Below are 42,477 nucleotides of genomic sequence, written 5' to 3'. Positions count from 1 at the left end.
CCCCGTCGTTATTGGCTTCTTCGCGATTGATCATGAATTAAACCGGACACTACTGCTGTTGCTTACATTCTGATTGTGCAATCCGTGCGTTTCCGAAGCCGGGCTCTGTGGAGTTCGAATGGAGAGACGAATGAACAACCCTGCATTTTCCACCAACCGCGCCTGCGGCTTTGAAGCGGCAGCTGTGTGGTCAATGGAGCGGCATTCCGAGGGCGCATTGTTCAATCGTCAGGGCGCTCATGCGCTTGTCAACTATTCTGTTTCACCTATTCTGATATTCCAAAGCCTCATGTATAAATCGCGGAACAGATGAGATTGCAGTCCCGTCTGTTCTCTTCCTCTCCCCCTGCCGTTGCAGGGGGAGAGGATCCCTCCCGCAAACACAGGGCATGACGGTTTATGCCGTTCGCGGCAGGAATGGATTCACCTGTCCATCCCCGGCACGGGCGCGTGTCACTTGCCTCCACAAAGTCAGGAAACTGTCAGGAAGCATTCGGTAGCTTCCGCACACTGTCATATCGAATGATGCCAAGTATAATTGCCAGCTTCGCAGATGGAATGATGTGATCAGTCACACCATGAACAAGACGCGAAGACAGCCAGGAGGTCTGCTGATGGAATTCGACAAGGCACTGATTTTGAACTCTGATTTCTTCTCCCCGGTCATCGATCCGCGCCCGTCGCCGATCATTGCGATAACCAAAGGAGTGCCCGCCCCGCGCGGCCGTCGTGCCAAATACCCCTTCCCTGCCATGGAGATCGGTGATTCGTTCTTCGCTCCGGGAAGCTCGGTGATCGGGATCCACGGCTGTGCCCGTCGCCACCGCCCCATGCGCTTTACCTGTCGCTCTATTGTGGAGGATGGTGTGGCCGGCATCCGGGTTTGGCGAATCTCGTAGTCGATCCTCACCGCTGGACATCGGGCGCGCGCCACCTATAGTCCGCCCGATGCAGCACCCTTCCCCACGCGATGTCGTCAACCGTCAGCTCGTTGTCTACAACGCGCATGATATCGACGGTTACTGTGCACTCTTCGCCGATGATGCAACGATCTCCGATCTCGTCACCGGCCAACTGATCTGCAGCGGCCTCGACCAGATCCGCGAAGTCTACACCAAGCGCTTCGCCGAGAATCCACAACTCCGCTGCACCGTCCACCAGCGGATCGAGGGCCCCACCCACGCCATCGACAAGGAAACCGTCTACGGTCTGCCGACCGGGGACCTGCACATCATGGCCATCTACGAAGTGCGCGACGGTTTGATCCGCAGCCTCAAGTTCATTCGCTGGACGGACTGAGGACGAGCGCTCCACGCATTCAACACGCATCATGAGCGCACTTGAGCCGCGTATCCATTACCGGTGCCACCCAAAGGGCAGATGGCCGGGACAAGCCTGGCCATAATGAATCAATGGGACTGCCCCAACCCCTACTCGGGATAGTCCGCATCACCTGCCGCCGGCGCCCGGTTGAACAGGATGAACATCAGCGCATTTCCCGGCTCGCTGCTGGCATCGCTGCGGATGGCGCCAACTTCGCCGTCCACAGGGCTTGCATATTCGGCGACCGTCTCGCCAAAGGCATTGCGCTGCACGACCACCTTCTGGCCGGCCTGCACCTTGTCATTCGGAGCAACCAGATGCTCGATGAAGCCACCCTGGGTCGCCAGGATCGGTGCGGCGCTGTTGCCGATGAACATGCCTGCGTCTGCACCCGTCCGGCCGATCGAGCCGCCGACGACGCCGTAATGCTTCAGCACGTTCATCGTGCCCTCCACGAAGGGCGCGATCATGTCGGGGGCGAGGATGCGCGCCGCCCCCACCTCGGGGCAAATGCTGGGTATGCCAGCGTCAGTGAAGGCGTTGTGCAGAACACCAGGGTAGGCTGGTGAGTCAAGAACCTGACGGACTGGAAAGAGGTCGATGATGGCTTTGACCTCGGGTATCTCCCTGTTCCCGATAATCCAGTCGTTGCAATCAAGCCCGGTCGTGCCGGTATGGAAGTCGAGAGCGATGTCGGAGTTTGGCCTGAGCACGCGGTTGAACAGCAGGCCAGCCTGGCGGCTCGAGGCAGTTGTGCCATTCTCGTTGCCTGGCCATTCGCGGTTCATGTCCACGAGATCGATGCCGCGTCCCTGGTTGGGCCAGCGGCGTTGCATGCCTTCGAGGGCCGGGCGCGCAATGTCGAACACCGCCATCACGCTGCCAGCCATTTGGGCCGGGTCGAGTTGTTCCATCACCAGCTGCACCACGCGGATCGAGCTCATCTCATCGCCGTGGACGCCGCTGGTCAGCGTGATGCGCTTGCCGGGCAGGCGTCCCTTGGCCACCATCACCGAGACGAGCCACGGCTGCCCCGTCGCCGACTCCACGCCCTGGAAATACAGCAGGTGCTTCTGCCCTGGCTCGAGATCGGCAATGTCCAGCGTGCTGACCACCTTCTTGCCCTTCACCACATCGCCGGTGAAGACGGTGTTGCCCATCGTGGCCGCCGCCCCTTGTCCAGCATCGGCGATCACCGCTGCGGCCGCCAGCGGAGCCACCAGGAAACTGCGCCGGTCCAGATTGGGAAGTGTCTCATTCGGCATGTCAGTCACTCCTCGCTGCGGTTCTGCCCCGGGCAAACGCCAGCAATGGCCAGCCGCGCTGCACGCGCAGCAAAGCTACTCCGGCTGGCGGGCCTCCTCAAGCGCGTCACCCGACCTGGCCTCCGAGAGCAGGTAGTAAACGACCGCCGCAAGCACGATGCTGCCCCCGAAGATGGCGGCTCTCGATGGCACTTCGGCAAAGATCAACCACACCCACACCGGGCCGAGCACAACGTCGAGCGTGCTGACGAGTCCCGCCTCCGCCGCCGGAATGTAGCGCGCGCCCACCAGCACGAGGTAATAGGCGAGCGCGGTATTGGTGATGCCGAACATGGCAAGCACGAACAGTTCATAGGGCGTCGGAATGGGAAACCCCCGCCAGCACAAGCCCGCCCACGGCGCAGACGGCTGCTGCCATTGCATTTACCAGGGCCATGTCCAGCCCCGGGTACTTCCGCGCCAGAACGATCTGCGTGCCCATGGCGAGTGTCATGAGCAGCGCAACCGCCACGCCAAGGAAGTTTCCGGGGTCGAGGGCGGCCCCGGCCATGACGGCAACCCCGGCCATGGCGGCGAGGCTCGCCGCCAGCATTCGTGCGGTAAGGCGTTCGCCGATGATTGCCCGGGCGAGGAGCGCCGTCACGAAGGGCACCGCGGCATAGACCACCATGACATTCGCCACGGTGGTGAGCTTCAGGGCAACGACATAGGCACCCATGGAAATGGTGGCGACCGGAACGGTGAGCCACAGCACGGAAGCGGGCGCTGTCGAGGAGGGTGCACCCCCGCGTCGCTTCATCATCACGATCACCAGCAGGGCCAGCACGGCAAACAGCGAGCGCCAGCCGAGAATGGTCCACACGTCGAGGTCAACGAGGCGGACGAATATGCCCGCCGTGCTCCACAGCGCCGTTGCACCCCCGACCAGCAGAAGCCCGAAGAGCCTCCGGTCAGGCGCGACCATCAGGTCGGCTTCACAAGTACGTGCTTCTTCTTGCCCATCGACAGCTTGATCACGCCGTCTGTCAGCATTGCGCGGGTCAGCGTCAGCTTCTCGTCCGACACCGCCTGGTCATTGATGCGGATGGCGCCGCCCTGGATGGAGCGCCGTGCCTCGCCGTTGGACGAGGCGAAGCCCGCCGCAACGCAGGCCGCCAGAAGGCCGGTGCCGGCGTCGAGGTCGAGGTCGAGCGTAGGCAGTCCTGCCGCGCTCTGGCCTTCCTCGAAGGTGCGGCGCGCCGTCTCGGCGGCTTCCTCTGCGATGGCGCGGCCATGCAGCATGGTGGTCGCCTCGGTGGCGAGGATCTTCTTGGACTCGTTGATCTCGGAGCCGCCGAGTGCACCGAGCCTGGCGATCTCTGCCAGTGGCATTTCCGTGTAGAGCTTCAGGAAGCGCGTCACGTCCGCGTCCTCGGCGTTCCGCCAGTACTGCCAGTAGTCATAGGGCGACAGCAGGTCGGCGTTCAGCCACACGGCACCCGACGCCGTCTTGCCCATCTTGGCGCCGGACGATGTGGTGAGGAGCGGAGACGTCAGCGCGAAGAGCTGCTTCTGGTCGCAGCGGCGGCCGAGCTCGATGCCGTTGACGATGTTGCCCCACTGGTCGGAGCCGCCCATCTGCAGCACGCAGTTGTGGCGGCGGCTGAGCTCGAGGAAGTCATAGCCCTGCAGGATCATGTAGTTGAATTCGAGGAAGGTGAGCGGCTGTTCGCGGTCGAGCCTCAGCTTCACCGAGTCGAAGCTCAGCATGCGGTTGATGGTGAAGTGCACGCCATAATCGCGCAGGAAATCGATGTAGTTCAGGTGGTCCAGCCAGTCGGCATTGTTCACCATCCGGGCGTCCGTGGCGCCCTCGCCGAAGGTCAGGAACCTGGTGAACACCTGGCGGATGCCGTCGAGGTTGTGGGCGATCTGCTCCACGCTCAGCATCTTGCGGGATTCGTCCTTGAACGACGGATCGCCGATCTTGGTGGTGCCGCCGCCCATCAGCGCGATGGGCTTGTGCCCGGTCTTCTGCATCCAGCGCAGCATCATGATCTGCACGAGCGAGCCCGCATGCAGCGAGGTCGCCGTGGCGTCGAATCCGATATAGCCGGTGATGGCGCCTGCCTTGGCCTGGGCGTCCAGGGCCTCGGGGTCCGAGATCTGGTGGATGAATCCGCGTTCTGACAGTACAGTGAGAAAATCGGATTTGAACTGGCTCATGGCGCTGCGGCTTTCGCGAAAGGCTGCGGGGTCTTAGCGCATGTTCCGATTAGATGGAACCATCTAATCGGAACATGCGCCAGATCAAAAGCTTGAGCATGATCTTGTCGCAAAAGTGGTTCCACTTTTGCGACAAGATCATGCTCTAGCACGGAGCTTCCGCCTGTCAAAACCGCTGACCGCATTGGGCCTGAGCTAGAGCAGCCGGTGCGAGCCGCTGAAACCAGCACCGGCCAAAGGCAAGTCTGGCTTGCGGATATGTTCAGCGCGGCGCTGGAAGACTCGCGAGAAAGCCGTCGATCAGCGCGGTCGTGGCCTGCGGCGCATCCACCACGGAGATATGTGCCGACTCGACGGTCTCGAACTTGCCCTGCGGCAGCGTCTCGGCGGCCTGGCGCAGCGAACTGGCCGGGTACATCTTGTCCTCGCTTCCGGCGATGAACAGAACCGGCACCCTGATGTTCCGCATGCGCGGCGCCAGCGGCTCGCGCTCCAGCAGCACCGAACGCACCGTGGTGGCCAGGGCAGCGCCGTTGGCCCCGCGCAGATGGCGGCGGAAATCCTCAAGTTCCGGACCGCCGCGGGCAATCGTTGCCGGCAGGAAGAAGGATTTAGCGGTGCCTTCGACAAATACGCCCATCCGGTGCAGCCGCCGCGCACCCCAGGTGATGAAACGGTCGCCAAAGCCCCGCTGCGAGGCGTTCACCGGCGTGTTGAGCATCACCACGGCCCGCGTGCGCTCCGGGTAGGTGAGCGCGAATTCGCCCCCCACCAGGCCGCCGTGTGAGGTTCCGACGATGACGACGGGCCCGCTGATCGCCAGCGCATCCAGGATCTGAGCCATTGCGCGGCCGCAATCCGCCATCGTGAAGGACCCGGGGGCCGGGCCGCTGTCGCCATGGCCGGGCCCGTCGACGATGACCAGCCGGTGGCGCTTGGCCCATGCGGCAATCTGCGCCCGGTAAATGGTGTGGTCCGCCAGGATCGACGGCCACAGCACGAGGATCTCGCCTCCGGCGGGCGTCTCGCCCGTGTCGCGGACGGCAAGCCGCCCAATCGCCGTTTGGATCATTGTGGGGGCGGGCAGCGGGATGGGGTCACTCATGGTTGCGGTCTTCTGGCGGTACGGAGCGGCTTGGAGGTATAGGGCCGCGCCCGGACCTGTTAAGTTAACGGCGTTAAGTTAGACCGTCTTGCGCATGATGTCAACAGTGTTAACATGTTCGTCATGAATGATGCTGCTCCCCGCCGTTTTCACCATGGCGATCTGCGCCGCGCCCTGATCGAGGCGGCGCTGGCCGCGCCTGACATCGAGGCTTTGTCGCTGCGGCAGCTGGCCACCACGGTGGGGGTCAGCGCGCCGGCGGTGTACCGGCACTTCGAGAGCAGGGAGGCCTTGCTCAACACGCTGGCGGATGCCGGTTTCCGCCGTCTCGAAACCTACTTCGCAAAGGCGTTCGATCCGGCCCGCCCGGCGGCGGACGCGGCGGAGGCGCGGGCGCGCCTAATGCGCCTGGGCGCGGCCTATCTTGATTTCGCGGATGCGGAGCCCGCCTTGTGGCGCCTGATGTTCGGCGTCAATGCCGCCGGCTACCGGTCAGCTGCCGTGCCGGACGGCCGCACCGCCACCTACAATTATCTGCCGCTTGCCCTGCGGGATCTGCACCGGACCGGCGTCATCGCCGCGCCGCCCAGCGAGCGCGACGCGCTGTTTGCCTGGAGCGCCATCCACGGCCTCGCCACGTTGCGCGCCGGCGCCGTAACGGCAGCCTGCGGGCCCGCCGAGGAGGTCGCCGCATCGGTGGTCAAGCGCATCCTCGGAGCGCTGGGCGCGGCGGCGTGGACTTGAGGATTTCAGGCCGGCCTTGGCGGCGGCGTCCAGTCCCTCCGGGTCCGAGATCTGGTGGATGAACCCGCGCTCTGACAGTATGTTGAGGAAATCGGATTTGAACTGGCTCATGGCATTCGGACTTTCGAAAACGGCTGTGGGCTCTTAACCTCCGGAGGCCTCACCTGTCAAAACCGCTGACCGCCATCGGCCTCATGTCCGGCACCTCGCTCGACGGCATCGACGTGGCGCTGCTTCGCACAGACGGCGAGGACGTCGTGGACCGTGGCCCTGCCGCCACCTATCCCTATCGCCCGGGCCAGCAGGCCGTCCTCCATGACGCCCTGACGGCGGCCAAGTCGCTCGAAACCCGCGATGCCCGTCCCGGCATCCTGGCCGAGGCCGAGCGCGCGCTCACCGAATGGCATGCCGAGGCGGTGCTGCAGTTTCTTGACGCCAACGGCCTCACCCCACCCGAGATCGATCTCATCGGCTTTCACGGCCAGACCGTCATCCACCGCCCGGAGCGCCGCCTGACCGTCCAGTTGGGGCTGGGCCCCACGCTCGCCCGCCGCACCGGCATCCCCGTCGTCTATGACATGCGCGCAGCGGATGTGGCCGCCGGTGGGCAGGGGGCGCCGCTGGTCCCTGTCTACCACCGGGCGCTGGCCGCCGCCGTCAAGGCGCGGCCGGTCGCCTTCGTCAATATCGGGGGTGTCGCCAACATGACCTGGATCGGGCGGAACGGCGACCTTGTCGCCTTCGACACGGGTCCCGGCAACGCCCTTCTCAACGATTGGTGCGAGCGTCACACGGACGTTCCGTACGACCGGGATGGCATGTTGGCTGGTAGCGGCAACAGCAACGAAAGCGTGCTTGGGCAACTACTCAAAAACAACTTTTTCGCAACGGCCGCACCCAAGTCGCTCGACCGTAACACCTTCCAGATGACGGTTGTCGATGCCCTGTCAGCCGCCGATGGTGCGGCCACGCTCACCCGCTTCACCGCCTGCTCGATTGCGCTCAGTGAGAAACTGGTGCCCGAACCACCTCGCCTCTACATCATCTGCGGTGGCGGACGGCTCAATCCTGTTTTGATTCAGAATCTTAGAGACCTTCTGCAAGTACCTGTAATGATAGCAGAAGAAGTTGGAATGAATGGGGACTCGATGGAGGCCGAAGCCTGGGCCTATCTCGCCGTCCGCTGCCTTAACGGCCGGGCCATCACATTCCCCGGCACGACGGGCGCGCCAAGGCCAACGTCTGGCGGTGTTATCGCGCGACCCTGAAAAGGTTTGTCGCTTAGGTCGCCTGGCCGACTCGCCAGAGGCTTCCTAGCCAAGCGCCGGCGCAGAGGAGCAGCAGGATGGCCGGCCCGGTGATTGACGACCGGATCAGGCCATAGGACTCGTCTGCGACAACAATATCGTTTGTAAACAACGAGCTGGCAAAGCCAATCGTCGCCCACAGAAGAGCCACCAGCACCACCACGATCGACGCGGTGACGGGGTGGCGAATGACAACGGATGCACGGGGCGGAGCAGGGGAAGCATAAGCACTGAGTGTCATGGCAACCTCCTAGGTCGCGCAGAGTCTACGCCTATCTTGACCACATGTCAGTGATCAATGTTTTCGCTCGGCGATTACTTTGCGGTCATGGCCTTCAGCGCGCGGCCGTCGATGATCACCAGCGCCAGGATGATGACGACTGTGCCGATAATCTCCATGGTATCAAGGGTTTCACCCAGAACCGTGATGCCCATGGCAATCGCCGAAACAGGGATCAGCATGGTGACCAGCAGGACGTTGGCGGGGCCGGAGCGGGCCACCACGCGGAAGAAGATGATGTAGGCGAAGGACGTGGACAGCAACGAAAGCCCGAGCAGCGCACCCCAGCTTTCCTTTGATGCATCAATGAGTTGCAGTGGATTATCAAAGCTGAATGCAAGCACGGTCATGATCACGGAAGAGCACAGTAACTGCCCCGTGGCCATGCTCAGCGGCGGGGTACCCTTCAGTTTCAGCTTGGCCCACAGGCTGCCCACCCCATAGCTCGCCGCAGCTCCCAGGCACAGCAGGATGCCCAGGCTTTGCGATCCCTGGCCCATGATCGCCCCGCCCTTGAGGATGGCAACGCCCACGATGCCAACCAGAATTCCGAACACTTTCCGTGGGATGAACGGCTCGAGCCCAGCCGCCGCGATGATCGCCACGCCAAACAGCGGCGAGGTGGCGTTGATCACCGAGGCCAGTCCGGATGCGATCATCGTCTGCCCCGTCACGATGAGCGTGAAGGGGATGACATTGTTGAAGATCGAGAGGCCAATGATGGCAGTCCAGGCTGCCCTGTCAGTCGGCAGCGGGCCGACGAGCAGGAAATGCAGGGGCAGAAGGGCGGCCGCTGCCAGCACCACGCGGGCCATCACGATGACCAGCGGTGAAAGGTCCTTTACGGCTATGCCTACAAAGAGATAGGAGCCGCCCCAGATGACCGACAGGAACAGCAGCATTCCCCATACGGAGAGCGGAATATGGCTATGGGGCGTGGGCGTCATAGGCGTCTTCTTCCTCCGCCCGGTGCCTTGGCGCCACCCGATAGCTGACTAGAGCTGGCCTTCCGCCGCGAGGCGCTTGTCCAAATAGGTCGAGCAGATCTTCGAGAGCTCGTCGATCTTGTCCTGGAAGAAGTGGTTGGCACCCGGGATCACCTTGTGTTCGACGGTAATTCCCTTTTGAGTCTTGAGCTTGGACACCAGGCTGTGGACCGCTTCCGGCGGCGTGACGGTGTCCTTTTCGCCGTTCACGAACAGGCCTGAAGCCGGGCAGGGGGCGAGGAACGAGAAGTCATAATGCTTGGCCAGCGGGGCCACCGAGATGAAGCCCGAAATCTCGGGGCGGCGCATCAGCAGCTGCATCGAAATCCAGGCGCCGAAGGAGACGCCGGCGATCCAGCAGATCTTGGCCTCGCGGTTGAAGGACTGCAGCCAGTCGAGGGCCGAGGCGGCATCGGAAAGCTCTCCCGCGCCATTCTCGAACACGCCCTGGCTGCGGCCTACGCCCCTGAAATTGAAGCGTAAAACGGAGAATCCGCGGCTCTGGAACATCTGGTACATGGTGTGCACGATGGGGTTGTTCATCGTGCCGCCGAAGGTCGGGTGCGGATGCAGCAGGATGGCGATGGGCGATCCGGCGGCCTTTGAATGGTGGTAGCGCGCCTCGATGCGGCCCGCGGGGCCGCCAAAAATCACTTCCGGCATAAAGCTTTGTTCCTCATGGGAGATATCCGGCAGGAAAAACCCGGTGGAGGGCCCACCGAATAATTGACTCCTGTACTCGGGTTTTCTATATCCCTGTTTAGAATTGTTCGAAACTGGCGGCGCGTGTCACCGCTGCCTTGAAGTTCTGGCCTTTAGCACGGGTGAGGGGTTCAAAATCAAGGATTTCGTGCCATGAAGATGAGCACCAAGGGCCGTTATGCCGTGATGGCGATGATCGACATCGCCACCCATTCCGATGGGGAACCGGTTTCATTGGCTGAAATCGCCGAACGGCAGGACATTTCACAGGAATATCTCGAGCAGCTGTTTGGCAAGTTGCGCAAGGCGAAGTTGGTGGAAAGTGCCCGTGGACCCGGCGGTGGCTACCGCCTGGCGCGCGAGATGAGCATGATTCCGGTTGCCAAAATCATTGCCGCCGTTGACGAGGAGTTGCAGTTCACACGTTGCGACGGCGACGCTGTTGAAGGTTGCGTGAAGGGCGAGCGCTGCAACGCGCATGACCTTTGGTCCAGCCTCGGCCGCCAGATGATGGCCTTCCTGTCATCGATTACACTCGAGGACGTCGTCGAGAAGCGCAACCTGGCGCTGGCCGCCACCATCAAGCAGACCAAGGACCGTCACCCGGAGGGAACCCCGGCGTGAGGAGCTACCTCGACCATAACGCCACATCGACGCTGCGCCCGGAAGCGAAGGCGGCGATGGTGCGCGCAATGGATTGTACGGGGAATGCCTCGTCGGTGCATGGCGAAGGCCGCGCGGCGCGCAAGGTGCTGGATGATGCGCGCGAGCAGGTGGCCCGGGCGGTGGGCGTGATCCCGCCGATGGTGGTGTTCACCTCTGGTGGCAGCGAGGCGAACAACATGGCGCTGAAGGGCGCGCCTGTTGAAAGGATTATCGTTTCCGCAATCGAGCACCCCTCGGTGCTGCAGGCAGCGACTGCATCGGGGAAGCCTGTTGGTGTCATTCCGGTTGATGCGGATGGTGTGATTGACCTTGGCGCCCTTGAAGAATTGCTGCACGGGCCGAAGGCGCTGGTGAGCGTGATGGCGGCCAACAACGAGACGGGCGTGGTGCAGCCGTTGGCAGATGTGGTGCGGCTTGCGCAGGCGCATGGGTGCCTGGTGCACAGTGATGCGGTGCAGGTTCTCGGCAAGCGCATGTTGAATTTCGGGTTGCCGCCGTTGGATTTTCTGACGCTGTCGGCGCACAAGAATGGTGGTCCGGTTGGCACTGGCGCCGTTGTCATTCGCGATGGTGTTCCGGTCGAGCCGCTGATCCATGGTGGTGGCCAGGAGCTGCGGCGCAGGGCGGGCACAGAGAATCTGGTGACGATTGCAGGCTTCGGCGCCGTCGCCGGGCTCAAACAGGACGTCATGCACTTGCGTGACCGGCTGGAGGCAGAACTCGACAGTGCTGTGATCTTCGGCAGCAAGGTCGAGCGGCTGCCCAATACCACCTGCTTCGCCTTACCCGGCATGAAGGCCGAGACGCTGCTGATGGCGTTCGACCTCGAAGGGGTGGCGGTCTCGTCCGGCTCCGCCTGTTCGTCCGGCAAGGTCGCAAAATCGCATGTTCTGGCCGCCATGGGGGTGAAGCCGGAAATCTCCGAAGCCGCAATTCGCGTATCACTTGGCTGGGACACCCGCGAACAAGACATCGAACACTTCACTGCCGCGTGGCGCAAGATCCGCGACCGCCACAAGGCCAGGGCTGCTGCCTGAGGGAAACATGGCTGACATTGAAACGATTGAACTCGTCAAGGACATCGACGTCGACAAGTACAAGTACGGTTTCACGACCGACATCGAGTCCGACTATGCGCCGAAGGGCCTGAACGAGGACATCGTCCGCTTCATCTCGAACAAGAAGAACGAGCCCGCATGGATGCTGGAGGCCCGCCTCGAGGCCTATCGCCGCTGGCTGCAGATGGACGAGCCCAACTGGGCAAAGGTCCATTACCCCAAGATCGACTTTCAGGACCTCTATTACTATGCCGCCCCCAAGGGCTCGGCGGCTCCGAAGAGCCTCGACGAGGTGGACCCGAAGCTGCTGGAAACCTACGCCAAGCTCGGCATTCCGCTGAAGGAACAGGAAATCCTCGCCGGCGTGCGGAAGCAGGGCGAGAAGAGCGATCTGGACGAGGAAGGCAACGAATACACCTCCGGCCGCGTGGCCGTGGACGCGGTGTTCGACTCGGTTTCGGTGGTGACCACCTTCAAGGCGGAACTGGCCAAGGCCGGCGTGATCTTCTGCTCGATCTCGGAAGCGCTGCGCGAGCACCCGGAGCTGGTGAAGAAGTATCTCTTCTCCGTCGTGCCACAGGGCGACAACTACTATGCAGCCCTCAACGCGGCAGTGTTCTCCGACGGCTCCTTCGTCTACGTGCCGCCGGGCGTGCGCTGCCCGATGGAGCTTTCGACCTATTTCCGCATGAACGCCAAGAACACCGGGCAGTTCGAGCGCACGCTGATCATCGCCGACAAGGGCAGCTACGTGTCCTACCTCGAAGGCTGCACCGCGCCGACGCGCGAAGAGAGCCAGCTGCATGCCGCCGTGGTCGAGCTGATCGCGATGGACGATGCCGAGATCAAGTATTCCACGGTGCAGAACTGGTACCCGGGCGATGCCGAGGGCAAGGGCGGCGTCTATAACTTTGTGACCAAGCGCGGCGACTGTCGGGGCCCCCGCTCCAAGATCAGCTGGACCCAGGTGGAGACGGGCTCCGCCATCACCTGGAAGTACCCCAGCTGCATCCTGCGCGGCGAAGAATCGCGCGGCGAGTTCTACTCGATCGCCATTTCCAACGGCCGCCAGCAGGTGGACAGCGGCACCAAGATGATCCACTTGGGCAAGAACACGTCGAGCCGCATCATCTCCAAGGGCATCGCGGCGGGCCGTTCCGACAACACCTATCGAGGCCTCGTCTCGGCCCACCGCAAGGCGACCAACGCCCGCAACTTCACGCAGTGCGACTCGCTCCTCATCGGCGACAAGTGCGGCGCGCATACCGTGCCCTACATTGAGGCCAAGACGTCGACCGCGCAGTTCGAGCACGAGGCGACGACGTCCAAGATCTCGGACGACCAGATGTTCTACTGCATGTCGCGCGGGCTTTCGCAGGAGGAGGCGGTGGCCCTCATCGTCAACGGCTTCGTGCGCGACGTGCTGCAGCAACTGCCGATGGAATTCATGGCCGAAACGCAGAAGCTGATCGGCATCTCGCTGGAAGGGAGCGTGGGGTGAGCCTCACCTTCCTTCGATATCGCATTGCCCATCGGGCTGGCGCTGGTTTTCGCGGTGTTCCGCTATGGCCAGTACCGCGCGGCGGAACCGAAAACGGCCCTGCCAAAGGCGGCGGCCGATGGCGTCAAGGGCGCCATCGGGCTTGCCGTAATCACGCTCGGCTACAAGTATTTCATTCATTGAGGCGACAACCGTGAACCTTCTCGACATCGACAACCTGCATGTGAAGCTCGAAGACGAGGACCGCGACATCATCCGCGGCCTGTCGCTCACCGTTAAGCCGGGTGAAGTGCATGCCATCATGGGGCCGAATGGCTCCGGCAAATCCACGCTGTCCTATGTGCTGGCGGGGCGCGAAGGCTATGAGGTGACGGAAGGTTCCGTAACGTTCAAGGGCGAGGACCTGCTGGAGATGTCGCCGGACCAGCGCGCGGCCAAGGGCGTGTTCCTGGCCTTCCAGTATCCGATCGAGATCCCCGGCGTCGCCACCATGCAGTTTCTGAAGGTGGCGCTGAACTCGCAGCGCAAGGCGCGGGGCGAGAAGGAACTCTCGACGCCGGACTTCATGCGCATGGTCAAGGAGAAGGCCGCAAAGCTGAACGTGTCACCGGACATGCTGAAGCGCCCGGTGAACGTTGGCTTCTCCGGCGGCGAGAAGAAGCGCGCCGAGATCCTGCAGATGGCGGTTCTCGAACCCTCGCTCTGCATCCTCGATGAGACCGACTCCGGCCTCGACATCGACGCGCTGCGCGTGGTGGCTGACGGCGTCAACGCGCTGCGCTCGCCCGACCGGGCGATGATCGTCATCACGCACTACCAGCGCCTGCTGGATTACATCGTGCCGGACTTCGTGCATGTGCTGTCCAAGGGCCGCATCGTGAAATCGGGCGACAAGCACCTGGCGCTGGAACTCGAAGAGAAGGGCTACGCCGAATTCACCGAGAGCGCGGCATGAGCACGGTAATTGCAAGAACGGCTGCCGAGGAGGCGCTGGGCTTCCAGCTGCCCAACCGGCGCATGGAAGACTGGCGCTGGACCGACCTGCGCCAGCTGATCGACAAGCCGTACCCTCCGCGCCAGCATGTGATGGCGAAGCCTGCTGATGTGGAGCGGCTCGTGGCCTCTTCCCTGTTCGCCGGCGTTGCGGCAACGCGCATGGTGTTCGTCAACGGCGAATATGACGCGAAGCATTCGAAGCAGGCGAACGCTTTCGTCGAATCCACCGCCGCAATCGACGATCCGGTGAACCTGATGAACGTGGCCTTCGCCACTGATGGGGCACGGCTGCGGATCGAGGGCAATGTCGACACGCCGATCGAGCTCGTGTTTATTTCAACGGATGCATCCCCGCGCACCGTGGCGACGCGCAATGTGATCGAGATTGCGGACGACGCCTCGGCCACGATCATTGAGACGCATCTGGGCGAGGGCAGCTACCTCGCCAGTTCCGTGATGGAAATCCGCATCGGACACAATGCGCGGCTTGACCGGATCAAGGTGGAACTGGAGTCGCATGACGCCGTGCACCTTGCGCATTGCCACGTGATCGTGGGCCGGAACGTGACCTTCCGCGACTTCACGCTGACAACCGGCGCCAAGCTGAACCGGCAGAACGGCACTTTCCGCTTCATCGGCGAGTTCGCCGATGCCAAGATTTCGGGCGCGTTCCTGCTGGCGGGCAAGCAGCATGCGGATACGGCGCTGGTGGTGGACCATGAGGTGCCCAACTGCGCCAGCCGCGAACTTTTCAAGTGTGTGATGGACGACCATGCGCGCGGCATCTTCCAGGGCAAGGTGATCGTGCGACCCGGCGCGCAGAAGACCGACGGCAAGCAGTCTTCTCACGCGCTGCTCCTGACCGAGACGGCGGAGTTCGATGCCAAGCCCGAACTCGAAATCTATGCCGATGACGTGGCCTGCGGCCATGGCGCCACCTCTGGCGACCTGAACCACGACCATGTGTTCTACCTGAAGTCGCGCGGCATCCCCGAGGCCGAGGCCAAGGCATTGCTGATCGCGGCCTTCGTGGGCGAGGCCTTCGACACCGTGCACCAAGACGGCATCCGGACGGCACTCGAAGACTTCGCGGCGCGCTGGCTGACCGAGCACGGGAGGAAGCGCTGATGGCATACGACGTTCAGGCCATCCGCAAGGACTTCCCGATCCTGTCTCGAGAAGTCTATGGCAAGCCGTTGGTCTATCTCGACAATGCCGCCTCTGCGCAGAAGCCGAAGCCGGTTTTCGATGCGATCATGAAGGCTTACACCGAAGAGTACTCGAATGTGCATCGCGGACTGCACTTCCTGTCGAATGCCTCGACCCAGGCCTTCGAGGATGCGCGCGAGAGCGTGCGCCGTTTCCTCAATGCGCCGTCCGCCGAACAGATCATCTTCACCCGCAACGCGACCGAGGCGATCAACCTCGTGGCGCAGAGCTTCGGTGGCATGGTGATCGGCGAGGGCGACGAGATCGTGCTGTCGATCCTCGAGCACCATTCCAACATCGTGCCTTGGAACTTCCACCGCGAGCGCAATGGCGCGGTGCTGAAGTGGGCGCCCATCGACGACGAGGGCAATTTCCTGCTCGACGAGTTTGAGAAGCTGCTGTCGCCGAAGACCAAGATGGTGGCGATCACCCAGATGTCCAACGCGCTCGGCACCATCGTGCCGGTGGCGGAGGTGATCAAGCTGGCGCACGCACGCGGCATCCCCGTGCTGGTGGACGGCTCGCAGTCTTCCGTTCACATGGCCGTCGATGTGCAGGCGCTTGATGCGGATTTCTTCGTCTTCACCGGCCACAAGACCTATGGGCCGACCGGCATCGGCGTGCTCTATGGCAAGAAGGAGTTGCTCGCCAAGATGCCGCCCTACCAGGGCGGTGGTGAGATGATCCTGGAAGTGGGCACTGACTACGTGACCTACAATGACCCGCCGCACCGCTTCGAGGCGGGAACGCCGGCCATCGTACAGGCCATTGGGCTAGGTGCCGCACTCGACTACATGCGCGGCGTCGGGCTCGACAACATTGCCGCGCATGAGGCGGCCCTGCGCGACCGGGCCACGGAGCGCCTCTCCGAAATCAACTCGCTGCGCATTTTCGGGCGGGCGAAGAACAAGGGCGCCATTGTCTCCTTCAACATGGAAGGGGCGCATGCCCATGATGTTGCCACCGTGATCGACCGCGCGGGCGTTGCCGTCCGCGCCGGCACCCACTGCACCCAGCCGCTGCTGCAGCGGTTCGGTGTCACCGCCACTTGCCGTGCGTCTTTCGCCATGTACAACACCCTCGAAGAGGTTGATGTTCTGGCCGAAGCGCTTATCTCTGCCCGGAGGATATTCGGATGACCGATGCCGCGACCGAGACCACGCCCGTTCCCGACAATGCGCCGAACCCTTCGGCCATTCCGCCGGATGAGCTGGCACGCCTGACGGATGATATCGTGGCCGCGCTCAAGACCGTCTATGACCCGGAAATCCCGGTCGACATCTATGAGCTGGGCCTGATCTACAAGGTCGACATCGACGATGACCGCAACGTGGCGATCGAGATGACCTTGACGGCTCCCGGCTGCCCGGTGGCGGGCGACATGCCGGGCTGGGTGGAGAATGCCGTGTCCACCGTGCAGGGCGTGCAGAGCTGCCGCGCAACAATCGTCTTCGATCCGCCATGGGACCACAGCCGCATGTCGGAAGAGGCCCGCGTGGCCATGAACATGTGGTAAGGAGGACGCCATGGCATCCGCATCACGACCACTTCCCCAGGCCATGAAGCTGACTGACGCCGCCGCCGAGCGCGTGCGCGAGATCATGGCCAAGGCCGAAAAGCCCGTGGTGGGCCTGCGCATCGGCGTGAAGAACGGCGGTTGTGCGGGCATGGAATACACCATGGAATGGGCCGAGGACCAGAAGCCCTTCGACGAGGTGGTCGAGGACAAGGGCGTGAAGGTGCTGATCGACGCCAAGGCGATGATGTTCCTGCTCGGCACCGAGATGGATTTCCAGGTTTCGGCGCTGAAGTCGGGCTTCGTGTTCAACAACCCCAACCAGGTTTCTGCCTGTGGTTGTGGGGAGAGCGTGCAGCTGAAGCCGGCGGAAGGCTGAGGACTGCTTCCGTACTCGCAAAGTTCATCATGCCCGGGCTCGTCCCGGGCATCTTCTTTGGTGGCGACCAAAAGAATCGTCGAGACAAGCCCGGCGATGATGAGAGGGTGGGTTGGTCTGCGGTGGACGCGCGGCCTTCGGCTGATCTAGGCTTTCGCCCGGGAACGAGCGTGATTCATGAGGTGACCGCCATGCGGAACACACTGACCGTTCTCGCCGCTGCCTTTCTCATCTTCTCAGCCGCCACCCTCCATGCCCAGGAGGATGCCGACCCCAATGCAGGCATTTCCGGCGAGCATGACTTCAACATGTATTGTGCGAGTTGCCATGGCGAGGATGCCAGGGGCAATGGCCCCAAGGCCTTCAGCCTCACCATCAAGCCACCCAACCTGACGACGCTGACCCAGCGCCATGGCGAATTCCCGCGTGACAGGTTGGCCCGCATGATTGACGGGCGCGACCCCGTCCCTGGTCATGGCGAGCGCGAGATGCCGGTGTGGGGCGTGTGGTTCAAGGCGGAGTCGGCGCAGGATCTTGGTGGGGCGGAGGGCGACGAAGCCTCGGTGCAGCGCCGTGTCGACAATCTCATCGACTATATCGGAGGCCTGCAGGTGAAGTAGAAAACCCCGCGCCGGGGCGCGGGGTTTGATTTTCAGAAGGTCTTGAGCAGGGCGCTGAACATGCCCGCGAGCTGCGTGCCGGGCGCCTCCGGCATCACCATCGCCGCGTGGGCGAAAATGATGGGTACGAAGACGAGGGACATCATCAGGATGACGATCATCCCGGCATTGTCGTTTTGACCGCCCTGTACGGCGGCATTTCGGGACGTGAAAAGAGACTTGAAGGTCATTTGGTTCACCTCTTACCGACCAGCCGTTACCGGGTGGCGGGGGTGAACTGAGGAAAACTCAGAAACCCGCGCGTGCCAGTAGCGGCATGGTCGATCGACTATGACTGTCGCTTGGCATTGGGTTTCGGGTTCCTGTTTGAGAATGGAGCGGTGTCCGCGCCGCTCCCGGAAATGAACCGGGCGGGCAAGAGTGTCAAGCAAAAAGCTCAAGTTTGGCGGCCCTGGGCCATTATTCGCCGGGTATCGCCGGGCGTGACTGAGCGTAAAGTGCCGCGATGGCGCAGGAGGCCAAGCGGGCCCGCACGGAATCGGCCCGCGAGGTCAGCACGATGGGTACCCGGGCACCCACCACCAGCCCAGCCGCATCCGCCCCCGCCAGGAAGGTGAGGTTCTTGGCCAGCATGTTGCCGGCCTCGAGGTCCGGCACCACCAGGATCTGGGCCCGGCCTGCCACCTCGGAGCGGATGTTCTTGATGCGCGCGGCTTCCATGTCGATGGCGTTGTCGAAGGCCAGGGGGCCATCCACCAGCCCGCCGGTGATCTGGCCGCGATCGGCCATCTTGCACAGGGCGGCGGCCTCGATCGTCGAGGGGATTTTGGTGGTCACCGTCTCGACCGCCGAGAGGATGGCGACGCGCGGCATGCCGAGGCCAATCTGCACATGGAGGTCGATGGCGTTCTGGACGATGTCGACCTTGGTATCGAGGTCCGGGAAGATGTTGATGGCGGCATCGGTGATGAACAGCGGCTCGGCATAGGTCGGCACATCCATCACGAAGACATGGCTGATGCGCCGCGCTGTGCGAAGCCCCGTGGCCGAGGCGGTGACCTCGTGCATCAGCTCGTCGGTGTGGAGGCTGCCCTTCATGAGGAGAGCGCCTTCGCCCGCGCGGATCAATTTCACAGCCTGGGCCGCCGACGCGTGGCTGTGGGGGGCATCGACGAGGCGGAATTTGGAGATGTCAGCCCCTGTCCTTTCCGCTACCGCCTCGATCTTGCGGCGGGGCCCAACGAGGATGGGAATGATGATGCCCAGCCCTGCCGCTTCCACCGCACCCAGCAGCGAGGTCTCGTCGCAGGGGTGCACGACCACCGTCGGGGCCGCGGGGAGGTCCCGCGTGCGCTCGATCAGCTGCTCGTATTTGGCGTGGGTCGGCGTGTCCAATCGGTTCTCCCAGACTCAGAATGGGCTGTGCTAGGTTGCAGCCAGTTTAGCGAAACTGGGGGACATTGACATGGCGATGCGCGAATTCTTTACGGCGATGTGGCGGACCATCATGCTACGCGGGCTCGCGAGCCTGATTTTCGGTGTCCTGGCCTTCGTCTATCCGGGGGTGACACTGGCCGTGGTGGTGACGCTGTTCGGCATCTATGCCCTGGTCGACGGCTTGCTGGGCCTGTGGGGCGTGTTCCGCGGCAAGAACGAGGGCACCTCGATCACCAGCCTGCTGACGGCACTCGTCGGCATCGCGGCTGGCCTCGTCTGTCTGCTGGCACCGGGCTTCGCCACCACCTACGTCGTGCTACTCATCGGCTTCTGGAACATCGCGGCGGGCCTCCTGCAGCTGATCGGCGCGCTGGTCATGTGGAAGGACATCGAGCAGCCGGGGCTGCTCGCGCTGGCAGGCATTGCCGGGGCGGCGCTGGGGCTGCTCATCGTGTTCTATCCGGCGAGTGCGGCCGTCAGCATCATCTGGGTGATCGCCGGCACCGCGGTGCTGGTGGGCCTCGTGCTGCTGGCCTTCGGCTGGAAGCTGAAAAGTGCCGCGCAGGACTTCATGAAGGCCCGCGGCGCCTAGGCCTTCCGCAGAAGCAGCTCGCGGGCTGTCGCCTCGTTGGTGATGAGCACGTTGCAGTCCGCGAGCCTTATGGCACCCAGCAGGCAGTCCACCTTGTCATTGCCGCCCGAGGCGATGACGCGGGTGGGCACGCCGCGCAGCTGCGCGATGGGCAGCGACATGATGCGGCGGTTGACCGGGTGGTCGACGAGCTTTCCATCACGGTCATAGAAGTTGAACAGCATGTCGCCCACCGCGCCCAGCCTCAGGAGCTCGGCGCGCTCCTCGTCGCTGATCAGGTTGAAGCGGAAGGCAGTGGAGGAGGGCGCCATGGTGCCGACGCTGAGGATGGCCAGGTCCAGCCGCTCGGCGCGGCGGAAGATGTCCTTCAGCCCGCAGCGCTCGATCAGCGCCTCGCGGGTTTCAGGTGAATCCACAACGGCCGGCGCCTGGAAGAGGTAGCAGTCCGCCCCCATGATGCGGGCGAACTGCCAGGCGAACTCCGCCGGGTTGAATTTGCGCGCCTGCACGATGCCGCCGAGCAGCGAGATCACCTGCAGGTTTTCGAGGGCGCGCGGGGCAAGCGTGGCGAGCGACTCATAAAGTGTGGCACCCCAGCCCACGCCCACCGTCATGTTGTCCTCCAGCGTGTCGGACACATACATGCCGGCGGCGACGCCGATCGACTTCATCACGTTCTCGGGCTGATCTGGCTCCGGCACCACCACGGCGTCCTTGAAGCCGAAGGCCTTCTTGAGTTCGCCCTCGAGCTCGAAGCACTCGGAGACATCGCCCTCGATCCAGATCTTCACCTCGCGCTGCTTGATCGCCTCGTTGATGTTGCGGACGACGGTGACGCGGCCGATGCCGAGGCGATCGGCGATTTCGTTCTGTGTCAGGCCCTCGACGTAATACATCCAGGCGATGCGCATGCGATTGCGGGCGATGCGGCCGGCACCACGTTCAGCTGAAAGCGGCCGGGTCTTGCGGGAGTCGGTCTTGTCCGGCATCGCGGTTCAGCCCTTCGTCTTGGTGGCTTTCATGAAATCAAGCGTGTGCGCGAAATCCTTGACGCCCGCCTGCGAGCCAAGCCCGGTGGCGTTCAGCGCGGAGGTTGCCTGCGCAAATCTGACGGCCGTTTCCATGTCGAAGCCCTGCACCAGCGCCACCGCGAAGCCAGCGTTGAAGGCATCGCCGCAGCCGCAGGTGCACCTCACGTTGATGTCATAGGCGGGGACGTGAAACGTCACCCCATCGCGGTCGTGGTAATAGGCGCCGTCGCCGCCGAGGGTCAGCACACAGGCCGTCACCCCCATGTCGAGGAAGAACTTCGCCGTTTCGCCATGGTCGGAGAGGCCGCAAAGCGCCTGCGCTTCCTCGATCGAGGGCATGAAATAGTCGGTGTAGGGAAGTACCGCCGCGATGGCCGGAAGGTCCTTGGGCGATCCTGCGAAGACATCGACCGTGGTCGCGGCGCCATGGGCCTTGGCGGCCTTCATGACGACGGCCGTCTGGCCCTTGTCCATCGCGTCCATGAGACCGACGCCGCCGGCGTGGAAGACCTTCGTGTCCACGGCGCGGGGGATCATCTCGTCGCTGACGAAGAAGTTGGAGGTGGCGCCCTTCATGTGCAGTGCGGGGCGGGAGCCATCGGCACGTGTAGTGACGATGGAGGACGAGGTCTTCCAGCCGGGCTGGTGCTGCACGCCCCAGGTATCGACGCCAAAATACTGCAACCGCTGCAGCACCCAGTCGCCCATCAGGTCCTCACCCACGCCCGCCAGAGCAAGCGTCTTGAGGCCCATCTTCGAGGCAGCGATTGCAGCGGTGCCGCCCGCGCCCGAGACGGCGAGTGTCAGTTCGTCGATGAACACCGTGCCGCCGCCGGGCGGGATTTCGGTGAATGGCCAGCCGAGGCAGTCATAGGTGTAGAAGCCCATGGAGACATAGTCGTAGCGCGGCAAGCAAACCTCCCTCGACCGGCCGTACCGGTCTTCACGCCAGCATCAGCAGTGGTTCTACAATAAGCTGCCGGAAGGCCTGCAGCAACTCCGCGCCGACTGCGCCATCAACCGCGCGGTGATCGCAGGAGAGCGTGCACGTCATCTGGCTGGCCAGCACTGGTTGACCGTTGACGGGCACGAAGCGCTCCACTGCGGCGCCGACCGCCAGGATCGTAGCCTGCGGCGGGTTGATGATGGCGGTGAACTGCTCGATCCCATACATGCCGAGGTTCGAGATGGCCGTGGTGCCGCCCTGGTATTCTGAAGGCACCAGCTTGCGGGCGCGGGCCTTGGCGGCGAGTTCCTTCATCTCGGCGGAGATGGTTGTGAGTGTCTTAGCGTCGGCATTGCGAATGACGGGGGTGAACAGTCCGCCGTCGACAGCGACGGCAACGCCCACGTCGGAAGATCGGTGTTGCAGGATCGAGTCTCCAGCCCATGTGACATTGGCTGCAGGCACCTTATGGAGCGCCGCAGCCATGGCCTTGATGATGAAGTCGTTGATCGACAGCTTCCACAATGGCCTGCCGTCAGCACCCTTCGGGGCTGAGGCATTGAGCCGCTCGCGCGTCGCCATCAGCGTGGTGAGGGTGCAAGTCACTGAGAGATAGAAATGGGGGACGGTCTGCTTCGACTCCGTGAGGCGCGCTGCGACGGTGCGGCGCATGCCGTCCACGGGAATGACGTCGAAACTGCCCGGTGCATAGAGTTTCTGCACGCTGTCACCAGAGACGACGGGAGCGGGGGGCAGAGCCGGTACCGATGCGGGCTTCGCCTCGCCTGCGCGGCGCACGTCGGCGGCGGTGATGCGGCCGCGTGGTCCGCTGCCGGGGATGGACCCGATGGGAAGCCCGGCCTGCCGCGCCAGACGGCGGGCGAGCGGTGTCGCGCGCGGGGCCTCACCGTTGGTGGCGGCTGCGGGTGCTGCGGTGACGGGTGCCGGTGTGGTCGTTGTCGTTGCAGCTGCAGCAGAGGCAACAGGCGCTGCGGCGGGGGCAGGGGCCGCAACAGCCTCGCCCTCGGCATAGATCCACGCAACCGCCGAGCCGACCGGTGCGCTGTTGCCTTCGGTGACGACGATGTTGCGCAGGATGCCGCCGGCGGGGGCGTCGATCTCCATCGCGGCCTTGTCGGTCTCGATCTCGAACAGGGCGGCACCCTTGGCGACCCTGTCACCATCCTTGTGGTGCCACTTCGATATCTTGCCCGTCGCCATGTCCATGTCGACGCGGGGAAGGATGACTTCGACGGCCATGCTACATGCGCCCGCGGACGAGGTTGCGTAGGCCCTCGACGATGCCCGGCACCTGTGGCACGGCGGCCTTTTCAAGTTCAGGATTGTAGGGGATGGGGGACTCGGCACCGCCCAGTCGCAGGATCGGCGCGTCGAGATAGTCGAAGGCCTCGCTCTCGGCGATGCGTGCGCTGATTTCGGCGCCGATGCCGAGCGTCTTCACGCCCTCATAGACGCAGGCGAGGCGCGAGGTCTTCTTCACGCTGTCAATGATCGTCGCGGTGTCGATTGGGCGCAGCGTGCGCAGGTCGATGACCTCGACGTCGATACCTTCAGCATCGAGGATGGTTGCTGCTTCCAGCGACTTGTGGACCATGATGGAGGTAGCGACCACGGTAACGTCACGTCCCTCGCGCGCCACATGCGCCTTGCCGATGGCAATGCGATAGGGCTCTTCCGGAACCTCGCCCTTCATCTTGTAAAGGAGCTTGTGCTCGAAGACCATGACGGGGTCCGGATCGTCGATGGCGGCGAGCAGCATGCCCTTCACGTCGGCAGGGGTCGACGGCTGGATGACCTTGAGACCGGGAACGTGAGCGAGCCAGGCTTCGAGTGACTGTGAATGCTGTGCTGCGGCCCCCGTGCCGGAACCGGCGGGGAAGCGCATGACGAGCGGCACGTTCACCTTGCCGCCGAGCATGAAGCGCAGCTTGGCAGCCTGGTTGACGATCTGCTCCATGGCGAGCGTGGCAAAATCAGAGAACTGGAATTCCAGCACCGGCCTGCAGCCCGCGAGTGCGGCACCGACGGCAACACCGGCCTGGCCCAACTCTGAGATAGGTGCGTCCATCACGCGGTCCTCGCCATAACGATGCACGAGGTCGCCCGTCACCTGGAAGGCACCGCCATAGACGCCGATGTCCTCGCCCATCAGGAAGACTGTGGGGTCGGCATCCATGGCTTGCGCCAGCGCCTCCTGGATGGCTTGCGCATAGGTGAGTTCGCGCATCATGCGGCCTCGTTGGAATAGACGTCGCGCGTGACCTCATTGGGGTTGGGATCAGTGCCAAGGCGGGCGAACTCGATGCCCGCTGCGATCTCGGCTTCGGCGGATTTGCGGATGGCGATCACTTCGGCCTCGGTGGCAAGGCCATGCGCCATCAGTTCCGCTTCGAAATGCGGGATGGGGTCACGGGCCTTCCACTCCTCGATCTCTTCCTTCGTCCGATAGCGGTTGCGGTCGGAGCGGGAATGGCCGCGCGTGCGGTAGGTCTTGCATTCGACGAGTGTCGGACCCTCGCCGCGGCGTGCGCGCGCGATGGCCTCGGCAATCGCTTCCTCGACATCGGCAATGGAATTGCCGTCGGTGATGACGCCGGGCATGCCATAGGCAGATGCGCGGTCTGCCACGTTGGCCACTGCCATGCTCCGCTCGGTCGAGACGGACATGCCGTATTTGTTGTTCTCGCAGACGAAGACAACGGGCAACTTCCACACCGCCGCCATGTTGAGCGCTTCGTGGAAGGCGCCCTCATTCGATGCGCCATCGCCGAAGAAGCACATGGCGACGTCGTCACGCTTCTGCTTCTTGATGGCGAGTGCTGCACCCACCGCGATGGGAAGCCCGCCGCCAACGATGCCGTTGGCGCCGAGGTTGCCGGTCGAGACGTCGGCGATATGCATGGAGCCGCCACGGCCCCGGCAATAGCCCTCTTCCTTGCCGAAGAACTCCGCGAACATCAGCTTCGGCTCCGCGCCCTTGCCGATGCAGTGGCCGTGGCCGCGATGGGTGGAGGTGATGTAGTCGGTGTTGCGCAGCGCCATGGTGGCGCCCACGGCGGAGCCTTCCTGGCCGATCGAGAGATGCATGGTGCCGTGGATCAGCCCGCGCATGTAGGCCTCTTCCGCGCCCTCCTCGAAGCGGCGGATGAGGTACATCTTGCGCAGCGCGTCCTTCAGCTGGTCGGCGGAATACTTCTGGTAGAAGGGCCGGGCGTTCGGCTTGATCTTGCCCACGGCATTCATCGAGGCAGTCCTTTCAGGATGCGGGAGGACGTATCCGCCGCGCAGGTGTCAGAGGAGAGGCGTTCGCAGATGGCCGCATCCTTCGCCGTCGCCATGCCGAGGCGGCGCGAACCGCGCGAAATATCTTCTGCCGGCATGCCGGTCTCCTGACTGGGGTATTCGATTAAGATACTTTTGTATGCATGAATGTCAATAAGTATTGTTTGGTGACTGCACCATTCATCTCGCAACTGCGAAGGTGCGGCTGACCATGGAGGTGCATGACTCGCCGTGGCGCGCTGCCGTGGTGGTGGGGGCAATCCGGCGCCGGATGCGTGATGTTGGACGAGAGCGGCAACCGGCTTGATCCGGCTTGCCGCCCTTCTGATTTCCTGTTTACCCCATCATGCGTGGGGCAAAGGAATATTTGCGGCGCGAATGCCCGCTGCGGCGAAATGGTCTTACCCGGTTTTGCCCAACTCCAGTAAAACGCCGAGAAGACGAATGATCTGGAAGGGCAGCGGCATGCCGGTGAAAAAGGTCGAGACGCTCATCATCGGCGGCGGGCAGGCCGGGCTTGCAGCGAGCCGGCATCTTGGCAAGCTGGGCAAGGAGCACCTTCTTCTCGAGCGCAAGCGCATCGCCGAGCGCTGGCGTTCCGAGCGCTGGGACTCCCTCGTGGCCAATGGCCCGGCCTGGCATGACCGCTTCCCGGACCTTGCATTCAAATGCGATGACAATGCCTTCGCCACGCGTGACGAGATCGTCCAGTATCTCGTAGACTATGCGAAGCAGAACAACTCGCCGATCCGCACGGGCGTCGAGGTGACAGCACTTCACCGCAATCCCGATGGCACGTTCCGCGCCGAGACGGCCGATGGCGTGATCGAGGCGAAGAACGTGGTGGCGGCCACCGGGGCCTTCCAGAAACCGTTGCGGCCGGTAATGGTGCCTGACTCCGAGGGCATCCTGCAGATCCACTCGGCGCATTATGTCAATCCGGCGCAGCTGCCGCCTGGCGCGGTGCTGGTGGTGGGCGCGGGCTCGTCAGGTGCGCAGATCGCCGATGAGCTGCAGCGGGCCGAGCGCAAGGTCTATCTCTCGGTTTGCCCGCATGACAGGCCGCCGCGCGCCTATCGGAGCAAGGACTTCGTGTGGTGGCTGGGGGCCCTTGGCAAGTGGGACGCCAAGACCATCGCGCCCGGCATGGAGCATGTGACCATTGCGGTGAGCGGCGCACATGGCGGCCACACGGTGGACTTCCGCAATCTGGCGCATCGCGGCATCACGCTGGTGGGCCGCACGGATGGCTTTGCCGATGGCAAGATGAGTTTCGCACCCGACCTCAAGGCAAATATCGAGCGTGGTGACGCCAATCTGTTCTCGGTGCTGGATGAGGCGGATGCCTATATCGCCGCCAACAAGCTCGATTTCCCGCTGGAACCCGATGCCCGCACGCTGGAGGCGATGCCGGACTGCGCGCTGAACCCCATCCTGTCACTCGACCTGAAGCAGGCCGGTGTCACATCGATCATCTGGTCGACCGGCTATGCGCTGGACTTCGGCTGGATCAAGTTCGACGCCTTCGACGACAAGGGCCGCCCGGCGCATGAGCGCGGCGTCTCCACCAAGGCACCGGGGCTTTACTTCCTTGGCCTTCCCTGGCTCTCGCGCCGCGCCTCGGCCTTCATCTGGGGCGTGTGGGTGGATGCCGAGCATGTCGCAGGCCAGATCGCGGCGCGTTAACGGGCAACGCACGCAGCCGTTAGGGATCAGGCCCGTTTGACGTCTGTCAAATGGTTCGCAACCGTGCTGTCCTAGGCTCGCGCATCCGTTGTCCGCCTTGCGGACCGGGGCAGGGAGGGGCGGCATGGGCGAAGCAGCACAACAGCATATCGCCAGCAGCGTGGCGGATGGCATCGGCACCATCACGCTCACCAGCAGTGCCAGGCGCAATGCGCTGAGCCACGGCATGATGTATGCGATCTCGGCCGCGCTCAACGGCTTCCAGGCGCAGTCGGTGCGGGTCGTCATCATCCAGGCCGAGGCAGGCGCCAGGGTGTGGTCCTCAGGCCATGACATCGGCGAGCTACCGGTGGGCGGCCTCGATCCCCTGCGCTACGCCGACCCTCTGGAGCACACGCTGCGCGCCATCAGGCGCTTTCCCGGCCCGGTGATTGCCAAGGTGCGGGGTTCTGTCTGGGGCGGCGCCTTCGACCTCGTGCTGAGCTGCGACCTGGTGGTTGCGGATGCATCTGCCAGCTTTGCCATCACGCCCGTGAACCTGGGCGTTCCCTACAATACAACGGTGCTGCTGCACTTCATGGGGCGGCTGCGCCTCAACGTCATCAAGGAGCTGTTCTTCACGGCGGCACCGGCAGGGGCGGCGCAGGCGCTGGAGTGGGGCATCATCAACTGGCTGGTTCCGGCGGAAGAGATCGACGTCATCATCAACAATCCCTTCGGCGGCGACACCAGCCTGGGGCCGGAGCGGATCATTGCGGCAGTGCAGACGATGCGCTGAGAGGTTAGGGATCAGGTGCCTTTGGTGGCGCCGGCGTCAACGGACGCGGTTCATCTTCCAGCGCGCCTGGACGCCGCGCGAGGAGAGGGTCGCGCGAGCGCTTCCGCGCCGCACGCCTTGCCAGGATGGTATTGCCCACGACGAGCACAGCGAACACCAGGCTGACCAAGAAGCAGATGACCAGGGCATTGTAAATCTGGATGATGGTTTCGTCAGTCATGGCATGCGCTGCGAGAATTGCTGTCCGGCCTCATTCACGTTCACTGTGGACGGCGCCATCGCGGTGAGGTCCGGCAAGTGTGGTTGAATGGTGAGGGCACAAGCCTGATGCCTTGGCAAACCGGCCGCATCCCTCACCCCTGTGTTTCCGCTAGATCGCCGACTTCGGCGCGCGCCGCTTCGTCATCATGCTGATCGCGACCCGCTTGAAGATCGAGAGCAGGTCGGTGGTGGTCGGATTTACCGTCGACACGCAGCCACCTGATGAACCCACCTTGTCGACAGAATAGAACTTGTCCGGGGTCGATGCGATTGCGCGCATGGTATCGCAGGCCGTGCGGTCATATTTCGTCGAGGTCGCCGGCGTGGTTGCGGCCACCGTCACAGTCACGGTCGTGTCGGTGTAGGAAATGTTCCGGTTGGAACTTGAGCACACCGGGGTGGGTGAGGGGCTTCTCGTGGGGCCGGTGACCGAGGGAGCCGGAGCAAGCGACGCCGCCATGGTCTGGGTGGTTGGCGTCGGATTTGACGTCGACTTCGCGACTGTGCCGCACTTCTTTTGGCTGTTGCTGTAAGATTGGGTGTAGGTGTCCGTCTTCGTCGCGGTCGTTACGATGACCTGCGGCGTCAAGACCGTCGAGGTGTCGAGCTTACAGGTACCTCCTACCGATGTGCCGGCGTTGTAGGCGACGGAATAAACCCAGGTCCCGGCGGCGGTAGCGGCCTGGGAAGAGGTAATCGCTTGCAGGCACTGGTTAGCATATCGGGCGGCTTCGATCATTGCGGGCCTCGATCCTGAGGCGGTCTTTGGTGCATTCGCGTCGCCGTCGCTGAGAATTACGATCACGTTTTGGCGTGGCGTCTCGCCGGTCGGCAGATTCTTGTTGAGCGCGTCAAGATCTGCCTGAGCGGCATCAATCGAGTCGGCGAAGAATGTCCATATAATGTCGGAGTAGTCATTCTTGTACGTAGCCCCGGTGACATTGCCGGGGGGATTGGATCAGAGAGCGGGCATCGTATTCTGATCATAAGCAAGGAAACGGAACATGGGTATTTTTGATTTCATCAAGTCGGCCGGCAAATCGATCGGCCTGGGCGGCAAGGACGAAGCGCCGAGTGCCGATGCGCTGAAGAAGGAGCTCGACTCCCACAGCCTCGGTACCGACGCGGTGACCGTCGAGGTGAAGGGTGACCGGGCCATCATCCGTGGCGATGTGTCGAGCCAGGAGATCCTCGAGAAGGCGATCGTCGCCATCGGCAACACGCATGGCATCGCCAAGGTCGAGGCCGAGGTGAAGGTTCCGGATGCCAAGGAGCCCGTGTTCTACACGGTCAAGAAGGGCGACAATCTCTGGAAGATCTCGGAGCACTTCTACAAGAGCGGCGCCAAGCATGCCGTGATCTTCGAGGCCAATAAGCCGATGCTGTCGCACCCGGACAAGATCTATCCGGGCCAGGTGCTGCGCATTCCCGATCTGGGCTGAGGCCTTCGTCTCTCCGGGCTCCGCTGCGGCGGGGCCCGGGCTTCCTACTTCCTGTAGAGCAGGGGGTTCTGGAACTTCTGCCGGAAGGCCAGCGGATCCTTCGGCTTCATCGTCATCGTCAGTTCATACTGCCATTCCATGTCGCCGCCGATCTTGCCGGCGGGCATCTCCACGGGAAGCTTCATGCCGATGCGGGCGCCGTTGCGCGGGTCGCTGGCGGATGTCAGCTGCTCCACCAGAGAGCAGGCTGCGGCGTGGATCTGCTCCCGGTCCTCAAGCGCCAGCTGCGGCACCACTACCGAGCGGCGGAACACCTTGATGTATTCCTGATAGAAGCTGGCGATCATCCGCAGTTTGCGCACCGACTTCACCGGGAAAAACCGCGTCCGGAGCGCATCGTCATGCGGGATAGCCTCGAAGCCTTCCGGCGATATGAAGGCATCGGCGAGGCCGAAGTCGGTGAGGCGGACATAGAGTTCGGTATCCTCCATGCCGTAGTTCTTCAGCAGCTCGTCATAGCCGCCCACCGCCGTGAACTTGTCGCGCGGGATGATGCAGGTGCCGCGCAGGTCATCGCCAAGATCCGTTGCATCGACCGTCGCATAGGTATTTGGCGTGATGACTGCGGCGATCTCGTCGAGGGCGGCGGGCTTCACCTTGATGTCGGCATCGACGAAGAACAGATAGTCGGCAGTTGCGTCCCGGGCGGCGATGTTGCGAGCGCGCGAGGGATTGAAGCCAGGGTCGTCGGCAACGCTGATGACCTTCACAGCCGGGAAATTGGCGGATGCCCACTCACCGCTCCGGTCGGGGCAGCCATAGTCGACGAGGATGACCTCGGTGTCCGGCAGCGCGCAGAACAGCGGCAGGGTTTGCTGCAGGTGCATCAGGCGGCCCTTGCAGGTCACGATCAGGCTGTATTTCGGCAAGGTTCACCGCTCCGGACAATCAACCGGCTGGCCTTAGCACGCCGGCGCGCATTGCGGAAAGGGCACACGGTTCCGGTGCCGGTTTCGTTTCCCGGGGATCGGTCACGGGTTGAGACTTGCATGGTTTCAGTGCAAGACCAGTTCAGGTGAGATCAGGCAGTGGACGGCGGAGCGCGTCGGCATGCCCAAATTGGGCAGCGAGCCGGTGACGATCTGCCAGCCGTCGTCCTAGCCTGGGATCGATCGAAGGGAGTTGAGAGATGAGCAATGTAGTGAAGCTTGGCCGCCGCAGTTTCGGTGGCATCGTGGCGGGACTTGCAGCGGCAACGGTGCTGCGCGCGCCGCAGGCGGTGGCCGCCGCGCCCGATGGGGCAGGCGCCATTCAGGACATGATGGCCGCATTGCAGGCCGCCCGCGCGCTGTCCTGCACCACCGATGCAACCTTCGGCGCGTCGGTCGCCAAGGACAAGCTCAAGACCCTCGGCAACCGTTCGAGCGTGGTGTTCCAGCGCCCCGACAGCCTGTTCATCGTGTTCGGCGGTGACGGCGCACCCGATGTGCAGATGCTGATCAACGGTGGCGAGGCAACGCTCTATCGCCTGTCGCTTGGTGCCAAGACGGTGCGGAAGCTGGCACCCGAGAATGGCGCGGCCTTCGCTGTGCCGGGCCTGTTCATTCCCGTCCTCGGCCTGCTGAGCGAGAACGTGGACAAGGACTTCTTTGGCGGCGTCACCTCGGTGACGCCCATTGCCCAGGGCGCCCCGGACCAGCCGGAGCAGACGACGCTGGCCGCCGTGATGGGTGCCGGCTTCACCGGCGAAGTGTGGGTTGCCAAGGACAACGGGCTGCCGACACGGGTCAGCGGAACGTGGTTCGGCGCCAAGGGCGACGTGGCGGCGAGTGCCGTCCTCAATCTCTCCGGCTGGTCGTCCGAGGCGCCGGTTGAAGGCGCCTTTGCGGTGAAGGGCCTTCCGGACGCGAAATCCGTGGAACTCGACGCGCTCGGCCTCTGAACCGGCGCTCCACCTCTGGTCTGGGCCACCTGTGGCAAAATGGTGATTGCCCTCGGAACAACCTCCCGTAAATAGTGCGGTGCAGCAAAATCGCTGCGCCGCAACGTGGCGGCTTACTCGGCCCCGAGGAGTTTTCCATGACGAAACGTGCCGGACATCGTCTCCCATTCGAGCGGGTGGCTCTTCTGCTGCAGGGCGGGGGTGCTCTGGGTTCTTATCAGGCTGGCGTCTACCAGGCGCTGGCGGAGGGCAACGTTCACCCGGACTGGGTGGCGGGCATTTCAATCGGTGCCATCAATTCGGCGCTCATTGCGGGCAATGCGCCCGAGCAGCGGGTTGGGAAACTGCGGGACTTCTGGGAAACCGTCAGCGCGCCACCGCTGGGAGCCTTCGGCGCAGCCTACAATCCCTTCCTCAAGACCCTCGACGACCACACCCACCGCCTGCTGAACCAGACGCGGGCCTTCGGCATCATGATGCTGGGAACACCCGGCTTCTTCACGCCACGCGCGCCGTTGATGCCATTCCTGCCCACCACCGAGGCCGCCGAAGTGAGCTACTACGACGTCTCGGCGCTCAAGACGACGCTGGAACGACTCGTCAACTTCGACCGCATCAATGCCGGTGAGATGCATTTTGGCGTTGGTGCGGTGAATGTGAAGACCGGCAACTTCATCTATTTCGACAACGTGACGACGAAGATCCGGGCGGAACACATCATCGCCTCGGGCGCGCTGCCGCCCGGTTTTCCGGCGGTCGAGATCGATGGCGAATATTACTGGGACGGCGGCCTCGTTTCCAACACGCCGCTGCAATGGATGCTGGACCAGCGGCCGCGCCTCGACACGCTGGCACTGCAGATCGACCTGTGGAGTGCGCGTGGCGAGATGCCGCGCGACGTGATCGAGGTCGACTCGCGCGTCAAGGACATTCGCTATTCGAGCCGCACCCGTGCCGCCACCGACCAATACAAGCGAGCGCAGAAATTGCGCCTCGCGGTGGCCGAGGTGCTGAAGCATATCCCCGCCAAGCTGCGAAGCAGCGAGGAGGTGAAGCTGCTCGCCTCGGAAGCCGACGACAAGATCTGCAACATCGTGCAGCTGATCTACCACACCCGCAGCTATGAGGGGATTGCGAAGGACTTCGAATTCTCCCGCCGCACCATGCTGGAACACTGGGATGCCGGCTATGGTGAGGCGCAGCGCGCCATGCAGCATCCGGAAATACTGAGGCGCCCGAGCCGCGAGCAGGGCGTGCAGACTTTCGACTTCTCCAATCCATTGAAGCCTTCCGTCGAATAGGATTGACCCCATGAAGGAAGACGATGTCGCCAAGCGCGCCTTCGCAATGCCGCTGACGAGCCCCGCCTATCCGGTGGGGCCTTACAAGTTCTATAATCGCGAATACCTGATCATCACCTATCGCACCGACATGGACAAGCTGCGCGCCGTGGTGCCGGAGCCGCTGATGGTGGAGGAGCCGATCGTCAAGTACGAGTTCATCCGCATGCCGGACTCGACGGGCTTCGGCAACTACACCGAAAGCGGGCAGGTGATCCCCGTGACGTTCAACGGCCGCAAGGGTGGCTACACGCACTGCATGTTCCTTGATGATCATCCGCCGATTGCAGGTGGGCGCGAGCTGTGGGGGTTCCCGAAGAAGCTGGGCAGCCCCAAGCTGCAGGTCCACAGCGACACGCTGATCGGCGAGTTGCGCTATGGGCCGCTGCTCGTGGCCGTGGGCACCATGGGTTACAAGCACAAGGAAGCTGACCTTGCCGCCGTCAAGGCGTCGATGGAAATTCCGAACTGGCTGCTGAAGATCATCCCGCATGTCGACGGTACGCCGAGCATCTGCGAGATCGTCGAATATTATCTGAGTGACATCAACCTGAAGGGTGCGTGGACCGGCCCCGGCCAGCTCGAGCTGTTCCACCATGCGCTGGCGCCGATCGCCGAGCTTCCGGTGCTCGAGGTTCTTTCGGCCACGCATATCCTCGCCGACCTGACACTCGACCTCGGCAAGGTCGTACACGATTATCTGACATAAATGGAGACGTAAGATGGATTTGAAGGACAGGGTTGCAATCATCACCGGTGCCGCCAGCGGCATCGGCAAGGACATCGCCTTTCGCCACGCCGAGGCTGGCGGCATTCCGGTCATCGCCGACCTGAACCTCGATGCGGCCAACGCCACGGCAGAGGAGATCAAGTCGAAGGGTGGACAGGCTTTCGCCATCGCCATGGACGTGACGAATGAAGACCAGGTGGAGAAGGGTGTTGCCGACACGTTTGCCAAGTATGGCAAGGTCGACATCCTCGTCTCGAACGCCGGCATCCAGATCGTCCACCCGCTGGTCGACTTCCCCTTTGCGGAGTGGAAGAAGCTGCTGTCGATCCACCTCGACGGCGCCTTCCTCACCACAAAGGCCTGCCTCAAGTACATGTACAAGGCCAATTACGGTCGCGTGGTCTACATGGGCTCGGTGCATTCGCACGAGGCTTCCAAGCTGAAGGCGCCCTACGTGACTGCCAAGCATGGCCTGCTCGGGCTTGCCCGCGTGTTGGCCAAGGAGGGGGCGGAGCACAACGTGACGGCGAACGTGGTGTGCCCGGGCTTCGTGCGCACCCCGCTGGTCGAAAAGCAAATCCCGGAGCAGGCCAAGGCGCTCGGCATTTCCGAGGCGGACGTCGTGTCCAAGGTAATGCTGAAGGACACGGTGGACGGGCAGTTCACCACGGTTGATGACGTTGCCAACGCGGTGCTGTTCTTCGCCGGTGCAACCAGCACCGTCTATACCGGACAGTCGCTGGTGGTGAGCCATGGCTGGTTCATGCAGTAGAACCGAACCGGAACAACGGGGCGGCGCCAAGAAGAATTCAGTGGATTGAATCACTTGCGCCGCCCCAACGCGCTGCATCGCCCGGAAAGTGCGTCTATGACTGCGGGGAGGTGAGTTCCGAGGGGTTTGAGGATGGCAGTGGGCGTTGGCCGCTCCGCGCTGCTGGGCATGGAGCTGGTTGCGCTGCTGGCCGGCTGCGACGAGAAGAAGAAGTAAGCTCCTAAGAAGGAGCCCGTTTCCGTGACTTTCGTGGAAACGAAGGCACAGAACGTGCCCGTGACCTTCGACTTCGTTGCGCAGACCCAGTCCTCGCAGCAGGTGCAGATCTACGCCCGCATCAACGGCTTCCTCGACAGCCAGAATTATGCCGATGGCGCGCTGGTGAAAGCCTGCGACGTGCTTTTCAAGCTCGATCAAAAGCCGCAGATCGCCGAGTTGCAGGAGGCGCAGGCGGCCTTGCAACGCGATATCGCGGCGCGCGAGGTGGCGAAGTCCAATCTGGCCCGGGTGAGGCCGCTGGCCAAGCTCAACGCGCTGTCGCAGAAGGACCTCGACGACGCGCAGGGGCGCTTCGAGGAAACCTCGGCGACGGTGGACGGTGCGCAGGCGACGGTCTACCGCGCCCAGATGAACCTCTCCTACACCATCATTCCCTCGCCAATCGACGGCTTCGCGGCCGCCGCCAACCAGATGGTGGGCACCTACATCAGCCCGGCCAATGCCAACCTCACGTCGGTGTCGCTCGTCACCCCGATGTGGGTGAATTTCAGCCTGTCGGAAAACCAGCTGCTCGACCTGCGGAACCAGAAGATCAACGGCACGCTGAACTGGCCGCCGACTGACGACATTCTGGTGGACCTCATCCTGCCGGACGGCAAGACCTTCGCGCACCAGGCCAAGGTGACCTTCACCGCGCCCTATTACAATCCGCAAACTGGCACCTTCCAGATCCGCGGCACCTTCGACAACCGGGATGCGCTGCTGAAGCCCAGCCAGTACGTCACGGCGCGCGTCAACGGCTTCTCGCGTCCCAATGCCATCCTCGTGCCGCAGCGCGCCGTGCACCAGGCGGAGACGGGCCACTTCGTGTGGGTAATCGACGACAACAACATGGCCGAGTTCCGTCCGGTGGAGACGGGCGACTGGCATGGCGATGACTGGTTCATCACCAAGGGCCTCAAGCCCGGTGAAAAGGTGATTGTCGACGGCCTTGTCTTCGCGCCCAAGACCGATGCTTCGGGCAAGCTCCTCGCCGAAGCTGCGGCGCAGTGAGGCGCTGAGGGATGCTCTCCGACATCTTCATCAAGCGTCCCGTCCTCGCCACGGTGCTGGGCATCGTGATCGTCATGATCGGCGGCCTCGCGGCCTTTGGGCTGCCGATCCAGCAATATCCCACCATCGCGCCGGTGCAGATCCAGGTCAGCACCGTCTATGCCGGCGCCAATGCCGAGACGGTGGGCGCCTCGGTGGCAGCCCCCATCGAAGCGCAGATCAACGGCGTGCCCGACATGCGCTACATGACGTCGACGAGTTCGGCGTCGGTGCAGATGACGATCAACGTCTACTTCAAGGAGTCGGTCGACCCCGACATCGCCCAGGTGCTGGTGCAGAACCGCGTGAACCTGGCGACGCCGCAGCTGCCGGCCTCGGTGAACTCCTATGGCGTGACGGTGCAACAGCAATCGACCAACACGCTGATGATCATCGCAGTCACGGCGGATGCCGGGCGCTATCCGCTGACCTATGTGACGAACTTCGCCAACCTCCAGGTGCTGAACGCCATCCAGCGCATAGATGGCGCGGGCCAGGCCACCATGTTCGGCGACCCCAACCAGGCCATGCGCATCTGGCTGAACCCCAACCGCATGGCGTCCCTCGGCATCTCTGCGCCGCAGGTGGCCAATGTCATCAAGAACCAGAACCAGCTGATCGGTGCCGGCCAGCTTGGCCAGCCGCCCAATGCCAAGCCCGTCGTCCAGACCTTCCCGATGACGGTGCAGCAGCAGTTCACCAAACCCAGCGAATATGAAAATCTGATCCTGCGCGCCAACAGCCAGGACGGCAGCGCCATCGTCCGGCTTGGCGACGTGGGCCGCGCCGAGACGGGCTTCCAGCAGTACCTCTCGACCAACCAGATCAATGGCCAGAACACCGCGCTGATCGTGGTCTACCAGCAACCCGGCGCCAACGGCATCGACGTGTCGAACCAGGTGCGACAGACGCTGCTGCAGCTGAAGCCCCAGTTCCCCCCGGCATCAACTACACGATCGCACTGGACACCACCGACTTCGTGCGCCTGTCGATCAAGGAAGTGGTGAAGACGCTGTTCGAGGCGCTGCTCCTCGTCATCGTCGTGATGTATGTGTTCCTGCAGAGTGTGCGTGCCTCGGCGATTGCCACCTCGGCAATCGTGATCTCGATCACCGGCACCTTCGCCGGCATGCTGGTGCTGGGCTTCTCGCTGAACCTGCTGACGCTGTTCGGGCTCGTGCTGGCCATCGGACTCGTTGTGGATGACGCCATCGTCGTCATCGAAAACGCCACCCGCAACATCGAGGAGGGCGGCCACGATCCGCAGGAGGCCGTTCACAAGGCCATGGCCGAGGTGACCGGCCCGGTGGTCGCCACGGTGCTGGTGCTTGCGGCGGTGTTCGTGCCGGCGGCCTTCATCAGCGGGCCCACGGGTCAGCTCTACAAGCAGTTCGCCTTTACCATTGCCGTCTCGGTGGCGATCTCGGGCTTCGTGGCGCTCACCGTGACGCCCGCCATGGCCGCACTCTTCCTCAAGCCGGGAAGGCCCATCCAGCGCGGCCCCTTCGCGTGGTTCAATGCCGGCTTCAAGAAGCTGGAGAAGGCCTATGGCAAGACCATCGGCTACGGCATCAAGGGCTGGCTGGCGGGCATCATCGTCTTCGCCGGCATCATCTACGTGGCGGTGGACCTGTTCCGCGTGCTGCCCACGAGCTTCGTTCCGAACGAGGACCAGGGCTATGTGCTAACGATCTTTGCGCTGCCTGACGCCGCGAGCCTCGACCGTTCGCAGGAGATGGCGGAACAGCTCGACAAAATCTTCGCCGATGATCCGGCGGTACTCTATCGCATCTCGATTGCCGGTTATTCGTTGGTCGACAGCCAGTACCGCAACAATTACGGCACCATGTGGGTGCAGCTGAAGCCCTTCGAGCAGCGCACCACGCCGGAGCTCTCGGCGGTTGCTGTCATCAAGCGCTTCATGGCGAAGTCGGCCGACATCGAGAAGGCCTTCACGCTCACCATCAATCCCCCGGCGATCCCCGGCCTCGGCACGCAGGCCGGCTTCGACTTCTGGCTGATGAGCACCGGCGACCAGACACCGGCAGAGTTGCAGGACATCACCACCAAGTTCATGGCGGCAGCCAAGAAGCGGCCGGAACTCGCTGGCCTCTCGACGGGCTACCGCGCCACCGGGCAGCAGCTGAAGCTCAACGTGGACCGCGACAAGGCGCTGCTGCTGGGTGTGCCGCTGGGTGACCTTTACTTCACCATTCAGTCGCTGTTCGGCTCGGCAACGGTGAGCCAGTACACCGAGCTCAATCGCGTGTGAAACGTCATCCTGCAGGCCGACTCGCAATTCCGCGCAACACCCGCTGACCTGACCACCGCCTATGTGACCGGCGACAAGGGCCAGCAGGTGGCGCTCTCGGCGCTGATGACCATGGACTATGAGCCAGCCCCCACGCTGGTGTCGCACTTCAACGGCTTCCAGGCGGCGCAGATCACGGGTGATGCGGCAGCCGGCTATTCCTCCGGCCAGTCGCTGACGGCGATGAAGGAAGTGGCCGACAGCGTGCTGCCGCAAGGCTACACCTACGGCTGGTCGGGGCTTGCCTATTCGCAGGAAGAGGCTGGCAGTTCATCTGCCATCGTCTTCATGTTCGGCATCATCCTGGTGTTCCTCATCCTGGCGGCACAGTACGAGTCGTGGTCGTTGCCCGCTGCGGTGATGACCACCGTGCCCTTCGGCGTGCTGGGTGCCTTGATCGCCACCTACGGCCGCGGGCTCGACAATGACGTCTACTTCCAAAGCCTCCTGCTCATGGTGGGCCTTGCTGCCAAGAATGGCATCCTCATCGTCGAGTTTGCGGTGGAGAAGCTGAAGGAAGGCAAGACCGTCACCCAGGCCGCGGTGGAGGCGGGCGAGCTGCGCCTGCGCCCCATTATCATGACCTCGCTCGCCTTCATCTTCGGCACGATCCCGATGGCGATTGCCACGGGTGCGGGCGCCAATGCGCGGCACTCCATCGGCACCGGCATCATCGGCGGCATGGTGGGCGCCTCGACGCTGGCGCTGCTCTTCGTGCCGATCTTCTTCTACCTCTTTAAGAAGGGCTGGAAGAAGCAGGAGGGCGCCGTGCCGCCCACCAGTGAAGCCCCGCCCGCCGCGACGCCAGAGGAAGGCAAGCCCGCATGATCATCGCGCGCCGCTCCTTCCTCGGGTTCATTGGCCTCGGTCTTGCCGGAGGTACGGTGGGACCTGATTACCTCAAGCCCGACGTCACCACGCCGGAGATGTTCCGCTACCAGATCAACACCGGCAAGGCTTACGCCAACGAAAGCTGGTGGCAGCTGTTCAGCGATCGGGTGCTGCATCGGCTCGTCAACCAGTCGCTTGCCCAGAACTGGGACATCACCATCGCCACGGCGCGGGTGGAGGAGGCTGCGGGCGTGCTCATCACGCGCGGAGCACCGCTTTATCCGCAGGTGGGCTACAACGGCCTCGGCCAGCGCGAGCGCCTGTCCAACAAATTGCCCGGCGCCACGACCAGCATCTCGCCCAACCCGCAGAGCCTCTACGAGCCGCTCTTCACCGCATCCTGGGAAATCGACCTGTGGGGCCGCATCCGCCGCCAGCAGCAGGCTGCCGAAGCCAATCTTCTCGGTGCAGAGGAAGCCCGCCGTGGTGTCATCCTGACGCTCGCCTCGGCGGTGGCGACCACCTATTTCAAGCTCCGTGCGCTCGATGCGCAGCTGTCGATTTCGAAGGAGACGCTTGCCAACTACGCCAAGCTGAAAAATCTGTTCGGCGAGCGTTTCCGCTATGGGCAGGTTTCCGAGGTCGTGGTGGCGCAGATCACCGCGCAATACGAGAACATTGCAGCCTCGATCCCGCTGATCGAGCAGGAGATCGCCAAGACCGAGAATGCGCTGTCGATCCTCGTCGGCGATTATCCGCATGGCATCTCGCGCGGCGCGTCCTTCGCCGGGATCAGGCTGCCGAAGGTTCCCTCTGATCTTCCCTCCGACATGCTGCGCCAGCGGCCGGACATTGCCCAGGCCGAGCAGGAGCTGATCGCCGCCAATGCCCGCATTGGTGCTGCCATGGCGCAGTACTATCCGCAGCTGTCGCTCACCGGCAGCCTGGGCTACGCCAGTGGCGCGCTGTCGAACCTGCTGACCGGCCCCGCCGGCGTCTGGGCGATCGCCGGCACGCTCGCGGGTCCGATCTTCGATGCCGGCGCCATCAAGGGCCAGGTGCAGGCGACGGAAGCGCAGAAGCAGGCGGCCCTCGCCAATTACGTTAAGACCATCCACATCGCCTTCCAGGAAATGTCGGACAGCCTGATCGGCTACCAGAAGTCGCTCGAGTCACTCGCCGCACGCAATCGCGCCATCAAGGCACTGCAGACCACGGTGCGATTGTCCTTCCTCAAGTTCGAGGAAGGCCAGGAGAGCTACACGACCGTGCTCACTGCGGAGAATGATCTCTATTCGGCGCAGCTCGAGGCCATCAACACCCGCTTCCGCGCCTTCGCCAGCCTGGTTGATCTCTACAAGGCGATGGGTGGCGGCTGGACGCTGAACGTTGGGCCCGACCCTTCGCTGGCGTCATCGCCGAAGCAGGCTACGAAAACGGCCAAACAGGCCACCGGCGGCTGATCGCCGGATAGTAGGTTCGTTGCGTGAAGATGGTGCGTCGGATCATGCACAATTCATTGGAAAATCGTTGAGCTTGTTCCGGCTGCGCGGCCTTACGCTGCGGCATTCTGACGAAAATCAATTTCAGAATTGTGATCCGAAATTAGACGTCTGATTATCATCGTGAGCGTTACTCCTGGGAGCCGGAAAAATGGCCTATGCGAAAACCTTGTTGTCTGCCGGAGCACTGGGCCTGGCCGTGATTGCCCCTCTCGACGGAGCAGCTGCCGCCACCATAACCGGCGGCCAGCTCTAAGCGTTGTGCACCGCCAACATGGGTGGCCCTGGTAACCCCCTGCTCGCCGCGGAATGCATGGGCTATGTTGTCGGCATCTCCGACACCTTCGACTGCGTCGAGAAAAACCACGGATAGACCTGGAACAGCAGTGCAATGGTCAGCCAGCCACATCTGGTGACCGTGGTCCTGCAGTGGCTCGACGCCCACAAGGATGGCAAGAACACCGAGGCCCACAAGGTTGTCGGCGCCGCCCTGCAGGAAGCCTACCCCTGCAAGAAGTAACGACGGCGAAAGCTGCCAGGTGCGATGCTGGAGATTTGGTGGGTGCGACGGGACGCAAACGCCCGATCCAATGCATGCACAACAGGTGCTTGGCCAGATGACCCGCTGTGGTTGGAAAGCTTCGAGCACGGATGGCGGTGGCGTCAGTTGCGGGCAATTCTTTCAGGGTGGAGGCAGCGTGAAAGACGGGTTCTCGAAGATTGTGAAATAACTGCCCTCTGCAACCGTCCTGAGGCCAGCCGGCAATGTGCGATCCTTCTTACCGAAATGTAACCAGACCAGATAGTTGAACCGCTCTTGCCAGGCAGCAAATGTGGGATCCGCGGCCCGCCACGCCGGGTTGAAGAACTGCTGCGCCGTTGGGGGCTTTCCGACGCCGAGTTCAATGTCGCGAAAGCGCGCTGCAGCCTTGACCGGGGGAATGATGGTGAACAGAAAGGGCGCGAAGCTGTGGCTTTCGATAACCGCGAGGGTGCTGGCATTCGCGTAGGCGAGGGGCAGGCTCTCGCAGCGTCCGCCTGGCCTGTCGTTGATGGAAACCAGTGGAGTTCCGGGCGTGGTCACATACCGCGCGAGGGCGAGGCGCAGTTCTTCCATCTGGGCGGAACAGCCGGTGAGCAGCAGGTAGGCCGGTACGAGTTGGAGGAGGGCCAAAGACAGGACGCTGGCGGTCAGCGCGCGGCGCAGGACTGGTCGCAGGTTGGACTCGCCGGCCACCCCAATCATCAGCAGCGCCAAGACGAAGGGCAAGCGCATCTGCAAGATTGAAACGCCGAGCATCTGCTTCGGGACCAGCAGGCAGAGCAGCGCCAAAACCAAGAGCAGCTTGTGGTGGCTTGCGTCAATGGTGACAAGCTTGAACCGCCAACAGGTTAGGCCGATGGCGAACAGCAGCAACAACACTATCAAGGTGTTTATCTGGTCCTGGGCGAACAAAAATGGCGACAGAACGACCATTGATCGGTTCAGAAAGTTGCCGAACTCGAAAGGCACCTTGTTGTGCAGCGTGTCATGCGGAATGAACAGCCAGAACGGAAGCTGAGGCACGGCGAGGAGCGCAATTTTTGTCGCCGCGACGAGCCGTGTGAGTGGCTGCGAGCCCGGTCGCATGTCGAACAGATTGTGGAGCGCAACGATGATCACCAGGATCGCATAGGAGATTGGGTGAACGAAGAAGTTCACGTTGAACAGGACGAAGAGGATGGCGAGGCGGTGCCGTTGCCCGTCTGATCGCAGCCACCAGGCATAGCTCAGCAACGCAATGCCGGTTCCCATCATGAAGTTCAGGAAACCGAAGACGAGGACTTGGCTGAAGAAGATGGGATAGACCAGGAGCGTCGTAACGGAGAGCACAGGCCTGAGCGCCAGATTGATGCCGATGACTCCCAGCACGATGCTGGCAAGGCAGAGACTGATGAAGACCCTGCCGGCGGCATAGACCGACATCACGTTTTGCAGCAGGCTGAGGGTCGTCTCCATGACCACATAGGGTGCGAACTGCCATTGCACCCGGTAGGCCTCGCTCAGGGCCGAAACCTTGCCGATGTTGTGGATGACATAGGACCGCGCAAGGTGGTTGGGCAGATCGACGAACGGCAACACCGCGTCACCGGAAAATACGATTGCAACCGACAGTATGAACAGCCCAGCATGAAGAGTGAGCTGCCACCAGGACTGCCGCAGTTGAGCCATCGCCCATGTGTATGAACGGAGCTTGGCCGTGTCAACGCCAAGTGCCGTTCGCGTGTCTTCCTGCGGTCGACGTCTGGGATCTCGTCCGGTGCCTCCAGGTCTGCACGTTGCTGCCGCAGCAGACCTGTATTCAGCCTTCTGCTGGTGCCGGCTAAGGGACTCGAACCCCTGACCCCCTGATTACAAAT

General features: G+C 63.1%; 47 protein-coding genes and 1 pseudogene. 28 read left to right on the top strand and 20 right to left on the bottom strand.

Annotated features, from left to right (window positions below):
* The first annotated feature begins 130 nt into the window (after positions 1 to 130).
* The 3 genes from WCJ41_RS10155 (at position 131) to WCJ41_RS10145 (ending at position 1,299) form a co-directional block, all read left to right on the top strand.
* On the top strand, positions 131 to 313 hold the full coding sequence (locus tag WCJ41_RS10155) for a hypothetical protein (RefSeq protein ID WP_336905739.1): 183 nt from the start codon (positions 131 to 133) through the stop codon (positions 311 to 313).
* A gap of 301 nt (positions 314 to 614) precedes the next feature.
* Positions 615 to 899 (top strand): hypothetical protein, encoded by a 285-nt coding sequence (locus tag WCJ41_RS10150; RefSeq protein WP_336905738.1) that lies wholly within the window; start codon positions 615 to 617, stop codon positions 897 to 899.
* Positions 900 to 948: 49 nt separating this feature from the next.
* Positions 949 to 1,299 (top strand): nuclear transport factor 2 family protein, encoded by a 351-nt coding sequence (locus WCJ41_RS10145; RefSeq protein ID WP_336905737.1) that lies wholly within the window; start codon positions 949 to 951, stop codon positions 1,297 to 1,299.
* Positions 1,300 to 1,430: 131 nt separating this feature from the next.
* Here the strand turns inward: WCJ41_RS10145 and WCJ41_RS10140 are convergent, their stop codons facing one another.
* The 5 genes from WCJ41_RS10140 to WCJ41_RS10120 form a co-directional block, all read right to left on the bottom strand.
* Complete coding sequence (locus WCJ41_RS10140) at positions 1,431 to 2,588, bottom strand: succinylglutamate desuccinylase/aspartoacylase family protein (protein WP_336905736.1); 1,158 nt, start codon at positions 2,586 to 2,588, stop codon at positions 1,431 to 1,433.
* A 75-nt stretch (positions 2,589 to 2,663) separates the two neighbouring features.
* Positions 2,664 to 2,921 carry an EamA family transporter gene (locus WCJ41_RS10135; protein ID WP_336905742.1) on the bottom strand — a complete coding sequence of 86 codons (258 nt, stop codon included), beginning with the start codon at positions 2,919 to 2,921 and terminating at the stop codon, positions 2,664 to 2,666.
* 16 nt (positions 2,922 to 2,937) lie between these two features.
* Positions 2,938 to 3,552, bottom strand: a complete 615-nt coding sequence (locus tag WCJ41_RS10130; protein WP_336905735.1) for a DMT family transporter — start codon at positions 3,550 to 3,552, stop codon at positions 2,938 to 2,940.
* Positions 3,552 to 4,793, bottom strand: coding sequence for a tyrosine--tRNA ligase (gene tyrS, locus WCJ41_RS10125; protein WP_336905734.1), 1,242 nt, complete (start codon positions 4,791 to 4,793; stop codon positions 3,552 to 3,554). Before tyrS ends, WCJ41_RS10130 begins: the two co-directional genes overlap by 1 nt.
* Before the next feature lie 262 nt (positions 4,794 to 5,055).
* Positions 5,056 to 5,898 carry an alpha/beta hydrolase gene (locus WCJ41_RS10120; RefSeq protein ID WP_336905733.1) on the bottom strand — a complete coding sequence of 281 codons (843 nt, stop codon included), beginning with the start codon at positions 5,896 to 5,898 and terminating at the stop codon, positions 5,056 to 5,058.
* A 114-nt stretch (positions 5,899 to 6,012) separates the two neighbouring features.
* Here WCJ41_RS10120 and WCJ41_RS10115 point away from each other — a divergent pair, with 114 nt between their 5' ends.
* Together WCJ41_RS10115 and WCJ41_RS10110 are read left to right on the top strand one after the other, a co-directional pair.
* Positions 6,013 to 6,642 carry a TetR/AcrR family transcriptional regulator gene (locus WCJ41_RS10115; protein ID WP_336905732.1) on the top strand — a complete coding sequence of 210 codons (630 nt, stop codon included), beginning with the start codon at positions 6,013 to 6,015 and terminating at the stop codon, positions 6,640 to 6,642.
* Between the two features lie 164 nt (positions 6,643 to 6,806).
* Positions 6,807 to 7,910, top strand: coding sequence for an anhydro-N-acetylmuramic acid kinase (locus WCJ41_RS10110; RefSeq protein ID WP_336905741.1), 1,104 nt, complete (start codon positions 6,807 to 6,809; stop codon positions 7,908 to 7,910).
* 13 nt (positions 7,911 to 7,923) lie between these two features.
* Here WCJ41_RS10110 and WCJ41_RS10105 read toward each other — a convergent pair whose 3' ends face one another.
* From WCJ41_RS10105 to WCJ41_RS10095, 3 genes are all read right to left on the bottom strand, one after another.
* Positions 7,924 to 8,190 (bottom strand): hypothetical protein, encoded by a 267-nt coding sequence (locus WCJ41_RS10105; protein WP_336905731.1) that lies wholly within the window; start codon positions 8,188 to 8,190, stop codon positions 7,924 to 7,926.
* 74 nt (positions 8,191 to 8,264) lie between these two features.
* Positions 8,265 to 9,176, bottom strand: coding sequence for a DMT family transporter (locus WCJ41_RS10100; protein WP_336905730.1), 912 nt, complete (start codon positions 9,174 to 9,176; stop codon positions 8,265 to 8,267).
* Positions 9,177 to 9,224: 48 nt separating this feature from the next.
* Positions 9,225 to 9,878 (bottom strand): alpha/beta hydrolase, encoded by a 654-nt coding sequence (locus tag WCJ41_RS10095; protein WP_336905729.1) that lies wholly within the window; start codon positions 9,876 to 9,878, stop codon positions 9,225 to 9,227.
* Positions 9,879 to 10,070: 192 nt separating this feature from the next.
* Between WCJ41_RS10095 and WCJ41_RS10090 the strand changes: the two genes are divergently transcribed.
* The 10 genes from WCJ41_RS10090 to WCJ41_RS10045 all read left to right on the top strand — a co-directional run bounded on the left by WCJ41_RS10090 (position 10,071) and on the right by WCJ41_RS10045 (position 17,862).
* Entirely contained in the window at positions 10,071 to 10,541 is a 471-nt protein-coding gene (locus tag WCJ41_RS10090; RefSeq protein WP_336905728.1) for an Rrf2 family transcriptional regulator, read from the top strand.
* Positions 10,538 to 11,620, top strand: a complete 1,083-nt coding sequence (locus WCJ41_RS10085; RefSeq protein WP_336905727.1) for a cysteine desulfurase family protein — start codon at positions 10,538 to 10,540, stop codon at positions 11,618 to 11,620. The genes WCJ41_RS10090 and WCJ41_RS10085 overlap by 4 nt, the downstream gene beginning before the upstream one ends.
* A 7-nt stretch (positions 11,621 to 11,627) precedes the next feature.
* Positions 11,628 to 13,142 carry a Fe-S cluster assembly protein SufB gene (sufB, locus tag WCJ41_RS10080; RefSeq protein ID WP_336905726.1) on the top strand — a complete coding sequence of 505 codons (1,515 nt, stop codon included), beginning with the start codon at positions 11,628 to 11,630 and terminating at the stop codon, positions 13,140 to 13,142.
* A 24-nt stretch (positions 13,143 to 13,166) separates the two neighbouring features.
* Positions 13,167 to 13,325 carry a hypothetical protein gene (locus WCJ41_RS10075; protein WP_336905725.1) on the top strand — a complete coding sequence of 53 codons (159 nt, stop codon included), beginning with the start codon at positions 13,167 to 13,169 and terminating at the stop codon, positions 13,323 to 13,325.
* A 10-nt stretch (positions 13,326 to 13,335) separates the two neighbouring features.
* The gene (gene sufC, locus WCJ41_RS10070; protein WP_336905724.1) at positions 13,336 to 14,097 is read left to right on the top strand and encodes a Fe-S cluster assembly ATPase SufC; all 762 of its coding nucleotides are present in this window, start codon (positions 13,336 to 13,338) and stop codon (positions 14,095 to 14,097) included.
* Positions 14,094 to 15,266 (top strand): Fe-S cluster assembly protein SufD, encoded by a 1,173-nt coding sequence (gene sufD / locus WCJ41_RS10065; RefSeq protein WP_336905723.1) that lies wholly within the window; start codon positions 14,094 to 14,096, stop codon positions 15,264 to 15,266. The genes sufC and sufD overlap by 4 nt, the downstream gene beginning before the upstream one ends.
* Complete coding sequence (locus WCJ41_RS10060) at positions 15,266 to 16,486, top strand: cysteine desulfurase (protein ID WP_336905722.1); 1,221 nt, start codon at positions 15,266 to 15,268, stop codon at positions 16,484 to 16,486. Before sufD ends, WCJ41_RS10060 begins: the two co-directional genes overlap by 1 nt.
* Positions 16,483 to 16,863, top strand: coding sequence for an SUF system Fe-S cluster assembly protein (locus WCJ41_RS10055; protein WP_336905721.1), 381 nt, complete (start codon positions 16,483 to 16,485; stop codon positions 16,861 to 16,863). The genes WCJ41_RS10060 and WCJ41_RS10055 overlap by 4 nt, the downstream gene beginning before the upstream one ends.
* Positions 16,864 to 16,873: 10 nt before the next feature.
* Positions 16,874 to 17,242 carry a Fe-S cluster assembly scaffold SufA gene (gene sufA / locus WCJ41_RS10050; RefSeq protein ID WP_336905720.1) on the top strand — a complete coding sequence of 123 codons (369 nt, stop codon included), beginning with the start codon at positions 16,874 to 16,876 and terminating at the stop codon, positions 17,240 to 17,242.
* A gap of 191 nt (positions 17,243 to 17,433) precedes the next feature.
* A complete protein-coding gene (locus tag WCJ41_RS10045) occupies positions 17,434 to 17,862 on the top strand; it encodes a c-type cytochrome (protein WP_336905719.1) in 429 nt (142 codons plus the stop codon).
* Positions 17,863 to 17,894: 32 nt separating this feature from the next.
* On the opposite strand, the gene WCJ41_RS10040 is transcribed toward WCJ41_RS10045, so the two are convergent.
* Together WCJ41_RS10040 and WCJ41_RS10035 are read right to left on the bottom strand one after the other, a co-directional pair.
* Positions 17,895 to 18,092, bottom strand: coding sequence for a hypothetical protein (locus WCJ41_RS10040; RefSeq protein ID WP_336905718.1), 198 nt, complete (start codon positions 18,090 to 18,092; stop codon positions 17,895 to 17,897).
* A 229-nt stretch (positions 18,093 to 18,321) separates the two neighbouring features.
* Complete coding sequence (locus WCJ41_RS10035; RefSeq protein ID WP_336905717.1) at positions 18,322 to 19,257, bottom strand: phosphate acetyltransferase; 936 nt, start codon at positions 19,255 to 19,257, stop codon at positions 18,322 to 18,324.
* Positions 19,258 to 19,327: 70 nt separating this feature from the next.
* Between WCJ41_RS10035 and WCJ41_RS10030 the strand changes: the two genes are divergently transcribed.
* Positions 19,328 to 19,891 carry a DUF308 domain-containing protein gene (locus WCJ41_RS10030; protein WP_336905716.1) on the top strand — a complete coding sequence of 188 codons (564 nt, stop codon included), beginning with the start codon at positions 19,328 to 19,330 and terminating at the stop codon, positions 19,889 to 19,891.
* Here WCJ41_RS10030 and WCJ41_RS10025 read toward each other — a convergent pair.
* From WCJ41_RS10025 to WCJ41_RS10000, 6 genes are read right to left on the bottom strand one after another with little or no spacing between them, the layout of a single operon-like run.
* Positions 19,888 to 20,880: a sugar-binding transcriptional regulator gene (locus tag WCJ41_RS10025; protein WP_336905715.1), complete on the bottom strand. Its 993-nt coding sequence runs from the start codon at positions 20,878 to 20,880 to the stop codon at positions 19,888 to 19,890. The two genes, WCJ41_RS10030 and WCJ41_RS10025, sit on opposite strands and share 4 nt — an antisense overlap.
* A gap of 6 nt (positions 20,881 to 20,886) precedes the next feature.
* Positions 20,887 to 21,834, bottom strand: a complete 948-nt coding sequence (locus WCJ41_RS10020; protein ID WP_336905714.1) for a sugar kinase — start codon at positions 21,832 to 21,834, stop codon at positions 20,887 to 20,889.
* A 31-nt stretch (positions 21,835 to 21,865) separates the two neighbouring features.
* Complete coding sequence (locus tag WCJ41_RS10015) at positions 21,866 to 23,128, bottom strand: dihydrolipoamide acetyltransferase family protein (RefSeq protein ID WP_336905713.1); 1,263 nt, start codon at positions 23,126 to 23,128, stop codon at positions 21,866 to 21,868.
* Position 23,129: 1 nt separating this feature from the next.
* The gene (locus WCJ41_RS10010; RefSeq protein WP_336905712.1) at positions 23,130 to 24,119 is read right to left on the bottom strand and encodes an alpha-ketoacid dehydrogenase subunit beta; all 990 of its coding nucleotides are present in this window, start codon (positions 24,117 to 24,119) and stop codon (positions 23,130 to 23,132) included.
* Positions 24,116 to 25,132 (bottom strand): thiamine pyrophosphate-dependent dehydrogenase E1 component subunit alpha, encoded by a 1,017-nt coding sequence (locus WCJ41_RS10005; protein ID WP_336905711.1) that lies wholly within the window; start codon positions 25,130 to 25,132, stop codon positions 24,116 to 24,118. Before WCJ41_RS10005 ends, WCJ41_RS10010 begins: the two co-directional genes overlap by 4 nt.
* Positions 25,129 to 25,269 (bottom strand): hypothetical protein, encoded by a 141-nt coding sequence (locus WCJ41_RS10000; RefSeq protein ID WP_336905710.1) that lies wholly within the window; start codon positions 25,267 to 25,269, stop codon positions 25,129 to 25,131. The genes WCJ41_RS10005 and WCJ41_RS10000 overlap by 4 nt, the downstream gene beginning before the upstream one ends.
* 367 nt (positions 25,270 to 25,636) lie before the next feature.
* On the opposite strand from WCJ41_RS10000, the gene WCJ41_RS09995 reads away from it, so the two are divergent.
* Positions 25,637 to 26,857: an NAD(P)/FAD-dependent oxidoreductase gene (locus tag WCJ41_RS09995; RefSeq protein ID WP_336905740.1), complete on the top strand. Its 1,221-nt coding sequence runs from the start codon at positions 25,637 to 25,639 to the stop codon at positions 26,855 to 26,857.
* Positions 26,858 to 26,981: 124 nt separating this feature from the next.
* Positions 26,982 to 27,635, top strand: a complete 654-nt coding sequence (locus tag WCJ41_RS09990; protein WP_336905709.1) for an enoyl-CoA hydratase-related protein — start codon at positions 26,982 to 26,984, stop codon at positions 27,633 to 27,635.
* A gap of 4 nt (positions 27,636 to 27,639) precedes the next feature.
* Here WCJ41_RS09990 and WCJ41_RS09985 read toward each other — a convergent pair whose 3' ends face one another.
* Both WCJ41_RS09985 and WCJ41_RS09980 read right to left on the bottom strand, forming a co-directional pair.
* Positions 27,640 to 27,855: a hypothetical protein gene (locus WCJ41_RS09985; protein WP_336905708.1), complete on the bottom strand. Its 216-nt coding sequence runs from the start codon at positions 27,853 to 27,855 to the stop codon at positions 27,640 to 27,642.
* A gap of 150 nt (positions 27,856 to 28,005) precedes the next feature.
* On the bottom strand, positions 28,006 to 28,635 hold the full coding sequence (locus WCJ41_RS09980) for a hypothetical protein (protein WP_336905707.1): 630 nt from the start codon (positions 28,633 to 28,635) through the stop codon (positions 28,006 to 28,008).
* A gap of 265 nt (positions 28,636 to 28,900) precedes the next feature.
* Between WCJ41_RS09980 and lysM the strand changes: the two genes are divergently transcribed.
* A complete protein-coding gene (gene lysM, locus WCJ41_RS09975) occupies positions 28,901 to 29,338 on the top strand; it encodes a peptidoglycan-binding protein LysM (protein WP_336905706.1) in 438 nt (145 codons plus the stop codon).
* Between the two features lie 44 nt (positions 29,339 to 29,382).
* Here lysM and WCJ41_RS09970 read toward each other — a convergent pair whose 3' ends face one another.
* Positions 29,383 to 30,267 (bottom strand): glycosyltransferase, encoded by an 885-nt coding sequence (locus tag WCJ41_RS09970; protein WP_336905705.1) that lies wholly within the window; start codon positions 30,265 to 30,267, stop codon positions 29,383 to 29,385.
* 260 nt (positions 30,268 to 30,527) lie between these two features.
* Between WCJ41_RS09970 and WCJ41_RS09965 the strand changes: the two genes are divergently transcribed.
* The 9 genes and pseudogenes from WCJ41_RS09965 (at position 30,528) to WCJ41_RS09925 (ending at position 40,597) form a co-directional block, all read left to right on the top strand.
* Positions 30,528 to 31,280, top strand: a complete 753-nt coding sequence (locus WCJ41_RS09965; RefSeq protein ID WP_336905704.1) for a DUF2092 domain-containing protein — start codon at positions 30,528 to 30,530, stop codon at positions 31,278 to 31,280.
* A 137-nt stretch (positions 31,281 to 31,417) separates the two neighbouring features.
* Complete coding sequence (locus tag WCJ41_RS09960) at positions 31,418 to 32,581, top strand: patatin-like phospholipase family protein (protein WP_336905703.1); 1,164 nt, start codon at positions 31,418 to 31,420, stop codon at positions 32,579 to 32,581.
* A 10-nt stretch (positions 32,582 to 32,591) separates the two neighbouring features.
* A complete protein-coding gene (locus WCJ41_RS09955; RefSeq protein ID WP_336905702.1) occupies positions 32,592 to 33,329 on the top strand; it encodes an acetoacetate decarboxylase in 738 nt (245 codons plus the stop codon).
* Between the two features lie 13 nt (positions 33,330 to 33,342).
* Positions 33,343 to 34,122, top strand: coding sequence for a 3-hydroxybutyrate dehydrogenase (locus WCJ41_RS09950; protein ID WP_336905701.1), 780 nt, complete (start codon positions 33,343 to 33,345; stop codon positions 34,120 to 34,122).
* A gap of 240 nt (positions 34,123 to 34,362) precedes the next feature.
* Positions 34,363 to 35,394, top strand: coding sequence for an efflux RND transporter periplasmic adaptor subunit (locus tag WCJ41_RS09945; RefSeq protein WP_336905700.1), 1,032 nt, complete (start codon positions 34,363 to 34,365; stop codon positions 35,392 to 35,394).
* A gap of 11 nt (positions 35,395 to 35,405) precedes the next feature.
* Positions 35,406 to 36,440, top strand: a complete 1,035-nt coding sequence (locus tag WCJ41_RS09940) for an efflux RND transporter permease subunit (RefSeq protein ID WP_336905699.1) — start codon at positions 35,406 to 35,408, stop codon at positions 36,438 to 36,440.
* A pseudogene (locus WCJ41_RS09935) lies at positions 36,413 to 38,572 on the top strand (efflux RND transporter permease subunit). The gene WCJ41_RS09940 and the pseudogene WCJ41_RS09935 overlap by 28 nt, the downstream one beginning before the upstream one ends.
* A complete protein-coding gene (locus WCJ41_RS09930; RefSeq protein WP_336905698.1) occupies positions 38,569 to 40,038 on the top strand; it encodes an efflux transporter outer membrane subunit in 1,470 nt (489 codons plus the stop codon). The pseudogene WCJ41_RS09935 and the gene WCJ41_RS09930 overlap by 4 nt, the downstream one beginning before the upstream one ends.
* A 430-nt stretch (positions 40,039 to 40,468) precedes the next feature.
* The gene (locus WCJ41_RS09925) at positions 40,469 to 40,597 is read left to right on the top strand and encodes a Rap1a/Tai family immunity protein (RefSeq protein ID WP_336905697.1); all 129 of its coding nucleotides are present in this window, start codon (positions 40,469 to 40,471) and stop codon (positions 40,595 to 40,597) included.
* A gap of 162 nt (positions 40,598 to 40,759) precedes the next feature.
* On the opposite strand, the gene WCJ41_RS09920 is transcribed toward WCJ41_RS09925, so the two are convergent.
* On the bottom strand, positions 40,760 to 42,043 hold the full coding sequence (locus WCJ41_RS09920) for a hypothetical protein (RefSeq protein ID WP_336905696.1): 1,284 nt from the start codon (positions 42,041 to 42,043) through the stop codon (positions 40,760 to 40,762).
* Positions 42,044 to 42,477: the final 434 nt, after the last annotated feature.

It is taken from the genome of Aestuariivirga sp. (assembly GCF_037139295.1).
Lineage (GTDB): Bacteria > Pseudomonadota > Alphaproteobacteria > Rhizobiales > Aestuariivirgaceae > Aestuariivirga.
This window is presented reverse-complemented; position numbering and strand designations above follow the sequence as displayed.

What these genes read in the sequence shown, in the direction of transcription:
- WCJ41_RS10155 (WP_336905739.1), top strand. Translation starts at nt 131, where the DNA reads ATGAACAACCCTGCATTTTCCACCAACCGCGCCTGCGGCTTTGAAGCG.
- WCJ41_RS10150 (WP_336905738.1), top strand. Translation starts at nt 615, where the DNA reads ATGGAATTCGACAAGGCACTGATTTTGAACTCTGATTTCTTCTCCCCG.
- WCJ41_RS10145 (WP_336905737.1), top strand. Translation starts at nt 949, where the DNA reads ATGCAGCACCCTTCCCCACGCGATGTCGTCAACCGTCAGCTCGTTGTC.
- WCJ41_RS10140 (WP_336905736.1), bottom strand. Translation starts at nt 2,588, where the DNA reads ATGCCGAATGAGACACTTCCCAATCTGGACCGGCGCAGTTTCCTGGTG.
- WCJ41_RS10135 (WP_336905742.1), bottom strand. Translation starts at nt 2,921, where the DNA reads ATGTTCGGCATCACCAATACCGCGCTCGCCTATTACCTCGTGCTGGTG.
- WCJ41_RS10130 (WP_336905735.1), bottom strand. Translation starts at nt 3,552, where the DNA reads ATGGTCGCGCCTGACCGGAGGCTCTTCGGGCTTCTGCTGGTCGGGGGT.
- tyrS (WP_336905734.1), bottom strand. Translation starts at nt 4,793, where the DNA reads ATGAGCCAGTTCAAATCCGATTTTCTCACTGTACTGTCAGAACGCGGA.
- WCJ41_RS10120 (WP_336905733.1), bottom strand. Translation starts at nt 5,898, where the DNA reads ATGAGTGACCCCATCCCGCTGCCCGCCCCCACAATGATCCAAACGGCG.
- WCJ41_RS10115 (WP_336905732.1), top strand. Translation starts at nt 6,013, where the DNA reads ATGTTCGTCATGAATGATGCTGCTCCCCGCCGTTTTCACCATGGCGAT.
- WCJ41_RS10105 (WP_336905731.1), bottom strand. Translation starts at nt 8,190, where the DNA reads ATGACACTCAGTGCTTATGCTTCCCCTGCTCCGCCCCGTGCATCCGTT.
- WCJ41_RS10100 (WP_336905730.1), bottom strand. Translation starts at nt 9,176, where the DNA reads ATGACGCCCACGCCCCATAGCCATATTCCGCTCTCCGTATGGGGAATG.
- WCJ41_RS10095 (WP_336905729.1), bottom strand. Translation starts at nt 9,878, where the DNA reads ATGCCGGAAGTGATTTTTGGCGGCCCCGCGGGCCGCATCGAGGCGCGC.
- WCJ41_RS10090 (WP_336905728.1), top strand. Translation starts at nt 10,071, where the DNA reads ATGAAGATGAGCACCAAGGGCCGTTATGCCGTGATGGCGATGATCGAC.
- sufB (WP_336905726.1), top strand. Translation starts at nt 11,628, where the DNA reads ATGGCTGACATTGAAACGATTGAACTCGTCAAGGACATCGACGTCGAC.
- sufD (WP_336905723.1), top strand. Translation starts at nt 14,094, where the DNA reads ATGAGCACGGTAATTGCAAGAACGGCTGCCGAGGAGGCGCTGGGCTTC.
- WCJ41_RS10060 (WP_336905722.1), top strand. Translation starts at nt 15,266, where the DNA reads ATGGCATACGACGTTCAGGCCATCCGCAAGGACTTCCCGATCCTGTCT.
- WCJ41_RS10055 (WP_336905721.1), top strand. Translation starts at nt 16,483, where the DNA reads ATGACCGATGCCGCGACCGAGACCACGCCCGTTCCCGACAATGCGCCG.
- sufA (WP_336905720.1), top strand. Translation starts at nt 16,874, where the DNA reads ATGGCATCCGCATCACGACCACTTCCCCAGGCCATGAAGCTGACTGAC.
- WCJ41_RS10045 (WP_336905719.1), top strand. Translation starts at nt 17,434, where the DNA reads ATGCGGAACACACTGACCGTTCTCGCCGCTGCCTTTCTCATCTTCTCA.
- WCJ41_RS10040 (WP_336905718.1), bottom strand. Translation starts at nt 18,092, where the DNA reads ATGACCTTCAAGTCTCTTTTCACGTCCCGAAATGCCGCCGTACAGGGC.
- WCJ41_RS10030 (WP_336905716.1), top strand. Translation starts at nt 19,328, where the DNA reads ATGGCGATGCGCGAATTCTTTACGGCGATGTGGCGGACCATCATGCTA.
- WCJ41_RS10025 (WP_336905715.1), bottom strand. Translation starts at nt 20,880, where the DNA reads ATGCCGGACAAGACCGACTCCCGCAAGACCCGGCCGCTTTCAGCTGAA.
- WCJ41_RS10015 (WP_336905713.1), bottom strand. Translation starts at nt 23,128, where the DNA reads ATGGCCGTCGAAGTCATCCTTCCCCGCGTCGACATGGACATGGCGACG.
- WCJ41_RS10010 (WP_336905712.1), bottom strand. Translation starts at nt 24,119, where the DNA reads ATGATGCGCGAACTCACCTATGCGCAAGCCATCCAGGAGGCGCTGGCG.
- WCJ41_RS10005 (WP_336905711.1), bottom strand. Translation starts at nt 25,132, where the DNA reads ATGAATGCCGTGGGCAAGATCAAGCCGAACGCCCGGCCCTTCTACCAG.
- WCJ41_RS10000 (WP_336905710.1), bottom strand. Translation starts at nt 25,269, where the DNA reads ATGCCGGCAGAAGATATTTCGCGCGGTTCGCGCCGCCTCGGCATGGCG.
- WCJ41_RS09995 (WP_336905740.1), top strand. Translation starts at nt 25,637, where the DNA reads ATGCCGGTGAAAAAGGTCGAGACGCTCATCATCGGCGGCGGGCAGGCC.
- WCJ41_RS09990 (WP_336905709.1), top strand. Translation starts at nt 26,982, where the DNA reads ATGGGCGAAGCAGCACAACAGCATATCGCCAGCAGCGTGGCGGATGGC.
- WCJ41_RS09985 (WP_336905708.1), bottom strand. Translation starts at nt 27,855, where the DNA reads ATGACTGACGAAACCATCATCCAGATTTACAATGCCCTGGTCATCTGC.
- WCJ41_RS09980 (WP_336905707.1), bottom strand. Translation starts at nt 28,635, where the DNA reads ATGATCGAAGCCGCCCGATATGCTAACCAGTGCCTGCAAGCGATTACC.
- lysM (WP_336905706.1), top strand. Translation starts at nt 28,901, where the DNA reads ATGGGTATTTTTGATTTCATCAAGTCGGCCGGCAAATCGATCGGCCTG.
- WCJ41_RS09965 (WP_336905704.1), top strand. Translation starts at nt 30,528, where the DNA reads ATGAGCAATGTAGTGAAGCTTGGCCGCCGCAGTTTCGGTGGCATCGTG.
- WCJ41_RS09960 (WP_336905703.1), top strand. Translation starts at nt 31,418, where the DNA reads ATGACGAAACGTGCCGGACATCGTCTCCCATTCGAGCGGGTGGCTCTT.
- WCJ41_RS09955 (WP_336905702.1), top strand. Translation starts at nt 32,592, where the DNA reads ATGAAGGAAGACGATGTCGCCAAGCGCGCCTTCGCAATGCCGCTGACG.
- WCJ41_RS09950 (WP_336905701.1), top strand. Translation starts at nt 33,343, where the DNA reads ATGGATTTGAAGGACAGGGTTGCAATCATCACCGGTGCCGCCAGCGGC.
- WCJ41_RS09940 (WP_336905699.1), top strand. Translation starts at nt 35,406, where the DNA reads ATGCTCTCCGACATCTTCATCAAGCGTCCCGTCCTCGCCACGGTGCTG.
- WCJ41_RS09930 (WP_336905698.1), top strand. Translation starts at nt 38,569, where the DNA reads ATGATCATCGCGCGCCGCTCCTTCCTCGGGTTCATTGGCCTCGGTCTT.
- WCJ41_RS09925 (WP_336905697.1), top strand. Translation starts at nt 40,469, where the DNA reads ATGGTCAGCCAGCCACATCTGGTGACCGTGGTCCTGCAGTGGCTCGAC.
- WCJ41_RS09920 (WP_336905696.1), bottom strand. Translation starts at nt 42,043, where the DNA reads ATGTCGGTCTATGCCGCCGGCAGGGTCTTCATCAGTCTCTGCCTTGCC.